Here is a 55,742-nt window from a genome sequence, read left to right as displayed (position 1 = left end):
GTATGGCCGCCGATCTTCCTCTCGCACAGCCTGCCGAACAGCATGGCCGCGATGACCGCCACCGCCAGCACAAGCGCGATCTCAAACAGTGGCAGCGCGTGCAGCGTGAACAATATGAAGAGAAGAAGCCCGGCGGCCAGCGCGATGTTGCGTTCGCTTTCTCCGGGCTGGCCGGCATTGACGGCGATGCCGGAGGTCTTGGCGGCGGGCAGGGACTGCCAGTGCCACACCATCAGCGCGCGGCTCGTGACAAGCGCTGCAATCAGACAGGCGGCAGCGGTTTTGTCCGGCAGGGTTTCGATTAGCGAGGCGAGTGCAGTGGCGCGGAGCGCGAAGGAAAGAACCATGGCAATGGTGCCATAACTGCCGATACGGCTGTCCTTCATGATTTCAAGCATACGAGACTTGTCCCTGCCGCTGCCGAAACCGTCGGCCGTGTCGGCAAGCCCGTCCTCATGCAGCGCGCCTGTCATGAGCGCCGTCAGGCCGATGGCGAGCCACCCGGTGAGCTGCGGAGAGGCATCGAAGCGCGCAAACACGACAACCAGGAAAGCGGCGGGCAGGGCGATCAGCAGTCCCGCGGCGGGGAAGGCACGGGCGGCCCGGCCCATCGACACGCACGAGTCACCTTCGAAGAATCGCGAAGGGACGGGCAGGCGGCTCAGAAAGGCGAGGGAATGCATGACATCTGTTATAAAATCCCGGGCCTTCATGCTCTCTCCGTTGCAGTCGCTGCATTTCCGGTTGTTCCGCGGCGCATCCGCTATTATGAGAGGCGCAACAAAGACCGATTTGCCGGAAAACACAAGTTTCCGGACGCATGAGCCGATGCGAAAGCCAAACCGGCTATGAGAGAGACTGATATCATGAGCATGAGCGGATTGCCCTTCGATGATTTCCGCGCGCTGCTGCGCGAGCTTCCCGGCCCGGACACGCACGCGCTTGTTGCGGCGAAGGAGCGCAATGCGCAGCTGACGAAACCTGCCGGTTCGCTCGGCCGTCTCGAAGAAATCGCCATGTGGCTTGCCGCCTGGTCCGGCCGTTCGCCTGCCGTCAACCGTCCGCTGGTGGCAATCTTCGCCGGCAATCACGGCGTGACCCGCCACGGCATCACGCCCTATCCGACGTCTGTGACCCAGCAGATGGTGGAAAATTTTGCCGCCGGTGGCGCGGCGATCAACCAGATCTGCGTGGCCAATGATCTCGGCCTGAAGATTTTCGATCTGGCGCTGGATTACCCGACCGGCGATATCACCTGTGAACCGGCGCTTTCGGAGCGTGACTGCGCCGCCACCATGGCCTTCGGCATGGAGGCGATTGCCGGCGGCACCGATCTTCTCTGCGTCGGTGAAATGGGCATCGGCAATACCACGATAGCGGCTGCGATCAATCTTGCGCTATATGGCGGCACGGCGGAAGAATGGACCGGTCCGGGCACCGGTTCGGAAGGTGACGTCATGGCCCGCAAGATTGCGGCGGTGAAGGCGGCGGTAGAGTTCCACAAGGACCACCTGTCCGATCCGCTGGAAATCATGCGTCGTCTCGGCGGACGCGAAATCGCGGCGATTGCAGGTGCCATTCTTGCTGCGCGCGTGCAGCGCATTCCCGTGCTGATAGATGGTTATGTGGCAACGGCCGCCGCGGCGCTGCTGAAGGCTGCCAATTCCTCGGCGCTCGATCATTGCCTTATCGGCCATGTCTCGGGTGAGCCCGGCCATCTGGCAGCCATCGAAAAGCTTGGCAAGACGCCGCTTCTGGCGCTTGGAATGCGTCTTGGCGAAGGCACCGGTGCGGCCCTTGCCGCCGGCATCGTCAAGGCCGCCGCCGCCTGCCATTCCGGCATGGCGACGTTTGAGGCAGCGGGTGTCGACACCCGCATCACCGCGCCCACCAATCATTGAGGCTGAAGATGGACGCGACGCCGCACATGCCACCGCCAGAACCGGTCTTTCGTAAAGAAAAGGGCTGGCGGCATCTGTTCGCTGCCGCGCGCTATTCCCTGCAGGGGCTCGGCCGGCTTTGGCAGGAAGCTGCCTTTCGTCACGAAGTTCTTGCCTTCTGCGTCGGGCTTGGCCTGCTTCTGGTCGTGGGCGCGCCGTTTGCGCATCTTCTCGTTTTCACGGTGTTGATGCTGCTTTTATTCTCGGTGGAAGCGCTCAATACCGCCATCGAGGAACTGGTGGACCGCATTTCGCCGGAAATTTCCTCCGTGGGCCGGCACGCCAAGGATCTCGGCTCCTTTGCCGTCTTCTGCCTGCTGATGGCGAACGGATTTTTCGTGCTGTATTCGCTGGTGACGACGCTGTTCTTCTGAGGTTGCCAGCTTCGAGGCATTTCCAGGTGGAAAGCCGGGCGACGCCTTCCTGTGGGCGCCTTAAGCGAAGGACCGTCGGCGTGGCTGGATGGCATGGGTTTCTTCGACCGCTGGCAGGCTCTGGAGCACGCGTTTCGCGGGCAGGATGGCGATGCCTTCCGTGCCCTCACGCAGTTTGGATTTCAGAATGAACTGGCCGTCATGCTTGGCGAGGATGGCCTGAACGATGGGCAGGCCAAGGCCTGTTCCCTGCTCGGCGCTCTTGATCGCGATTGATCCCTGGCCGAAGGCTGACAGCACCACCGGAATTTCGTCCTCGGGAATGCCTGGGCCATTGTCCCTGATCGACACATATTGGCCGCCGCCGGCCGTCCAGCCCGCCTTTACGAGAATTTCTCCACCCTGCGGGGTGAACTTGACGGCGTTGGACAGCAGGTTGAGGACGACCTGGCGGATCGATTTTTCGTCCGCCCAGACCTGCGGCAGGCTGTTTTCAAACTGCTGGGAGATCCTGATGTTCTTGGCGCGGGCGCGAAGCTGGATCATGCCGATGCAATCTTCGGCGATTTCCAGCATCGAGATCGCTTCTTCGTTCAGGTCATAACGGCCCGCCTCGATGCGCGACAGGTCGAGGATTTCGTTGATGAGATCGAGCAGATGCTGGCCGGAGCGGTGGATATCGCCGGAATATTCCTTGTAGAGCGGATTGTTGAGCGGCCCCAGCACCTCCGAGGACATGACCTCGGAGAAGCCGAGAATGGCGTTGAGGGGCGTGCGCAGCTCGTGCGACATGGAAGCGAGAAAGCGCGACTTGGCCAGATTGGCCTCTTCCGCGCGTCGCCGCGCCTCGTCGGAAACCGAATTGGCGACTTCGAGCTCGGCGATCAGGTCGTCCTTTTCCGTCTGCGAGGAGAGGAGCTTGATGCTGGTCTGGTAAAGCCGGCTGGTGATGCGGTGGCAGAACAGGATCGCCATGCCGAACATCAGCGCAAGACCGACATCGAATGGATCGCGCGAGAAGACAGAGGTGACGCACAGAGCCGCCAGCACCGGCAGGAAAGTCATGAAGGTTGCCCGCCGCAGCATGAAATTGGCCGTGGCGGTGAGTGAGAGCGCGATCAGCAGCGTCGAGCCCTTGAAGAAAAGCACGAGCGTCGGGTCATTACGCGTTGGCTCCGCCAGCGCGAACATCGCCCAGATGCACCCGATGACGATCTGCATTCCGAGAAAAAGATTTTTCCAGTGCAGGAGGTTTTCGGCGGTGATTTCCTGTTTTGCAGCCCGTTTGGCGAGCACCAGCGAAATGGCGTGGAAACTCAATGCAGCCAGCGACCAGATGATGAGGCTGATATCGCGGGTTATGTAAACGCCGATGATGGAGGCAAGCACGATGAAAAGCGGCATGATCATCGCGCCCTGCAGGGTCTCGGCGATGTGCATGGTCAGCATCTCGCGTTCATAGGCGTCGCTTGCGCCTGCACCTTGCTGCAAGCGTTCACGCGTCGTCTTCACCGCGTCGAAAACCGCCTTGTTGCGATGTTTTTTCGAGCGGTCGACGATGATCTTGTCGGTGGACGTGCTGACGCTTTTACTCATTGTTACAACGCAGGGTGACATGAACCCTTGCAGACTACGCCCAAAATCTTAAGAAGATGCTGCCGTGAAAGGATTTGTTTGCCATCTCTGACAAGGGTTTGTTGTTACATGAGACGAAATGGAGGCAGGCGCGGGGGTTTTTCCGCAGTCCGCGACGGCGGCCTGTTCCTTGCTACGGTTTTTCTAGGGGTTCTGATTGCCGCCAAGCTCGATCATATCAACAGCGAAACCTATGGCGGCCGCTTCTTCGTGATTGATGGCGACACGCTCTCCAAGGGCAAGGAACGTTTCCGGCTGCTCGGCATCGATGCGCCGGAGCTTGCGCAGACATGTCTGCGCGGGGGCGAAAGCTGGCCATGTGGCGAGGAGGCGCGCCGTGTTCTGCAACGGCTGGCCGCGCCAGCGGATTTCTCCTGCTCCGGCAGTTCCAGAGATCGATACGGGCGACTGCTCGTCTATTGTTCCGCCGGCGGCAGGGATGTTTCGTCAGACATGGTGTCGGCCGGTTTTGCCGTCGCGTCGGGATATTTCCAGTTTTCGAGCGAGCAGGAAGCCGCGCGCAGGCAGGCGCTCGGCATCTGGGCGGGAGAATTCGAAAAGCCCTCGCAGTGGCGGAGGGATCACCATGCCGCGGATATGGAAACGCCGGCGGCGGGTTTCCTCACCATCGTCCGCCATCTTCTGGGGTGGGATCATGGCTGAAGGGGAGAGGGTTGGGCCAGTGCATGATGATGGGCTGGACGGGCTGCGCGGTGAGATTGCCCGCTGTCGTCTCTGTCGCGACATGCCGCTCAAGGGAATGGCTGACCGCCTGCCGCATGAACCCCGGCCGGTGGTCGTCATGTCGGCAAGACCACGCATTCTGATTGCCGGGCAGGCGCCAGGGCTGCGCGTGCATGAAACGGGCCTGCCATTCAACGATGCTTCCGGCGACAGGCTGCGCCAGTGGCTGAATGTCGACCGGGAGACATTTTACGATCCGGATCGTTTCGCCATCGTTCCCATGGGGTTCTGTTTTCCCGGTTATGATGACAAGGGAAGCGACCTGCCGCCACGGCGGGAATGCGCCCCGCACTGGCGCACGCGGGTCATGGCGGCGATGCCGCAGGTGGAGCTGATCCTCGCGATCGGCCAATATGCGCAGGCTTTTCACCTGGGTGAAAGACGATGCAAAACCATGACCGAAACGGTGCAAAACTGGCGCAGCTATCTTCACGCCAATTCCGGCCCCGGCATTCTTCCTTTGCCGCATCCGAGCTGGCGCAACACGGGGTGGCTGAAAAAGAACCCGTGGTTTACGGAGGAACTGTTGCCGGTTCTGCGACAACATGTGGAAATGCGGCTTTGGTGAAACAATTTTCTGTTTTTCCGCAAAAATTAGTGTATTGAAAGGAAATTAATTCAGGAGGGTAGACGCATTGGATCGCCTAGACCGTAAGATTTTGCGCATTCTGCAAGAGGATTCCACGCTGGCTGTTGCCGATCTGGCGAAGAAGGTCGGCCTTTCCACGACGCCCTGTTGGCGGCGTATCCAGAAGATGGAAGAAGACGGCGTCATCCGCCGGCGTGTGGCCCTGCTCGATCCGGTCAAGGTCAATACCAAGGTCACGGTTTTCGTCTCCATCCGCACCGCCTCCCATTCCATCGAATGGCTGAAGCGCTTCTCCGAAGTGGTTTCCGAATTCCCGGAGGTTGTCGAGTTCTACCGTATGAGCGGTGATGTCGACTATCTGCTGCGCGTGGTCGTGCCCGATATCGCCGCCTATGACGCTTTCTACAAGCGGATGATCGCCAAGATCGAAATCCGCGACGTCTCCTCCGCCTTTGCGATGGAGCAGATCAAATATACGACGGAACTGCCGCTCGATTACATGCTGCTGGATAATCCTAAATCCGGCGAAGAGTGATCCGTCGCCGGTCAGTTTTTGATCAACGCCCTTTCCGGCCGCCGGGGAGGGCGTTTTAATTCGTGGGTGGTTTTTTGGGCGTCGGTCGGGCCTGCCAGGGCTGATACTGTCGGAAGCTCCGTCCGGTAGCTGCCGCAGAGGCACGACAATTCTATTTCGCCGGTAACGGCAAATTCGCACATTCAATTCTCTCAACGCCGTCTGCGCGCAAACCAGGATTTTGATAAAATCGCTCGAATATCTACGCTTTTACTGTCGAAGGATGGAATAGCGAGGGATATCCATATGCTGACACGACGCGGAACATTGGGATTGATTGCGGGTGCGACCGGGGCGGTGTTTCTGCCGCATATCCGGCGCGCGAGCGCCGCAACCACGACGTTGCGGATTGGCTGGCAGAAGAATGGCGTGATAGCGCTCGCGAAGAGCCAGGGCGCGCTCGAAGCGCTGCTGAAGGATCGCGGCATCGAGGTCAAGTGGTCTGAATTTTCCTCCGGGCCGCCGCTTCTTGAAGCGCTGGGTGCCGGTGCGCTGGATATCGGCCCGACCGGCGATGTGCCGCCGCTTTTCGCGCAAGCCGCCGGCGGCAATCTGCGTTATGTCGGCACCTACAAGGCGGCAGCAGGCGGATCGGCGATCCTCGTGCAGAAGGATTCGCCGCTGAAGACGCTCCAAGACCTAAAAGGCAAAAAGGTCGCCTTCAAGCGTGGCTCCAGCGCCCATAACGTCACTGTGAAGGCGTTGCGAAAGGCGGGGCTGACCTTGGCAGACATCACGCCCGTCGATCTTGCCCCGCCGGATGCGGCGGCCGCCTTTCGAAGCGGCAGCATCGATGCCTGGTCGATCTGGGATCCCTATTTCGCCGTGGCGGAGAAAGAGCCGACGACGAGGGTTCTCTCGACAGCCGAAGGCATCGTCGATCCGTGGAGCTACTTCCTCGCCAATGGCGATTTTGTTGAAAGCAATCCCGATCTCGTGCCGCTGATCCTCAAGGAACTGGCGAATGTGGGTGCGAAAGCGCAGACCAACATCGACGCGACAGCCAAATCGCTTTCGGCCATCACCGGTGTTCCCGAGGATGTCACCAAGGTCTCGCTGACGCGGCCGGGCGCCGATCTCGGGCGGGTGTCACTGGTTCCGGATGAGGCCATTGCCTATCAGCAGGCGCTTGCCGACGAGTTCTACGATCTGAAAATCGTGCCGAAGAAACTCAAGGTGACGGATATCGTCTGGCGCCCGAAGGCGAGTTGATGGGCGGAAAGTGGAGTCTCTTCAACCGGCTGGCGGATGTTGCTCAGAGGTTGATTCAGGCCGTTGGTGTTAAATGTGAGGCGATTGGATGCCGCTTGTTTCTTCTCACCGTGGGGGAGAAGTCCGCGGCAGCGGGATGAGGGGCGAGGGTAGAGATAGACTGAGAGCCAGCCCCCTCATCCGACCCTTCGGGCCACCTTCTCCCCGGCGGGGAGAAGAAAATTGCCTCAAGGTCACCGCATCAGCCCTTAAGCTTCGCAATCACCAGATGACCGGGTGTCGGATTGCCGTCCTGCATGCGCACATTGATGTCGGTCACTTCAACCACCTCGAAACCGGTCGCCGCCAGTCGTTCGCGGACATAGGTTTCGGCATGGGCGAAACGCTGGTGCGGGCCGACCATGTAGGGGCGCCCGGCCATGATTTCTTCGGGCAGGGTCTCCGACGAGAAGATCAGCAGGCCGCCGGCATTGAGGTTTTCGGCAGCGCCGAAAAACAGCGGTTCCAGCGCGCCGAGATAGGGCAACACATCGGTGGCGGTGATGATGTCGAAGGGCTCGTCGTCATTGTCCTCAAGGAAATCCTCAACTTCGGCGACATAGAGCGTCTCGTAGAGGTCCTTCTCATGAGCGATCTCGACCATGTTTTCGGAAATATCGATGCCGGTGATGTCGTCAGCCATATCGCGCAGCGCTTCACCGGTGAGGCCGGTGCCGCAGCCGAGATCGAGCAGGCGTTTGAAAGGGCCGAGATTGAGCGTCTGCAGCCGCTGGCGCACCATCATGGGGACGGCGTAACCCAGTTGCTCGACAAGAATATCCTCGAAGGCTTCGGCATGCTGGTCGAACAGGGTTTCGACATAGGCGTCGGGCGCTTTGGAAGGCTGTTCGCCGCGGCCCATGGCGGCAATGCGCACGGCTGCGCCACCGTGGTCTTCCGGATCGATGGCGAGGACCTCCTCATAGGCCTTCACCGCCGCGTCCACATCACCGGCCTTTTCAAGCGCGAGTGCGCGGTTATAGGCCTCGGCGAGCGCCTCTTCGTCGATCTTCTGGTTCTTGGTCATCGTGCCTTATCCGTCAGCGTCTTCAATTGACGTTTGCTGTAAGCCGCATCGGGGACCGGCGCAATGTTTATGTGGCGTGAGGGCTCAGTGGAGGATGAACTCCCCTTTGAGCGCGCGCCATTCCTGCGCCGAGATAACCTGCCGGTGCACATAGCGGACGGAGTGCAGGGGGCCGTCGAGCTTTTCCTGCCAGAACTTGAGGAAGCCGTGCATTTCAGGAAAATCGGGGGCCAGATCGTAATTCTGCCAGACATAGGTCTGGAGAACCAGAGGATGGTCTGGCAGGCGGTAGAATATCTGGGCGGTGGTGAGGCCATAGCCTCGCAGCATCATTTCCATGTCCTTGTTCATGGTGGCGGTTCCCATATCGATGATGACCGATCACAGCGTTGCCGCTGTATCTTAGATGGGAACACGGCAGGGTTAACCCAACCTTGCCAAAAGAATGGATGCGTCACAAATTTGTTATACTTTTCAAAGTGTTGGCAGTACTCATTGATGAGTGCTGCCAACGTTGGGCTCAGCGCTTGAGGTGACGGGTCAAGCGGGCCTCCAGCCAGGCCCAGACATGGCGCAGCGTCTCGACGATCGTGAGGTAAAAGATCGCAGCCCAGAGATAGGCCTGATAATCGAAGGTGCGGGAAAAGGCGTAACGGGTCTGGCCCATCAGGTCGAAGACGGTGACGATGGAGACCACCGCCGAACCCTTGATCATCAGGATGATCTCGTTGCCATAGGGGCGCAAAGCGACGATCAGCGCCTGCGGCAGTATGATCTTTCGGAAGGTGATGAACTTGGAAATACCGAGCGACGCCGCCCCTTCGTGCTGGCCGCGCGGCACACTCTGGATCGCTCCGCGCAGGATCTCCGCCTGATAGGCGGCGGTGTTGAGCGTCAGCGACAGGAGGCCGCAATACCAGGCTTCGCGGAAGAACCACCAGAGATCAACGGCTTCCAGCGCCGGGCGAAAGCTGCCGAGACCGTAATAGATCAGGAAAAGCTGCGCCAGGAGCGGCGTGCTGCGGAAGACATAGACGTAGGCATAAGCGAGCGCGCCAATGACGCGATTTTCAGACATGCGGGCGAAAGCGATCGGCACGGACAGGATGGCGCCGAGAATGATCGAGCTGCCGACCAGCGTGATTGTGGTGATGAGGCCATCGATATAACGGGGCCCATACCGTTCAAATTTGTCCCAATCCCAACCCTCGATCATCGCAAATAACAGCCCGGCGGCGAGAAGCAGCCAGAGCGTAATGACAGCGATGCCGACGACACGGGAGATGTTCAGCGGTTTGTCCGCAACGATGGGCGCTGGGCGTGGCGGAATGAGTTCCTTGATATGGCTCATCGTCTGGCCTCCGACTTGCGCGACCAGCGATCTATGAAACCGATGCCGATGGATGAGAGGAGCGCGAGAATGAGGTAAAGCAGGCAGGCGATGCCGTAGAAAAAGAAGGCTTCCTTGCTGACGCGGGCGGCGATGCCGGTCTGGCGGATGATATCGGCAAGGCCGATGATCGATACGTAGGACGTGTCTTTCAGCAGGATGACCCACAGGTTGGTCATGCCGGGAAGGGCGATCCGCACCAGCTGCGGAATGATGATGAGCACCATGGTGCGGCTGCGGGAAAGTCCGAGTGCGTCACCCGCCTCATATTGCCCTTTCGGTATGGCCTTGAAGGCCGAGAGAAGCACCTCAGACGCATAGGATGAAAACACCACCGAAAGCGCCACCATGCCGGCAACGAAGGCGTTGATTTCGATGGGGCCGGTAATGCCGATGTAACCTGCCACGGATTGCAGCAGCATCTGGATGCCGTAATAGACGATGAAGAGCGTCAGCAGTTCGGGTAGGCCACGAAAGATGGTGGTATAGATTCCGGCGGCCAGCCGAAGCGATTTTTCTTCCGATTGCGCGGCGAGCGCGATCAGGAAGCCGATCAATAGCCCGACTGGCAGGGTGGCAAGCGCCAGCGAGATCGTGACCTTGACGCCGAAAGCGATTTCATCGCCCCAGCCCGCATCGCCGCAGGCGACGAGAGTGCCGTTTCCGAAAAGCGAGAAGAGACCGACCGGCCCGCAGAAGGGATCGAGAAGTGTCGAGACATAGGTCCAGAACGCACCTATGGCGGAAAATGCTCCGCTCATGCCAATTTTCCCCTGCGGTCTTAAGCCGCCGTGATTGTTATGGTGACGTTTTCAAACAAAAATGGCGGAAGGGCAAGCCTTCCGCCACGAGATTTCAACAGATCGAACCGGCTTACTCGCCGTAAACGTCGAAATCGAAGTATTTTTTGTTGATCTCCTGGTACTTGCCGCTGGCGCGGATGCCGGCAATGGCAGCCGTGAACTTGTCGGCCAGCGCCGTGTCGCCCTTGCGAACGGCAATGCCTGCGCCGTTGCCGTTGATGTCGACGTCGACCTTGAGCGGTGTCAGGATCTTGCAGCACTTGCCGGCATCGGTCTTCAGCCATTCCGACAGCACGACGATATCGTCGATGACGGCGTCGATACGGCCATTGGCGATGTCCAGCTTATATTCGTCTGCGGTCGGATACATCTTCACATCGGAATCCGGGAAGTGTTTTTCAGCGTAGTTGGAGTGGGTGGTGGAGCCCTGTGCGCCGAGCGACTTGCCCTTGAGATCGTCGAGGGACTTGATCGGCGAATCCTTCGGCACGGCGATCGCCGGCGGCGTGTTGTAATATTTCTTGGAGAAGTCGACCTTCTGGAGACGTTCCGGGGTGATCGACATGGACGCGATGATGGCGTCGAACTTCTTGGCCTGAAGGGCGGGGATGATGCCGTCCCAGTCATTGGTGACGAAGGTGCACTCGGCCTTCATTTGTTCGCACAGCGCCTTGGCGATGTCGATATCGAAGCCGGTCAGCGTGCCGTCGGCTTCGAGATTGTTGAAGGGCGGGTAGGCGCCTTCGGTGCCGATGACAATCTTGTCCTGCGCGAGAGCCGCGCCGGAAAAGAGCGAGATGGCGGCAATCGATACGGCTGCGAGCAGACGGGTGGAAATAGGCATTTCGATCCTCTCTTTTGGTCGTTCATCCGCGGTCTGTTGTTGTTTTCAGTGCGGACGTCATGGGCGCCAAGGCGCGGCAGGACGGAGGATACCGCCTGTGGCCTTCAGCGCGGATGTGATTATTCATCCGCTTGGTCAAAAAATGCAACTGCAATATTAGCGACCTTCTTTGTGCCGCAGAGCCTCCACGAAAAGGCCTTGATCTGTTCATTTCCGGTACAGAAGGCTTTGGTCATCATGGGAACCTGAGCGTGTGTAAGGCGTTGAACAGCGCCTGCGTGCCAAGCCGGGCCCACGACGTCGCGTCATTCGCGACCCATAAAATGACGGCAGATGAGGAAGCACTGATGCTGAAAAAGAAAAACACATTGCTGACCGGGGTGGTTTTTCCACTCATGTCTCTCGCGATCGCGGTTGAGCCAGCAGCGGCAGGCTTTGCCGGCGCGGCCCGCGCCCAGGCGCCTGTTTCTCAAACCGCGCCCGGCCAGATAATCCTGGCGCAGGCGGAGCCGGCGCAGGAAAACCCTGAAGAAGAACTGAAGAAGAAGCGTCAGCGCGCCGAAGAGGCGCAACCTGCCGAACCGAAGCGTGAAGAGCGCGCACCGGAGCCCCAGCGCGAGCCGGAGCCCAAGCGCGAAGCGCCGCCGGAACCACAGCAGCGTGAGGCCCGCCCGGAGCCTGCGCCGGACGAGCAGCCGCAGGAGCGTCCCCGCAAGCCTGAACGGGCGCAGGAGCCGCAGGGCGAGGGTGAACAGCGCCCGGCTCGTCAGCGTGAGGCCGCGCCTGAAGCTGCGCCTGCCGAACAGCAGCCGAAGGAACGTCCGCGCAACCCGGAACGGGCCGAGCAGCCTGCAGGCGAGGGCGAACAGCGTCCCGAGCGTCCCCGTAAGGAGCGTGCGAAGGAGCCTGCGGCCGAACAGGAGCCCGCAGCTCGCCCTGAAAATGCCGAGCAGCCGGCCAAGTCCCGTGAGCCGGCACCCGCCAAAAAACCGGCAGTAGAGGAAAAGGCCCCTGAACAGAAAGCCGAACCGGCCGAAAAAGCCGTTCCCGAGAAAAAGCCTGCCGCTCCCGAGCCCGCCGCGAAGGAAGCACCTGTTCCGACAGAAGCGCCGACGCCCGCGCGCCCGCCGGCACCCGAGGCCCAACCAAACCCTGCACCTGGCCGCCAGCCTTCCGAACAGCCGCCGGTAGAAGGTCAGGGTAGAACGGAACCCGCAGCCCCGCTGCCAGGCGCGCCGACCCCGCCGCCCAGCGGTGCGACGACCGGGCAGGCGCCTGCCGGCGAACCGGTGCCGAACCAGGTTGCCGTTCCGCAGACGGAAGCCCCGCCGATGACGAAGGAGGAGCTGGACAAGGCCAAGGCGATCGCCAAGGACCCGTCCAAGACGGCCGACACCGTCATCCTGCCGGTCGACAAGGGGGCTGCCGTTCTCGACAGCGACAAGGAAGTGGAGCGCTCCGGCAACCGCCAGACCCGCGAGGAACGCCGTCGTGAACGCGAACAGGCCGGCGACTTCAAGGTCCCGACCTCCGACGCCGAGGCGCAACGCGCCGGTGCTGCTGAAGGCAAGGCTCCGCCGCCACCCGTAAAGCTGGAAGCCATCACTTCCCAGCAGGGCGAGCGCATCGACCGCCGCCCGCAATATGAGCGGCCGGACGGTGTACGCGAATGGCAGCCGCGCGAGGGTCGTCCGCGTGATCGCGATGGCGATGCGCCGATCATTCTGCAGTTCGGTGACCGCGTCGTCGTTCGTGGCGATGACAACCAGCGCTTCATCCGCGATGGCGGCGAGCCCTATTACGAGCGCCTGCAGGGCGGCCGTGTCCGCGAAACCGTGGAGCGCCGGGATGGCACGCAGGTCGTGACGATCCGCAACCGTTATGGCGACGTGATCCAGCGTTCGCGCATTGACGATCGCGGCCGCGAATATGTGCTGTTCTACGCACCGGAGCTGATGGACGACCCGGACCGCGATTACGTTTATCGCGACCCCGGTCTCGATCTGCCGCCCATGCGTCTGCGCATTCCCGTGACGGACTACATCATCGACACGTCGAGCGATCCGGATCGCGATTATTACCGCTTCCTGGAACAGCCGCCTGTCGAGCCGGTGGAACGTGTCTATTCGCTGGATGAAGTGCGCTATTCGGCTCGCATCCGTGACAAGGTGCGCCGTATCGACCTCGATACGATCACCTTCGCGACCGGCAGCGCTGAAATCCCGATGGCGCAGGCTCGCTCCTTGCGCAAGGTGGCCGACGCAATCAACAAGGCGCTGGAAAAGAACCCGGCGGAAACCTTCCTCATCGAAGGCCATACCGATGCCGTCGGTTCGGATGAAAGCAACCTTGTACTGTCTGACGAGCGCGCTGCCTCCGTCGCCAACGTGCTGACCGATGTTTACGGCATCCCGCCGGAAAACCTCGCGACGCAGGGTTATGGCGAGCGTTACCTGAAAGTCCAGACACTCGGCCCGGAACAGCAGAACCGCCGCGTCACCATCCGCCGCGTGACGCCGCTGGTGAAGCCGGTCGCTCAGAACTGATCGGGTTCAAATAGAAAAACAAGGCCCGGAAGCGAAAGCTCTCCGGGCCTTTTTATTGCTTACGATGTCCCCAGCGCCGAGGCGTTTGGCAGAACTTGATCATCCGCAATCCGTCACCCCGGACCAGATCCGGGGTCCAGCGTGATCAAGTCCTTGATCACGAAAGACTCTTTCACGGCGCAGACGCGCCGCGGCTGGATGCCGGATCTAGTCCGGCATCACGGAGGCGAGGTTTTCGAACCCTGGCGTCACCCGCAAGCTTGAGGATGATCCCAACCCCGACGGTTAGCTCAGCGCCACCGCAATCTCAGCCGCTAATTGCGCGTTGTTGCGAACCAGCGCGATATTGGTTTCGAGGCTGCGACCATCCGTCAGGCGGAAAATGTCACCCAGCAGATACGGCGTGACAGCCTTGCCGGTCACTTCATCCCGCTCGGCGTGCGAGATGGCGCGGTTGATGTAGATTTCCATTTCCTCGCGCGGAATCTCGTCAGCTTCCGGCACAGGATTGGCCACCAGCATGCCGCCATCGATGCCGAGCTGTTCGCGGGTTACCTGGAAGTTGGCGATTGCGGCCGGGCTGTTGAGCGAAAGCGGGCTTGGCAGGCCGGAGGAGCGAGACCAGAAGGCCGGGAATTCTTCCGAACCGAAAGTGACGACGGGTACGCCGTTGGTTTCGAGGACTTCGAGCGTCTTCGGAATATCAAGGATCGCCTTGGCGCCGGCGCAGACGACGATCACTCCGGTCTTTGCAAGCTCCGTCAAATCCGCGGAGATGTCGAAGGTTTCTTCCGCACCCTTGTGCACGCCGCCGATGCCGCCCGTGGCAAACACGCGGATGCCGGCGCGCGCGGCGGCAATCATGGTCGCGGCAACCGTGGTGGCGCCGGTGCGGCGCTCGGCGATCGCAAAGGCGATATCGGCGCGCGACACCTTCATGGCATCCGTGGTCTGGGCCAGGGCCTCGAGCTGATCCTTCTCGAGGCCGATATGCAATGTGCCGTGAATGACGGCGATGGTGGCCGGAACCGCGCCCTGATCACGGATGATCTGCTCGACGCTTTCCGCCATCTCGATATTGCCGGGGTAGGGCATGCCATGAGTGATGATGGTCGATTCAAGCGCGACGATCGGCGCACCGCGCTGCTTGGCGGCGGCGACTTCCTGAGAATAGACGATGGGCAGGAGAGGGGAGATGGGGCGGGTCATTTACTTTGTTCCAGTTCTTAAAAGCGGTTCATGCCAGCATTTCAGCCTGGGGAACAAGCCCCAACATGGCTTCGACACTGTCTTTTGATAGGTCGTGCGCGGTGGCAAAGGGCGATTGCACGGTGATTGCAGCTGCCGCAGCGCCCCGTCTCAGGGCTTCGGCAATCGTCTTTCCTTCGGCAATGGCGGCGAGGTAGCCAGACGCCATGGCGTCGCCCGCACCGGTTACATCCTTCACTTCGCGGATGAGGGGCGGGTGGAGGATTGCTTTTTCATTTCCGTCGAAGGCCACGACTTCGCTGGCGCCGCGGGTGACGACGCCGCCGGAAAGCCCGGCCTTGCGCAGGATATCCGGCCAGTCACGAACGTCAGTGGCCGTCTCGCCGGTGAGCGCGCGCGCTTCCGCCTCGTTCATGAAGAGGATGTTGATATCGCCGAGCGCCGCTTTCAGCTTCACCGCCTTGGCCGGCGAAATGGCTATGGCCGCCAGCGGTTTTTCGCAGGCGCGGGCAACGAGGCCAAGTGCAGTCAGCGTATCCTCGGGCAGGTTGGCGTCGCAGAGCAGGATATCGCTTGCGGTGATGGCCTCCCGGACGGCGCGGACCTTGAGCCGGCGCGGCGTGAAGAGCTTGTAGAGGTCCATATCGGCGAGCGCGATGACGAGGTTGCCGTCACGCTCCAGAATGGCGGTGTAGCTCGGTGTGCGCCGGTCGAGGAAGGTGAACGGCGTGTCCTCCACGCCAGCCTGTCGTGCAGCCTCCGCAACGGCTTCTCCCGTCACGTCGCCGCCCCGCGGCGCGATGATCCTGACTTGAAAGCCGAGCCGGGAGAGATTGCGTGCAGCATTGAAACCGCCGCCGCCCGCCTCTTCCATCCAGGAGCCGGGGTTGCTGGCGCCCGGCGCCGTTTCAGTCTCGATCATGCCGCGCCTGTCGATATGCGCGCCGCCCAGAACGAGTATTTTCTTCACGCTTGCGTTTCCCTCTCTGGCGGATGGTAAGGCCGGACGATTCGGCCTAAACTGACGTCTTCCTGACCTCGCCTCCGGTTTGCGGCAAGGGCCGCGCACAGAAAAACGAAAGCAGAACAAACGACTTATCACTATTTGTTTTCAATATGCTGGCTCAGCCTTGTTAAATGAGAACAAATAGAGTACATACCGTTCCCATACTGCTACATTGCCTGTGCGGCTTCAATAACCTAAAGGTGGTTCGGATGGCACAAAATTCTTTGCGTCTCGTAGAGGATAAATCGGTGGATAAAAGCAAGGCACTGGAAGCGGCGCTCTCCCAGATCGAACGGTCGTTCGGCAAGGGATCGATCATGAAGCTCGGTTCCAATGAAAATGTGGTTGAGGTGGAGACCGTTTCGACGGGTTCGCTCAGCCTGGATATCGCGCTCGGCATCGGCGGACTGCCGAAGGGGCGCATCATTGAAATTTACGGTCCGGAAAGCTCGGGTAAAACGACGCTGGCGCTGCAGACCATTGCGGAAGCCCAGAAGAAGGGCGGCATCTGCGCCTTCGTTGACGCCGAACATGCGCTTGATCCGGTCTATGCGCGCAAGCTTGGCGTGGATCTGCAGAGCCTGCTGATCTCGCAGCCGGATACGGGCGAGCAGGCGCTTGAGATCACCGATACGCTGGTGCGCTCCGGAGCGGTCGACGTTCTCGTGGTCGACTCCGTTGCGGCGCTGACGCCGCGGGCGGAAATTGAAGGTGAGATGGGCGACAGCCTGCCGGGTCTTCAGGCGCGTCTGATGAGCCAGGCGCTGCGCAAGCTGACCGCTTCGATCTCCAAGTCGAAGTGCATGGTCATCTTCATCAACCAGATCCGCATGAAGATCGGCGTCATGTTCGGTTCGCCGGAAACGACAACTGGCGGTAATGCGCTGAAGTTCTACGCTTCCGTTCGCCTCGACATCCGCCGTATCGGCGCTGTCAAGGAACGCGAAGAGGTTGTCGGCAACCAGACCCGCGTCAAGGTCGTCAAGAACAAGATGGCGCCGCCTTTCAAGCAGGTGGAATTCGACATCATGTATGGCGAAGGAGTTTCCAAGACCGGTGAGCTTGTCGACCTCGGCGTAAAAGCCGGTATCGTTGAAAAGTCCGGTGCCTGGTTCTCCTATAACAGCCAGCGTCTGGGGCAGGGGCGTGAAAACGCCAAGACCTTCCTGCGCGACAACCCCGATACGGCAAACGAGATCGAGCTGGCGCTGCGCCAGAACGCTGGCCTGATTGCGGATCGTTTCCTGCAGAATGGCGGTCCTGATTCCGGCGATGACGGCGACGGTGACGAAGGCTGATCCTGCCGTCGAGCTTCAGGCATCCGTTGCCGGATCGCCTGTCTCGATGTGAATCGAATTGAACAAAATGGGCCGTGCGATTTCTGTCGTATGGCCCTTTTTCTTTGTCGGTACGCCTTCGCCGGTCTCCATGGCTGGACAGGGCAGGATGCGGACGATAAAAGCCATTGATTTTGCAATATAGCCATCATTTCCGATGGCGGTGATGGACTCCAGCTGTGAGCGGTGTGTGGGCATGAGCGGTGTAAATGAAATTCGGTCGACCTTCCTCGACTACTTCAAGAAGAACGGACACGAGATTGTGCCCTCCAGCCCGCTGGTGCCGCGCAACGATCCGACGCTGATGTTCACCAATGCCGGCATGGTGCAGTTCAAGAACGTCTTCACCGGTCTGGAAAGCCGTCCTTATTCTACTGCGGCATCCGCGCAGAAATGCGTGCGCGCTGGCGGCAAGCATAACGACCTCGACAATGTCGGTTATACCGCCCGTCACCACACCTTCTTCGAAATGCTCGGCAACTTCTCCTTTGGCGATTATTTCAAGGAAGAGGCGATCACGCACGCCTGGAACCTGATCACCAGGGAATTCGGCATCGACCGCAATCGCCTGCTGGTCACGGTTTATCACACCGACGACGAGGCCTTTAACCTCTGGAAGAAGATCGCCGGTTTCTCCGACGACCGCATCATCCGCATCCCGACCAGCGACAATTTCTGGGCGATGGGCGATACCGGACCCTGCGGCCCCTGTTCCGAAATCTTCTACGACCATGGCGATCATATCTGGGGCGGCCCGCCCGGCTCGCCGGAAGAGGATGGCGACCGCTTTATCGAAATCTGGAACCTCGTCTTCATGCAATATGAGCAGGTGACGAAGGAAGAGCGCATCGACCTGCCGCGCCCGTCGATCGACACCGGCATGGGTCTGGAGCGTATCTCCGCATTGCTGCAGGGCAAGCATGACAATTACGATACGGACCTGTTCCGCGCACTGATCGCCGCTTCCGTCGAAGCGACGGGTGTTCCGGCTGAAGGCGAAAAGCGCGCCAGCCACCGCGTTATCGCCGACCACCTGCGGTCGTCTGCGTTCCTGATCGCCGATGGCGTGCTGCCGTCCAATGAAGGCCGCGGTTATGTTCTGCGCCGCATCATGCGTCGCGCCATGCGCCATGCCGAACTGCTCGGCGCGCGCGAGCCGCTGATCTACAAGCTGCTGCCGTCGCTGGTGCAGCAGATGGGTCGCGCCTATCCGGAACTGGTCCGCGCCGAAGCGCTGATCTCCGAAACCCTGAAGCTTGAGGAAACCCGTTTCCGCAAGACGCTGGAACGCGGCCTGTCGCTGCTGTCGGATGCCACCTCGACCCTGCACAAGGGCGACATGCTGGATGGCGAGACCGCTTTCAAGCTTTACGACACCTATGGTTTCCCGCTCGACCTGACGCAGGACGCACTGCGCGCCCGCGAAATCGGCGTCGATATTTCCGGCTTCACCGATGCCATGGAGCGCCAGAAGGCGGAAGCCCGCTCGCATTGGACCGGTTCCGGCGACAAGGCCACCGAAACGATCTGGTTCGAACTCAAGGAAAAGCTCGGCGCCACCGAGTTCCTCGGTTACGATACGGAAACCGCCGAAGGCGTCGTGCAGGCCATCGTCAAGGACGGCAAGGCTGTCGAAAGCGCTGCGGATGGTGAGACCGTGCAGGTCGTCGTCAACCAGACGCCGTTTTATGGCGAGTCCGGCGGCCAGATGGGCGATACCGGCGTAATCTCCGGCGATAACGGCGCTTTTGCCGTTTCCGACACCCAGAAGCGCGGCGAAGGCCTCTTCGTTCATATGGGCACCGTCTCCAAGGGCGGCCTGAAAGTGGGCGATGCCGTTCAGTTGACGGTCGATCATGACCGCCGCTCGCGTCTGCGCGCCAATCACTCCGCCACCCATTTGCTGCATGAGGCGCTGCGCGAAGTGCTCGGCACCCATGTCGCCCAGAAGGGTTCGCTGGTCGCGCCCGAGCGCCTGCGCTTTGACGTTTCACATCCGAAGCCGATGTCGGCTGAGGAGTTGAAGGTCGTCGAAGAGATGGCCAACGAAATCGTGTTGCAGAACTCGCCTGTCGTCACCCGCCTGATGAGCGTCGATGACGCCATTGCCGAGGGCGCAATGGCGCTGTTCGGCGAAAAATACGGCGACGAGGTTCGTGTTGTCTCCATGGGTACCGGCCTGCATGGCGCAAAGGCCAATCGTCCCTATTCGGTCGAACTTTGCGGCGGCACGCATGTGGGCGCCACCGGTCAGATCGGCCTCATCCGCATTCTCGGTGAAAGCGCCGTGGGTGCGGGCGTGCGACGCCTCGAAGCCGTAACCGGCCAGGGCGCGCTTGCCTATCTCGCGGAACAGGACGAGCGGGTAAAGGCGCTCGCCTCGTCGCTGAAGGTTCAGCCGGGCGATGTTCTGTCGCGCGTTGAAGGCCTGCTGGACGAGCGCAAGAAGCTGGAGCGTGAGCTCGCCGATGCCCGCCGCAAACTCGCCATGGGCGGCGGTTCGGCCGATGCCGGGGCAAGCGACGTCAAGCAGGTCGCGGGCGTCAACTTCCTGGCAAAATCCCTTGCTGGTATCGATGCCAAGGATCTGAAGGGGCTCGCCGATGAGGCCAAGGCCAATCTTGGCTCTGGCGTCGTGCTGCTGATCGCCGTTTCCGAAGATGGCAAGGCAAGCGCTGTCGCCGCCGTGACGGAAGATCTGACGTCCCGTTTCAGCGCCGTCGATATCGTCCGCACTGCTTCCGCCGCACTTGGCGGCAAGGGCGGCGGCGGCCGACCGGACATGGCGCAGGCAGGTGGTCCTGATGGCGCCAAGGCGCAGGAGGCCATCGAAGCGGTTGCCGCGGCGTTGGCGGCCTGATCGACAGAATAAGAGAAGGCGGGATTTTGGCCCGCCTTTTTCTTGTGAATTTCCGTTTGTTGATGGTTTAACGACTATTCTGCGCTCGGCGGCGCCAAGCTCCTAGTGCGTCGCTTTCATATCCTTCGCCGCTTCCTCGTCAAGCTGCGTGGCTCGCTTGAAGGCCGGGCGCTCGGTCAGATGCGACAAGTAGTCGATGAAGGCCGGGCGTTTTTCAATCGTGCCGAATTGCAGGCCCCAGCCAACATGGGCGCCGACATAGACATCGGCGGCGGTGAATAGATCGCCGGCGATGAAGCGGTTCTCGCTGACAGCCCGTTCCAGGGTGTTCATCACATCCGCATAGCTGCCGCAGCCGGCCATGCGCAGCTTGTCGGTCGGCACTTCAAAACCCATTGCCTTCATGCTCGCCGCCATTTCCAGCGGGCCTGCGGCAAAGAACATCCAGCGGTAATAAAGCCCGCGTGACTTGGGTGTGGGCGCAAGGTTCGCGCCGGGAAAGGCGTCAGCCAGATAGGCGCAGATCGCGGCGGCCTCGGTGACGATGGTATCGCCATGTTTGATGGCGGGCACCTTGGCCATCGGATTGATCAGCCGGTAGGCGGGCGATTTCATCGAGGTTTCGAAACGAAGTATCTCGGTTCGATAGGGAACGCCCACTTCCTCGAGCATCCACCGCGCGATGCGCCCGCGCGACATGGGGTTGGTGTAAAAGATCAGTTCACTCATGCTCTTTTGCCTCCCCAAGCAAAATCGTCGAAACATCAGGCGAACCCAAAGGGCTTTCGGCCTGCGTTTCATATTTTTAAAGTCCGCAACATCCCTAGCGTCTTTCCAAGATCGCGTGGATGCTACGATGAACGTTTGACTGTGTCGGGCAAGTTGTGTGCAAGTAGATGCTGTTTAATCTTAGTCTTATTGTCCTGCTGGCCCTGGACACGCAGAATCAAATTCTGCGCTTAGTGCAACCGCTAATCAAGATGCCGTGAACAAAAAGAAATCTGCGTTGTGTCAGAGTTTTTTCTCTTGGCTCAACCAGCCGGCACGTAACGATATTTGTTCGCTATCTGGTTGTCCATTTCGGTTCTATTGAACGAATGCCTCGTCTATACCGTGCAAATAAAAAACCCGGCACTGAGGCCGGGTTTTGACGTCTTGGTAAAGCAGGTTTAGGCAGCCATCGCTTTCTTGAGGTTTTCGTCGATCTTATCGAGGAAGGCGGTGGTGGAGAGCCAGGGCTGATCCGGTCCGATGAGGAGCGCCAGGTCCTTGGTCATGTAGCCGCTTTCGACGGTGTCGACGCAGACGGTCTCGAGCGTTGCCGCGAACTTAGCCAGTTCCGCATTGTCGTCCAGCTTGGCGCGGTGGGCGAGGCCACGGGTCCAGGCGAAGATCGAGGCGATCGAGTTGGTCGAGGTTTCCTGACCCTTCTGGTGCTGGCGGTAGTGGCGCGTGACCGTGCCGTGTGCCGCTTCGGCTTCGACCGTACGGCCATCGGGGGACAGAAGAACCGAGGTCATCAGGCCGAGCGAGCCGAAGCCCTGAGCAACCGTATCCGACTGAACGTCGCCGTCATAGTTCTTGCAGGCCCAGATGTAGCCGCCGGACCACTTCAGCGCGGAAGCGACCATGTCGTCGATGAGGCGGTGCTCATAGGTGATGCCGATTTCGTCGAACTGCTTCTTGAATTCGGTCTGGTAGACTTCTTCGAAGATATCCTTGAAGCGGCCGTCATAGGCCTTGAGGATGGTGTTCTTCGTGGAGAGGTAAACCGGCCACTTGCGCATCAGGCCATAGTTCATGGAGGCGCGGGCGAATTCGCGGATGGATTCGTCAAGGTTATACATGGCAAGAGCCACGCCGGCGCTCGGAGCGTCGAAAACGTCCTTTTCGATAACCTGGCCGTCTTCACCGACGAACTTGATCGTCAGCTTGCCCTTGCCGGGGAATTTGAAATCGGTTGCCTTGTACTGGTCACCGAAAGCGTGGCGGCCAACAACGATCGGCTTCGTCCAGCCCGGAACGAGGCGCGGAACGTTCTTGCAGATGATCGGCTCGCGGAAGATGACGCCGCCCAGAATGTTGCGGATGGTGCCGTTCGGGCTCTTCCACATCTGCTTCAGGCCGAATTCCTCGACGCGCTGCTCATCCGGGGTGATGGTGGCGCACTTGATGCCGACGCCGTGCTTCTTGATGGCGTGGGCCGCGTCAACCGTGACCTGATCGTTGGTGGCGTCGCGGTTTTCAACTGAGAGGTCGTAATATTCGATGTCGAGATCGAGGTATGGCAGGATCAGCTTGTCCTTGATGAGCTGCCAGATGATACGGGTCATTTCGTCGCCGTCGAGATCGACGACTGGATTGGCTACCTTGATCTTTGCCATGAATTCCTCACCTTCGAAGCTGTGGCGCCTGTTGACGCCCATAGTCGGAAAAATATCCGGTGGGGCTATAGCATCGCACGCGCCTGAGGCAAAGCCATGGGGGGCGCTTTTTTGGCGCAGCGCAATAACGCTTTGCGCATTGCCAAACCATAATGCCGGAATACAGTCAGGCGAATCGCTTCGCCCGTCTCTGGGCCTCTACCGGGATCATATCATGCGGAAAATTCTGCTTCTGTCTGCCGCCGCCCTCTTTTCCCACGCCGCCCTCGCCGCCGGTCCCACCGATCCCGTCCAGAAGGTGATGGACATCACCGTCAAGAACTGGTCCGGCGATGCGGAAAACTGGAAATACATATTCGACGAGGACATGCTGACGAGCCTCTTCAGCAAGGAGTTCGTCGCGCAATACCGCGAAGCCTCCAAGAAGCCGGCTTACGAGGCCGAAAGCGGCGAGAAGGGCGATCCATTCGGTTATGATGTCGTGACCAACTCGCAGGATGGCTGCCCGCTGCAGGATGTGTCCGTGACGGCGGGCGCGGTGAAGGATGGCGTGACTGACGTGACGGCCAAATTCAAGCTCTGGGCCTGCATGGATGAGGCGGAGATGAAGGCGACCGTGGACGAGGTGCATTTCGATGTGATCGAGGAGGAGGGGCGGCCTGTCATCAGCGACATTCACCGGGTTGGCGACGAAGGCCGGGACTCGCTGCGTCAGGAGATGGCGAACATCATCAAGGGGGAGTAATGGGTCCCGTTTGAGCCGGTGGAGAGTGATGCGAGGTTTTCGCCACACTCCCCGTCATCCTCGAGCTTGGCCAGAGGATCCATTGATTTCAACGGGTTGTGGATCCTCGGTTCAAGCCCGAGGATGACGGGGTAGCGGTGTTGCTCTCATCTCCAGCAAAGCCGAGCGGGTGTGCGCTCTATCCGACTTTGATTTTAGCGGCAATCTGTGCCAGTGAAGCGCGCTTTACGGTATCGGCGTCAAAGTCTATGCCGCGCTTCTAAAAAAAACGGACAAACAACGATGGCAGGCACAAACAGCGAGCTTGAACTTCTGGCGGAAGGCCCGGCGATCATTCTGGTCGAACCGCAGCTCGGCGAAAATATCGGCATGGTGGCGCGGGCGATGGCCAATTTCGGGCTCGCCGAGCTGCGCCTCGTCAACCCGCGTGATGGCTGGCCAAGCGAAAAGGCGCGCTCCGCCGCTTCCAAGGCCGATCACGTCATCGACGCGACGACGGTGTTCGATACGCTGGAAGAGGCGATCAAGGATCTCAATTTCGTTTATGCCACGACCGCGCGCGAGCGTTATGGGTTCAAGCCGGTACGATCGCCAGTCACTGCGGCCGATACGCTCAGGGCAAAATTCAAGGCGGGCGAAAAGACAGGCATCCTGTTTGGTCGTGAACGCTGGGGCCTCACCAATGAGGAAGTGGCGTTGGCCGATGAGATCGTGACATTTCCGGTCAACCCCGCCTTTGCATCGCTCAATATTGCGCAGGCCGTGCTCCTGATGTCCTATGAGTGGATGAAGTCAGGCATGGACGATCTGGGCGAGACGCTTTTCCAGTCCGTCGAGCAGCGGCCTTCGACCAAGGAGCAGGTTTTTGGCCTGTTCGAACATCTCGAGGAAGCGCTGGATGCGCGCGGTTATTTCCATCCCGCTGAAAAAAAGCCGAAAATGGTCGACAATCTGCGTGCCGTGCTGTCGAGACGCGGTTTTTCCGAGCAGGAAATCAGTGTTTTCCGCGGCGTGATCAATTCGCTCGACCGTTTTCCCCGGCAGTGGCCGAAGCAGGCCGGTCGGGCAACGGGGCCATCGGCCGAGGGAGCAGGGGAGAATGCTGAAGACGAGTGAGGCGGCCACCGACGTGCTGAAGCCGGTGCTGGTGTTCGATTCCGGCATTGGCGGGCTGACTGTGCTGCGCGAAGCGCGCGTGCTGATGCCCGAGCGCGGCTTCATCTATGTGGCCGACGACGCCGGTTTTCCCTATGGAGGCTGGGAGGAGGAGGCGCTCAGGGCGCGCATTCTCTCGCTTTTTGAAAAACTGCTGCAGGATTTCAGCCCGGAAGTCTGCGTCATTGCCTGCAATACCGCCTTCACGCTTGCCGGTGCCGATCTGCGTGCCCGGTTTCCGCAGATGACCTTTGTCGGAACAGTACCCGCCATCAAACCGGCGGCGGAGCGCACCCGTTCCGGCCTCGTCTCCGTTCTGGCGACGCCCGGCACCGTCAAGCGTGCCTATACGCGCGATCTCATCCAGTCCTTCGCGACGCAATGCCATGTCCGCCTTGTCGGCTCGGAAAACCTTGCGCGCATGGCCGAAAGCTGGATCAGGGGGGAGCCGGTGTCGGAGGAGGCGGTGCTTGCCGAAATCGAACCCTGTTTTATCGAAAGCGATGGAAAACGCACCGATATCGTCGTTCTCGCCTGCACCCACTATCCTTTCATGGCCAACGTGTTTCGCCGTCTGGCCCCCTGGCCGGTAGACTGGCTCGATCCCGCCGAGGCAATTGCAAGACGTGCCCGTCATCTGGTGCCGATGCCCCAGGATGCCGAACACCCCGATGGATTCGACTTCGCCGTCTTCACATCAGGCAAGCCGGACTTTGCCACGCGGCGGCTGATGCAGGGTTTTGGCCTCAGCGTCTCCGTGTCCTGATTTCCCTTCCATGAGTCTGTTGCATTTTTGCATCTTTTTTGCGACTCTTTACAATTCGAGATTGCGACCTCTTGTCGCGCCGGATTTCCTGTGTAAGGTGTTTCTCGTCTGTAACCGCTATAAATGGAGGCGTGGAATGACCAATGACATGAATATGCGCCTTAACGGCATGTCTGGCCTTTCCGGCATGAATATCGGCGGTTATGGGATGCGAGGCATCTCCCTCCGATAAGGCTTAGGCCTGATTTCCCTGCCGTTTGGCGTTTTCATTTCGTTCGACATGTGACCTGCGCGTTTGTGCGGCATCATTGCTGTGCCCGTCGTTTCGTCCTGTCGTTTTTCATCGATAAAGGACCTGGCCGCTTTGCCGCGCCGGGATGGATTTCCCATGCAAAAAAATCAACCACTGGTAGCATATGCGCTGCCGGATGCGGTGGACCGTCTGTTCGTCACATTCGGCGTCTGGAAAACTCTCAAAGCGGTTCTCATTGCCGCTGTCGTGCCCCGCGCGCCACCAACTGACCCTGCCGATCTGCCAGAGCGCCTTCTGGTCGATATCGGCCTCGACCCTTCGCGCGTGAAGAGGCGGCCCGATTGGGAAAAGCCCTACTGGGCGCCGCGGTTTTGACAATGGTGGCCTCTTCCGCACGCACATGCGGGAGAGGCCGGTCCCAGTTTGACCGCGGATTACGGAGAAACTCGTACCGGGACGTTTCCCGGGGGCATTAGGAGAGAGCTGCACAGCTCGTACAATCCGGCTTGAAGCAAAACATTTTCCGTGGCTTGCTCAAGACTCGGGATAGAGGAGATTCATCATGCCATTGGAAAACTGGCTGGCCTTCGTGGCCGCGTCCGCCATCATGCTTGCCATTCCAGGACCGACGATCCTGCTGGTCATTTCTTATGCGCTGGGCCATGGCCGCAAGGCGAGCACGGCAACGGTGACAGGCGTGGCGCTCGGCGATTTCACCGCCATGACGGCCTCGATGTTGGGGCTTGGGGCGCTGCTCGCCACATCCGCAGCGCTTTTTACCGGGCTGAAATGGATCGGTGCGGCTTACCTCATCTATCTCGGCATCAAGCTGTGGCGTTCGCCGGTTGGTGGCGATGGTACTGATGGAACCGGCGTGACGGGTCGGGAAAGACCGCTCAAAATCTTCCTGCATGCCTATATCGTTACCGCGCTTAACCCGAAGAGCATCGTGTTCTTCGTGGCCTTTTTGCCGCAGTTTCTGGTGCCGACATTGCCGTTCTGGCCGCAGGTGCTGATTTTCGAGGCGACGTTCCTTGTGCTTGCCACTGTCAACGCGGCGCTTTATGGACTCCTGGCAAGTGCCGCCCGTAATACGATCCGCAAGCCGAAGGTTCAGCGGATTGTCAACCGCACGGGCGGTGGCCTCCTGATCGGCGCTGGTCTCGTTGCCTTTGGCTGGAAGAGGGCGGCCAGCGTATGACGCCCTCCATCGACTGACATTCGGACATAATAAAATGGCATTGCCGCATATACTTCTGGCCCTGGTTACCGTGTTCTTGTGGGGCTTCAACTTCGTTGTCATCAAGATCGGCGTCAACGATATGCCGCCGCTGTTTTTGACGGGGGTTCGTTATCTCTTTGCGGCAGTGCCACTGGTGTTTTTCCTGCCCAGGCCCAATGTGCCCTGGCGGCATATGATCGTTTACGGCATGGCCATGGGTTTTGTGCAGTTCGGCCTGCTTTATCCGGCCATCAAGCTCGGGCTGCCAGCGGGGCTTGCTTCGCTCGTCATGCAGTCGCAGGCCTTTTTCACGCTGGCGCTTGCCGTGGTGTTCCTCGGGGAACGGCCGTTGCCGTCGCAAATCCTCGGTGCAATCATCGCTTTTGGCGGGCTTGCGGTCATCGGCGTCGAGCGCATGACGGCGGCGGCGCTGGTGCCGCTTCTGATGGGCGTCGGTTCCGCCATTGCCTGGGCCTGCGGTAACATCGTCAATCGCCGCATCGGCCAGGTCAATGCGGTCTCCTTCGTTGCCTGGACGAGCCTTGTGCCTGTTCTGCCGTTGATCCTGCTTTCGCTCGTGGTGGAGGGTCCTCAGGCGATAGTCGGTGGGGTGGTCAATGCGACGCCGACCATGGCGTTCGTGGTGATCTATATGGCCTATGGTGCGACAATCGTCGGCGCTGGTATCTGGAGTTATCTGCTTCTGCGGTATCCGGCTGGAACGGTGGCGCCGTTTTCTCTGCTGGTGCCCGTCGTTGGCTTCATCAGCGCCTATCTCGCTTTTGCGGAACATATCACAGTCTTCGAAGTGGCCGGCGCAGCGCTCGTGATTCTCGGGCTGGCGCTCAATGTCTTCGGGCGGCGTATTGCCTTTGCCCGCGCCTGGCGCCGTCCTGCTTAGGCCGGAACGCAAATGCCTGTGCATTACCGGCACGGGCGAGACGCAATCGACGATTTTTTGGTAAAGAGCATGTTCGGCCGCCCCGAGGGGAATCGGCCGGATCTGAGGCAGTACGAGGAACGGAACATTGCAGGTCGGCATCGACATGGGAACTCTATCGGGCGGGCAGCAGGCCAAGCTCGATATTGAAGAATTGCTTGCGACGCGTTTGCTGGTGCAGGGCAATTCCGGTTCCGGCAAGTCGCATCTGCTGCGCCGGCTGCTCGAGCAATCGGCGCCATGGGTGCAGCAGGTCATCATCGATCCCGAGGGTGATTTCGTCACGCTATCAGACAGATTCGGCCATGTTGTGGTGGATGGCGAGCGCACGGAAGCCGAGCTCGCGGGCATCGCCAACCGCATTCGCCAGCACCGCGTCTCCTGCGTGCTGACGCTGGAAGGTCTCGATATCGAACAGCAGATGCGGGCGGCCGCTGCTTTCCTCAATGGCCTGTTCGATGCCGATCGCGAATTCTGGTATCCGGTGCTTGTGGTGGTGGATGAAGCGCAGATGTTTGCGCCGTCGGTTGCCGGTGAAGTCACGGAAGATGCACGCAAGGCTTCGCTTGGCGCGATGACCAATCTGATGTGCCGTGGCCGTAAGCGTGGTCTTGCCGGCGTCATCGCCACGCAGCGACTGGCCAAGCTTGCCAAGAACGTGGCCGCGGAAGCGTCCAACTTCCTGATGGGCCGTACCTTCCTCGATATCGATATGGCGCGCGCTGCCGATCTGCTCGGCATGGACCGGCGGCAGGCGGAAATGTTCCGCGATCTTCAGCGCGGCAATTTCGTGGCGCTCGGCCCGGCGCTTTCGCGCCGTCCGCTGCCCATCGTCATCGGGGCGGTGGAAACCTCGGCGCGCTCCTCTTCACCGAAGCTGATGCCGCTGCCGGATGCGCCGCAGGATGTTGAAGACCTGATTTTCACGCCGGACCCGGAAGAATTCACGCGTCCCGCAGTTCGTCGCACACCGCCGGCTCCGCGTCCAACAACGGATATTCTGGCTGAATTGTCCCGGTCTACTCCCGCGGCCGTCGGTCCAGCACCGGAGCAGTCGCCTCGTGCGGGCCAGCCGGAAATAACGCCCGAGGAGCGCGAGGAAAAGATTTCAGCGGTTCTCGTCGAAATTCTCGATGACCCTCAATCCGCCTATCGTACCGACGCCGTGCTGTATCAGGATTTCCTGGTGCGCGCCCGCATGCGCCGCATTCCCGGCACGCCGATGACGCTGGCGGAGTTCCGCCGGCAGGTGGCGATTGCCCGTTCAGGCGTTGATGCCGCAATGGCGGCAAGCGAAGGCTGGGAGAAGGCGCTGGAATTGTCGATGTCGGTTTCCGATGACCTGCAGGGCGTTTTCCTGCTGCTCGTCAAGGCAGCGCTCGGCGAGGAACCTTGCCCGTCCGATGCCCGAATTGCCCGCGCCTACGGCACCCATTCCGCCCGCCGCGCACGGCGTCTCCTTAGTTATTTCGAGGAGAAGGAGCTTGTGGTGGTGCATGCCGATTTCTCCGGCAAGCGTATCGTGGCATTTCCCGATCTCGACGCAAAAACCGCGCCCGGCGATGCGGATGCGGCTGAGGATGATGCAAGGCTGGCGGCGGAGTAATCACCAATCTGCAAAAAGCCGCACTGCGGAGCCGATTGTCGTGTAGAGACCCACAAGGCTGAGGGCCAGGAGGCAAACCAAAGAGACGATCGCCAGTATCGAGGTCATGCGATGCGACCGTTGACAGGGACGAGCGTCGACATCAGTTTGTATTGGAACGATGTGGGAGAGTTGCGCCGCAGTCCATCCGCTGCGTTCGAATTCCGGCGAAGCGACAAATTCCGCAAGATGCCGTTGCCGTCTCATGGAAGAGGGCAACCGCGCCAGAAAGCGTTGCGGTTCGCGCCTGTCATTTCTTGAGAGGAAGATATCGATCGCTTCCCGGAAGCGCTCGTCCCTTGCGCCCGAGCAGAACAACATACGCCCCGCTTCGATGAGATCGTTCATCTCAAGCAGCACTTCGCCATATTTTTGAAAGAGCGCCAGATCGACTTCGGGATGGCTGAGCCTTTCTTGAAGTATTTCCTTCGCTCGCCAAAGCTTCTTCTCAGAAATTGCCTGGTCGATCGATTCAAATTTCATATTTTGCACTTATAAATTTCGAAATAAAGACGTCTATGTCGAGATAATATACCGTAGTAGGATACGCATAATTATCGATTTAAATCCCAGGTGAACTATCGACCAATCAACGATCAGGATTCAAGTCAGGATGTATTTCAATCAAGGGAAATATAAGGTCTCTTGCAACATATCCCATTAAATCATTTGCTGATTTATTGAGTGTCAATTTAATTTTTTCATCAGATATTTTTTCTATGCATTCGAACATTTCCCCCAGAATTGTGTCAATGGACATTGATAATTCTATTATTGATTTTGCGATATCCTTTTCTATTCTTGCCTCAAAGAAATATAGTTTATTTAAACTGCTTCAAGATATTTTATCAGGTTTTTTCCAATAATTGCGAAAAAGTACGTGACGCGTCGCGGTAATATTTCATCTCAATAAAGTAACCAAGGAGAATAGTTCTTAAAAATTTTACGAAGGAGGCAGCTTTTCTGCCTCCTTCGCGCGTGTAATTACTCGATGGCCTTCGCTTCCTTGCGTGTCGCGATCAGCGAACCGACGACGCCGGTGACGAGAATGGCGACGGTGACGCCGAGCGAAACAGCCGGCGGGATCTTGGCGATGCCGAGCATGTCGGCCACGAAAATCTTGGAACCGACAAAGACCAGAACCGCAGCCAATGCATATTTCAGATAGGCGAAGCGGTGGATCAGGGCGGCAAGCGCAAAATAGAGGGCGCGCAGGCCGAGGATCGCGAAGATGTTCGAGGTATAGACGATAAAGGGATCGGTGGTGATCGCGAAGATCGCCGGGATCGAATCGACGGCAAAGATGAGGTCGGCGATTTCGACCATGATGAGCGCCAGGAAGAGCGGCGTCACGAAGGTCTTCAGTTTTCCGGTTGTCTCATCGGTTTCCTTGACGAAGAACTTTTCGCCATGCAGCCTGTTTGTCACCGGCAGGTGACTGCGCAGGAATTTCAGGATGCGGTTGTTGCCGATGTCGTTCTCGTCATGGTCGGAGGAAAACAGCATCTTGAGGCCGGTAAAGACGAGGAAGGCCGCAAAGAGGTAAAGCACCCAGTGGAAGTTTTCGACGATGGCCGCGCCGCCGGCAATCATGATGCCGCGCAGGACGATAACGCCGAGGATACCCCAGAGCAGCACGCGGTGCTGGTATTGGCGCGGAATGGCAAAATAGGAGAAGATCATGGCGATGATGAAGATATTGTCCATCGCCAGGCTTTTTTCGACCACGAAGCCCGTGACATATTCCATGGCGGACTGCTGGCCGGACTGATACCAAATCCAGCCACCAAAGGCGAGGCCGATGGCAATATAGAAGCCTGACATCAGCAGGCTTTCACGAACGCCGATTTCCTTGGAATTCTTATGAAGTACGCCGAGATCGAGCGCGAGCAGGCCAAGGACAAGAGAAATAAAGACACCCCACATCCAGGTGGGTGTGCCGAGAAAATCCGATAGAAGAAAGTCCATCAGTCAACCTTTAGCCGGACGAGGTTGGCTTTACGGATGGGGAACGTGTGTCAAGAATATACGTGGGCCCCAACCTTAACAAACTCGACATCACGTGTTGTCCGGTAACACGCCAGAGGGGCCCGAGTTCTGATCACGATGGAGAGATGGGTGGGCGCTTTTGCTTTTCAAGGGCAGGCTTTAGAAAAAAGCGAAAGGCCTTGTTTGACAAAACCGTGAAAGCTCTGTAGAAGCCGCCCCAACGCCGGGCAGTGATGTCCGGTGTGTTTTGTTGACTGCCCTGCAGTTTAAGAACTGACGTTCGGCGGTCAATATCACCGACATGTCCCGTGGTTTCTCCATTCGCATGTGAGAAGCCTGTCAGAGGCCCTGCAACGGGCCTCAGAGGAGGGCGTGTTTCCTTAACCCGGTTTGGCAACAAGCCGGTATAAACCTTTGAGAAGGAAATACGATGAGCAAGCGCGAATCGGCTAAGTACAAAATCGACCGCCGCATGGGCGAAAACATCTGGGGCCGTCCGAAGTCCCCGGTTAACCGCCGCGAATACGGCCCGGGCCAGCACGGCCAGCGCCGCAAGGGCAAGATGAGCGACTTCGGCACGCAGCTGCGCGCCAAGCAGAAGCTCAAGGGCTACTACGGCGAACTGCGCGAAAAGCAGTTCCGCGCTACTTTCGACGAAGCAAACCGTCGCAAGGGCGATACCTCTGAAAACCTGATCGGCCTGCTCGAGTCGCGTCTGGACGCCATCGTCTACCGCGCCAAGTTCGTTCCGACCGTTTTCGCGTCGCGCCAGTTCATCAACCATGGCCACGTCACGGTTAACGGCGTTCGCGTCAACATCGGTTCTTACCGCTGCAAGCCGGGCGACGTTATCGAAGTTCGCCAGAAGTCCAAGCAGCTCGTAACAGTTCTGGAAGCCGTTCAGCTCGCTGAACGCGACGTTCCTGACTACATCGAAGTTGACCACAACAAGATGGTTGCGACCTACGCTCGCGTTCCGTCGCTCTCCGACGTTCCTTACCCGGTCGTCATGGAACCGCATCTGGTCGTCGAATTCTACTCGCGTTAATCGACGCGTTTCAGTATTCAGGAAGCCGCCCTTCGGGGCGGCTTTTTTGTTTGCTGGGGAAGGCTTTGCATGCAGGACATTCAGGGTATCGTCGATTCCATCCATGACAGCATGCTGCCGAGACTGGGCGAGGGGAAGGTTGCGGATTACATTCCCGAACTCGCCAAGGTCGATCCCAATCAGTTCGGCATCGCCATCACCACGGTCGATGGAACGACTTATACGGCTGGCAATGCGCTGACGCCGTTTTCGATCCAGAGCATTTCCAAGGTCTTCATGCTGACGCTGGCGCTCGGCAAGGCCGGTGAGACGGTATGGAACCGGGTGGGTCGCGAACCGTCGGGATCGTCCTTCAACTCCATAGTCCAGCTGGAGCACGAGCACGGAATTCCCCGCAACCCCTTCGTGAATGCCGGGGCGATCGTGGTGACCGATATCGTTTTGTCCGGCCATCAGCCGCGCGAGGCGATCGGCGAGCTCCTGCGCTTCGTGCGGTATCTCGCTGATGATGACACGATCAGCATCGACGATACGGTGGCGAAATCCGAGCAGGCGACGGGTTTCCGTAATTTCGCGCTCGCCAATTTCATGCGCTCCTTCGGCAATCTGTATCACCCCGTGGAATATACGCTCGGGGTCTATTTCCATCAGTGCGCGCTTTCCATGACCTGCGCGCAGCTATCCCGCGCCGCCCTGTTTCTGGCCAATCGCGGCCGCAACCCGTTGACGGGGCATACCGTCGTGTCGGACCGCCGCGCAAGGCGCATCAATGCGCTGATGCTGACCTGCGGTCATTATGACGGGTCGGGCGATTTCGCCTATCATGTTGGCCTGCCGGGCAAGAGCGGCGTCGGCGGCGGCATCATGGCGGTGGCACCCGGCAAGGCATCGATCGCGGTCTGGTCGCCGGGCCTCAACAAGGTCGGCAACTCGGCGCTCGGGTCACATGCGCTGGAAATGCTGGCGACGAAAACAGGTTGGTCGGTATTCGGGGCTTGATCTTCCGGGCGGATGGGAGCATTGCCTGCATGGATAACGGCAGTCGTGCCGGAGCGAGCGGATGATGAATATTCTCACCAGGGTCGATGACATCGCGGAAAAGATCGTGGCAGATCAGGAATCGCCGGAAGAAGCTGGCAGTTCGCATCCGCTATTTGACAATGCACCGCGTTCCGTCTCCTTCAACAAGCTGCGCAAGCGGCTGCTGCGCAATGTGCGTCAGGCCTTTGAAGATTTCGACATGCTGAAAGGCCAGAAGCGCTGGCTAGTCGGCCTTTCCGGTGGCAAGGACAGCTACGGGCTTTTGGCGCTGCTGCTCGATCTCAAATGGCGCGGCCTGCTGCCCGTTGAACTGATCGCCTGCAATCTGGATCAGGGCCAGCCTAATTTCCCCAAGCATGTCTTACCGGAGTATCTGGCGAAGATCGGCGTTGCCCATCGCATCGAATATCGCGACACCTATTCGGTGGTGAAGGAGAAGGTGCCCGCCGGCGGCACTTACTGTTCGCTCTGTTCGCGGCTCAGGCGCGGCAATCTTTACCGCATCGCGCGGGAGGAGGGCTGCGACGCGCTGCTGCTCGGCCATCACCGCGAGGATATTCTCGAGACCTTCTTCATGAACTTCTTCCATGGCGGACGTCTGGCCGGCATGCCGGCAAAGCTTTTGAATGACGAGGGTGACCTGATGGTCATGCGCCCGCTTGCCTATTGCGCCGAAGAAGACATGGCGAAATTTGCGGCGGCGATGGAATTTCCGATCATTCCCTGCGACCTTTGCGGCTCGCAGGACGGGCTTCAGCGCAACGCCATGAAGGAAATGCTGGCGGATATCGAGCGGCGTATGCCCGGTCGGAAGGATGTGATGCTGCGGGCGCTGGCACATGTGAACCCTTCCCATCTCCTCGACCCCAGACTTTTTGATTTTTCGGCGCTTTCTGTCACGGGGGCGTCATCTGAAGAGCCTAGGGAGGCCCACCCTCCCTTATGAAGAAGTGCCCCGCGCGATGACCCTTTCCGATAAAGATATCGATTTCCTCGTTGCCACCGTTGCCGCAGCCGGTACGGATGAAATCATGCCCCGCTTCAGGAACCTGAGCGCTGGCGCCATCTCCGAAAAGACATCCGCCGTCGATCTCGTCACCGAGGCGGATGTTCTGGCCGAAAAGCTGATAACCGCAGCGCTGCTCGAGCGGTTTCCAAAGGCGCATATTGTTGGCGAAGAGGCCTATGACGCGGATCATTCCGTCATTCCCGCCCTTGCCGACGCGCCGCTTGCCTTCGTGATCGATCCCATCGACGGCACCTTCAATTACGCTTCCGGCTTTCCCGCCTTCGGTACGCTGCTCGCGGTCACCGTCAAGGGTGAGACCGTGGCTGGACTTATCCACGATCCCGTCATGGGGGACACCGTCATTGGTCTGAAAGGCGAGGGCGCTTATCTCAACCGCAAGAACGGATCGCAGGCAAAGCTGAAGGTTGCCGATCCCGCGCCACTGTCCGACATGGTCGGCCTCTTTTCTTGGGGTCACAGCCATCCGGATCGCCGGCCGGTGATCGCCGCCAATATGGCGAAGATAAAGATGGCATTGTCGCTTAACTGCTCCGCACATGAATATTGGCTCGCTTCCGCCGGCAATCTCCATTTCATCGGCCATGAAAAGCTGATGCCATGGGATCACCTTGCAGGCGTGCTCATCCATCAGGAAGCGGGTGGCTACACGGCGCGTTTCGACAACACGCCCTATCGGCCCGGCCAGACGACCGGGGGCATACTTTCTGCTCCCGACAAGGAAAGCTGGAAGATGCTGCGGCGGGAAATCGTCGCCTTATAAGATTTATGCTCAAATGGAAGGATCTCGCCCATGGCTCTCGAACTCGACATCGCCTCTCTTGCCAATGCGCTTCAGGAGGCTGCTGCGGTTGAAATCCTGCCGAGGTTCCGCAATCTGGGCGATGGCGACGTCAGGATCAAGACCGAAGCGATCGACCTGGTTACCGAGGCTGACGAGGCCGCAGAGCGGTTGATCCGCGCCCGCGTGCAGGAGATCATGCCGGATGCTCTGTTCATCGGCGAGGAGGCTGTGGCGGCCGATGCTTCGCTGCTTGGCAAGCTTGCCGATGCCGATCTGGCTGTCGTGGTCGATCCGATCGATGGCACCTATAATTTTGCGTCCGGCCTGCCGCTTTTCGGCGTGATGATGAGCGTCATCTCCAAGGGCGAGACTGTCGCCGGCCTGATCTTCGATCCCATGGGCAATGACTGGGCCATTGCCGAAAAGGGCTCCGGCGCATGGCTGTGCAGCGCCGATGGCGCGCAGACGCAGATGTCGGTCGTGCCGGCGCCGGAACTGTCGCAGATGGTGGGTATCGCCAATACCGGTTATTTCGACGTGGAGACGCGCCGCAAGATTCTGGTGAACCTGGCCGATGTGCGGCTCTTCACCAGCTATCGCTGCGCCGCGCATGAGTATCGCCTGTTTTGCGGCGGCCACATGCATTTCCTGATGTATAACAAGCTGATGCCCTGGGACCACTTGGCCGGCACATTGATCTCGCAGGAATCGGGCGCCTATGCCGCCCGCCTTGATGGCTCGCCTTATCTGCCACGCCATGTGGATGGCGGGCTGCTGCTGGCGCCTAATCAGGAGACGTGGGAATTGCTGCGCGAGAAGATTTTCACGGTCTGAGGCTCCGGATTTGTGGGGTGCACAACCTTCACCGTCATGCCGGACTTGATCCGGCATCCAGCTGCGGCGCGTCTGCGCGGCGGAAGGACCTTTTTCAGCCCAAGGACTTGGGCTGGCTGAACCCCGGATCAGCTCCGGGGTAACGGCCGTCGGCGAGACCCACCAGCAAACAAAAAAGGGCGCGGAACAGAATTCCGCGCCCTTTTATTTTTCCACGTCCCTTAGCGGATCGGCTTGTTGTGGGCATGAAATAACACACCCTTTTCGCCGATCAGTACAAAGATCAGGCCGATGATGGAGACGACGAAGAAACCTGCCACCATTGGCAGTGCGGTACCATCGAAAGCCTGGCCGATGGCGGCGCCGATCAGCGAACCGCCAATGGTTCCCATGAAGCCGATCACCGAGGAGGCCGTGCCGGCGACATGGCCAAGTGGTTCCATGGCCAGCGAGTTGAAGTTCGAGCCGATCCAGCCGAACTGGAACATGGCAAGCGCGAAGAACACGATGAAGATGGCGAAAGGCATCGGATCCGGTCCCAGCACCTGCACCACAAGCCAGATGAAGGTGATGGCGATGAAGCCGAGCAGCGACCCGTGCGACAGCTTGCGCATGCCGAACCTTCCAACAAGCCTCGCATTGATGAAGGACGAAAAGGCCATGAACAGGGCGACGCCGGCAAATGCCGCCGCGAACCATGGACCGAGGCCGTAAATGCCCTTGTAGACCTGTTCAGCGGAATTGATGAAGCCGAACAGCGCACCGAAGATGAAGGTGCTGGAGAGCGTGTAGCAAAGCGCAATGCGGTTGGTGAGCACGATCTTGAAACCGCCGAGCACCGAACGGGCGGTGAAAGGGCGGACATCGTCCGGATGCAGGGTCTCAGGCAGGCGGAAATACATCCAGGCCGTTACCACGGCAGCGATGCCGGCCATGAAGGCAAAGATAAGGTGCCAGTTTCCGAAGAAGAGCACGATCTGGCCAGTGCCGGGCGCGATGACCGGAACGACCATGAAAACCATCATAATCAGCGACATGACTTCAGCCATCTGGCGGCCGCCATAGATGTCGCGGACGATCGAGATGGTGATGACGCGTGTTGCCGCAGAACCGATGCCCTGAATGAAACGCAGGAGCAGCAGGCCGGAGAAGGACGGCACAAAAACGACCGCAAGCGCTGAAACGATGTAGATCGCGAGACCAAAGAGCATCGGCTTGCGGCGACCGAAACGGTCCGAGATCGGCCCATAGAGAAGCTGGGCGACGCCGAAACCGAGAAGGTAGGCCGAAATGACATATTGGCGATGGTTTTCATTCTCGACGCCCAGCGAGGCGCCGATTTCCTGAAGCCCGGGCAGCATGATATCGATGGCGAGCGCGTTCAACGCCATCAGCATTGCGGCCAGCGCAATGAATTCCGTACGCCCCATCGAGCCTGCGCGCGAAGCGGTGGATTGTGAAAGATTTGTCACAGGATTGCCCCAAAAAGAACGGCAAAGGCGTTGCATGAAGCAACGCCTGGCATAAATTTCTGACAATCAGGGTGGGCCGGATGAACCGGCCGAAATCAGGCCGCGCCGCGGACGCTGATACCCTGTTCTTGGAAGTGGCTCTGCAATTCGCCGGACTGGAACATCTCTCTCACGATGTCGCAGCCGCCAACGAACTCACCCTTGACGTAGAGCTGCGGGATCGTCGGCCAGTTGGAATAGTCCTTGATGCCCTGACGGATGTCGGCATCGGCAAGCACATTGATGCCCTTGTAGTCGACTCCGAGATAATCGAGGATCTGTACCACCTGGCCGGAAAAACCGCATTGCGGGAATTGCGGGGTGCCCTTCATGAAAAGAACGATGTCGTTGCTCTTCACTTCGCTGTCGATCATGTCGTGAATGCCGCTCATAGGCCTATTCCTTTCACATGCGGTTCAAGGCCGCTGCTTTCTGTTAGCCTCTAAATAACATGTCGTGGCGCGATTTCCACCCGTCGGAAGGAAAAAATGCGTGCCTCCTGCAACGCATAACGCGCCAAAAAACGGTCTTCCGACGCCTAGCGATATCTCTGCCGGCTGCGCGCGGCGGCGGTGCGTCTTTTGCTGACCTGTTTTTTGGCCGGCTTCGGTTTGACTGCGGCCTTGATTGCGGCTTCCAGAACGGAGCCGACAATACCGCCGGCGAGAGAACCGGTGCTTTTCGTTCGGCGTGCGCGGCGCGTCTTGCGGATGCCGGTCTTGGTCAGGACTTCCGACAAAGCGCCCTTGACGACGCCGTTTATCAGTTGATCGACGATGCCAGACAAATTTTCTCCGCCTTTAAATAAATCATATTTCCGTCGCGATTTTTACTATACGTGCATCACCCACTGTATCAAGCGATCCTTTCGGGTGCCTCCAGCCCGAAGGTTTATGCATGCCGACCGTCACGTCACGACTTGTCCTTTATTTCCCGGGTTTCGATCCGCTTGATGCCGCTGCCCATCATCTGCGTTATCAGCGTGCCGCCGCGCTGGCAGGAAAAACATGGGCCGTCGATTATGCGGTGGGGCCGCTGGAGAACAGGCCGGGCGGCGAAACATTCACCGTGGAATCCTCGTCAGGCGATTGGCGGACGCGTTCGGACATCATCGTCTATGATCATAATGCCGTCATCTCACAATTGCGGAATGCGCCGGTCTGGCGGCAGATCTGGCGGGGCTTCAAGGCGGGAGCGGGCATTATCGGTGAGGGGGGCGCGGCGCGCTACTTCCGCCATGCATGGCGTTTTGGGCTGTTCTTTATTTTTCCGTTCCTGCTGATGCTTGCCGGTGGCGTGCTTGCGGCGGTGATTGGCCTGTCGCCCTGGCTTTTCGCCTTACCGCTGTGGCTGCTGGTGGTCAGCCTTCCGGCTGCGGCCCTGTTTTTCACCAAGGCTTTCCTGCCGTTTGCCGAGCGCTTTCACACCCTGCATCTTTATGCGGACTGGCGGTTCGCACTCGCAGTCGGCCGCGACGAGCCGATTGCCCGAGGCTGGATCGAAGAGAAGGCAGCGCTTGTTCTGACGGCGCTGGAGCAGTCTTCGGATGAGGTTCTGGTGGTCTCGCACAGCATGGGCGCCAGCTTGGCCCTCGCGGTCATCGGCCGCGTGCTGGAGCTGAAGCCGGAGGCACTGGATGGACGGAAGTTGTCTTTCGCAACGCTGGGTGGGGCGGCCCTGCAATGCGCGTTTCTGTCGAGCGCCGTGCGGCTTCGTCAGAGCATTGGCGTCATAGCACGTCACCCTGGGGTGACATGGTTCGATATCCAGTGTCTCACAGATCCGATCCATCTATATCGTTGCAACACGGTGGCGCTGACCGGTCATGGCGATGCGCCGCAACCGAAAATCGTGCCGATCCGCTTCAAGCATTCGCTTTCACCGGAGCGTTACAAGAAGAACAAGCGGAATTTCCTCAGAATGCACCGGCAATATGTTCTCGGGCCTGATCGCAGGTCCGGTTACGACTTTACCCTGCTGACGGCCGGGCCTCTGCCAGCCGACTCATTTGCCGATCTCGAGTCACAAACGCCGCCTGCTCTTTAGAGGTTTCGATAACGTCGAATATGAAAAGGCCCGCGTGGGACTATCACGCGGGCCTTTCTTTATTCTTCAGCCGTCAGGTCTTTCAGCCGATGGGACAGAGACCGGTGATCTCAGTCATCATTCGGGCGCCGAGGTCTGCAGGGCAAGGGCATGCAGGACGCCGCCCATATTGCCCTTCAGCGCGTCATAGACCATCTGGTGCTGCTGCACGCGGGTCTTGCCCTTGAATGCATCTGCCACGACTTCCGCCGCGTAATGATCGCCATCACCGGCCAGATCGCGGATCGTGACCTTTGCCCCGGGAATTCCCGCCTTAATCATGTCTTCAATGTCGCCGGGTTTCATGGGCATGGTGTTTCTCCTTAATTCATTCTGCGGCGACTAGAGTTTCGCCGTCCATGAACTGAGGGAACCACGATTCATAGGCCGAGTGCAATTCTTTAATCTCGACGGCGCGCGCCGTGCCCAGCTTTACGGTGGAACCACCGGTAACGCCGATGTTGGCGCAGGAAACGCCGGCTGCCTTCGCAGCACCCAGTACCTTGTCGAGATCGGTTTTCTTCACGGTGAGCACGTAACGACCCTGATCTTCGCCATAGAAGGTGAGGACCGGGTTGTGGCCTTCGACCGCATCGATGGTCGCGCCGATTCCGGAGGAAATCGCCATTTCGGCAACTGCGAGCGCCAGACCTCCCGAGGAGCAATCGTGAACGGCGGTGGCGAGGCCATCCGTGATGATGCCACGCACGAAATCGCCGTTCTTCTTTTCGGCGGCCAGATCGACATGCGGGGCAGGGCCATCGGTGCGGCCATGGATATCACGCATGTACACCGACTGCGCGATGTGGGTACCGAGGCCGGCAGGTGCGCCGACAAGCAGCACCGCTTCGTCAGCGGCGGCGAAGCGAATGCGCGCCATGCGGCCCCAATCCTTCAGCAGGCCGACGCCGCCGATGGTTGGGGTGGGCAGGATCGCCTGGCCATTGGTCTCGTTGTAGAGCGAGACGTTGCCGGAAACGATCGGGAATTCCAGCACGCGGCAGGCTTCGCCGATGCCCTTGATGGCATGAACCAGCTGGCTCATGATTTCGGGCTTTTCCGGGTTGCCGAAATTCAGGTTGTCGGTGGCCGCGAGCGGCAGGGCGCCGGTTGCGGTAATGTTGCGCCAGCATTCGGCCACGGCCTGCTTGCCGCCTTCGAAGGGGTCGGCCTCGACGTAGCGCGGAGTAACGTCGGAGGAGAAGGCTAGCGCCTTTTTGTCATGGCCTTCGACGCGCACCACACCGGCGTCGCCGCCCGGCAGCTGCAGGGAATTGCCCTGGATCAGCGTGTCATACTGCTCGTAGACCCAGCGGCGCGAAGAATTGTTGGCCGAACCGACGAGCGATACCAGCGCATCGGCGATATCGGCAGCGGGGACGTCGTTTTCTGCAAGCGGGGCGGGCACCTTCGCGGGCGTCCACGGGCGGTCATATTCCGGAGCCTGATCGCCCAGTTCCTTGATCGGCAGGTTGGCGACTTCCTCGCCGTTGTGAATGACGCGGAAACGCAGGTCGTCGGTGGTCTTGCCGACGATGGCGAAGTCCAGACCCCATTTCACGAAAATCGCCTTGGCGACTTCTTCCTTGGAGGGCTCGAGAACCATGAGCATGCGCTCCTGGCTTTCGGACAGCATCATTTCATAGGCAGTCATGCGCTCTTCGCGCACCGGCACGGCATTGAGGTCAAGCTCGATGCCGAGGTCGCCCTTGGCGCCCATTTCCACGGCCGAGCAGGTGAGGCCGGCGGCGCCCATGTCCTGAATGGCGATGACCGCGCCGGTCTTCATCAGCTCAAGGCAGGCTTCCAGCAGGCACTTTTCGGTGAAGGGGTCACCGACCTGAACGGTCGGGCGCTTTTCTTCGATGGACTCATCGAATTCGGCAGAGGCCATGGTCGCGCCGCCAACGCCATCGCGGCCGGTCTTTGCGCCGAGATAAACCACCGGCAGGCCCACACCCTTGGCTTCCGAAAGGAAGATCGCGTCGGACTTGGCAAGACCGGCGGCAAAGGCGTTAACGAGGATGTTGCCATTATAGCGCGGATCGAATTCCACTTCGCCGCCAACCGTCGGCACGCCGAAGGAGTTGCCGTAGCCGCCAACACCGGCAACGACGCCGGCCACGAGATGGCGGGTCTTCGGGTGGTCGGGCGCACCGAAGCGCAGGGCGTTCATGGCTGCAATCGGGCGCGCGCCCATGGTGAAGACGTCACGCAGGATACCCCCGACGCCGGTCGCCGCACCCTGATAGGGCTCGATATAGGAGGGGTGGTTATGGCTCTCCATCTTGAAGACGACGCAATCGCCATCGTCGATATCCACAACGCCGGCATTTTCACCGGGGCCCTGGATGACGCGTGGTCCCTTGGTGGGCAGGGTCTTCAGCCACTTCTTGGACGACTTATAGGAGCAGTGCTCGTTCCACATGGCCGAGAAGATGCCGAGCTCGGTAAAGCTCGGCTCCCGTCCGATCAGGTCGAGGATACGCTGGTATTCGTCGGGCTTCAGCCCGTGGGATGCAACGAGTTCCGGGGTGATCTTGATGGAGTTTGGAATCGACATAGGTCTCACGCGGTTCGAGCCGAGGGAAGTTTCCGGTTCTTTAGCGCAAGAGGCTCAAAGGTGCGACAGGAAAATGCGCGGTTTTACCCGCAAAACGCTGCTTTCTTGGCTTCTTCAGAACCTGTAGCCGACCATGAGGCCGACGCGGGTCAGTCCGTCATTGGGCCCATCGCACAGATTGGCATGTGATGCATGCTCGATCTGGGTCGAAATATTCCAGTTATTATCGAAACGATAGCCGACCGCCGCATATTCGTGGAAAAGCACCCGGCAGCCGAATTCCGCACCGGTTTCGCCGGCACTGTTTCTCAGCTTGCCATCGTGCCAGAGGCCGCCAAAACCGAAATCGAGAAAGATCTTCGGGTTGAGATCGAAGGTCCAGTTGACGCCGCCGTAAATGGTATTCGCCGAGCCCTCAGTGCCGATCTCGCCACCGATATGTAGCCGTGGGCGGGAGAGTTTTTGGCCGAGCGTTACCGCAGATGCACTGGCGAAGGGATCAAAATAGGCGGTGAAGGCCGGAAAGACGCCATCCTCACCGCCATTGTCGTGATTGGAGATCGAGGTGGTTGCGCCGAAGCGCAATTCGTCGAAGACGGTGCCTTCCGCAGCAGTGGCGGGCATGATGCCGATCAATGCCGCAAGAAGGATCGCCAGCGCAAAACACGCCCTCACACCTGTGGAATTGAATGCTGCCATCGAATCATTCCCCACCTCGAATTGCGGAAAGGATGGCAGGTTTGTCGGTTTGGTAAATGATAAGTTACTGAATTAGGCCGGGTGTTGCAGGAAAGACTCTCCGCCCCTTAGGCAACGCTTTCGTAACCGGCCGAGCCGTTGTCGAGCAGGTGGCGCAGGATGCCGAGGGCATGGGTCAACTCTTGCTGGTTCGATGGACCAGAAAGGCTGACACGCACCCGATGGAAAACCTTGTCGGTGCGGCCGGCCTTGAACTCATCCTCGTCATCTATCAGCACGCCTTCTTTCATCGCCGCGTTTCGGAACGTGCCGGAAAGCCAGGGTTCGGGCAGTCTCAGCCACAGGAAGGCGATGTCGGGCAGCGAATTGAAATCCAGTCCGGCGAAGGCCCGCCGGGCAATCGCCTCCCGCTGGTTGATCTCGGCTATACAGTCCTTGCGAATGTCGTCGGCGTCACCGCTGTTGACGAGGCGGGCATTCACTTCGGCCAGCATGAAGGGCAGACCGCCTGTCAGCATCGAGTGGGAAATGCGGATGCGCGACGAATATTGCGCCGGGCAGGCGACCCAGCCGCCACGAACGCCAGCGGCAACGGATTTAGACAGGCCGCCGACGACGAAGGTAATGTCGGGCGCAAATTCAGCAATCAGCGGGATCGCCTCACGCGTCATCGCGCCATAAAGATTGTCCTCTACCACCCAGACACCATACCGGCGGGCAATATCGGCTATCGCACGGCGACGCTCTTCTGGCAGCGTGGCGCAGGTCGGGTTCTGGCCGGCGGACATCAGGAAGATCATCTTGGGATGCTGCTGGGCGCAGACGCGCTCGAAATCGTCAGGGACAATGCCCTTGTCATCCGCTTCAACCAGCGTCACCCGCCGTCCGGCAAGTGTGGCGCTGCGGCTGATATGGGAATAGGTCACGGGTTCGAAGACGATACGGTCTCCCGGGGCGGTCATGGCCGTCACCACACTCATCACCGCCGCATGGGCGCCAAGCGTCGAGACGATGTTTTCCGGTTTTGGCGACCAGCCGTTCTGGGAAAGCCAGCGAGCGCCCGCCATGCACCAGTTGTCAGGAAAGGAACGGGCGTAATTGGTGACGTCGTAAGCATGTTCGCGGGCGACAGCCTCGATATGTCTGGCGATCAGCACACTCTGGCCGACATCGGGTGCCGCCGTGGTGTTGAGCCGGAATTCGGCGCTGCTATCGACAGCGTGGCGTGTGCTGCCGAAGGCTGCCGCCACCGTCTCCATGGGCGCTGAGGGGGCCGGGGTCTTGCGCTCATTGACATAGGTGCCGCGGCCGACCTCGCCGCTGACCAGGCCGCGCTCGTGGATAAGCGCGTAGGCCCGGCTGATTGTACCTATTGTCACGCCGAGGTCATAAGCGAGGTTGCGCTGCGGCGGCAATTTCGAGCCCGCCTGCAGGGTGCCATCGGAAATTGCACCCTCGATACTGTCGGCGAGGCGCAGATATATCGGGCCATCGCCCACAGCGAGATCAGGAAGCCAATTTGTCATGGTGACAATTTATGCATTGTATCTCTTCGCAAGTCAATTGTATTTATTGTCTGCATTCAATGAAGACAAACGCACGGAGACAATAGGTGCAATATGCGCAAGATGGATCAATACCTTTCGACAGCGGATACGCTCTATCCTGATGGTTACGAACGGGAACGCGTGTTCCGCGATGCCGGCGACATGGTCGCACCGGCGCCTTTTCCGGCCAAGATCGCCAGCACGCCAATTGGTCGCCTGATTGCGGGCATGTTCAACTGGCACCGGAAGCGGCAGGGACGGCTCGCTTTGCGGGAACTGTCTGATGATCTTCTGGAAGATATCGGCGTAACGCGCGATGAAGCCCTGAAGGAAGCGGCGAAATCCCAGCTTTTTTCATGGCCAACACGGCCGCTTTAATTTTTTGCCGGAGAGCGGCGCCTTCTTTCCCCGGCGCCATCAAGCCGTGCGGCAGCCCGCCACGCCATTCCCAACCGGCGTTGGCGGGTTTTTTTATTTACGTCCCTTAGAGCAGCTTCGGCAAATTGATAAACGGTACGTGGCAAGAGCTTCTTGTGCCGGCGTCTGCCTTTTGCCGAGCGTTCCCCTTCTCATTCCTGTGACAAGCACAGGAATGAGGAACGCGGATACGTCTCGCCCGATATGCAGGGCTAGAATACTACGATGAGATCAGCAGCCGTTGCCGCCATTCGCCCAGCGCTTGACGTCGGTTGCGATGCGGCTGGAAATGGCCTCGTTCATCACCGGGCCAAAAGCGTCGAGCTTTGCCGGGTTGCCTTCAGCCTGAACGACCAGCATGGGCCGCGATTCCGGACTGTTGCGCGGCACGAGCAGGATGCGCGGACGGCCTGAGAAGGAATTGAGTTCAGGAGCCAGACGATAGGCCTTGAAAGCCGCATCCCCCGATTTGAACCAGCAGGCATTCGCGCCGAGCGCTATCCGTTCCATTGTGGGGAGAGCGGCGCGGGAGACCGAGGCTGTCGGCTGTGGTTTCGGCTGACAAGCAGCGAGGGTCGCCGCAGCTAGAAACAATCCGGTCGCCTTGAGGGTATTCGATCGACGGGCAAAAGACATCAGGTCATCCAGAAGAGAGGGCCAAAACGACGCCGTCAGCCGGCATCAAAAAAGGCGGGCTCAAAGCCCGCCCGTCTGTCAGGCTGCGATGACGCCAAGCGCCGAAGCGAAGAGGCCGCGGCCGTCATTGCCGCCATGGGCGGCTTCGATCAGGTTTTCCGGATGCGGCATCATGCCGAGAACGTTGCCCTTGGCATTGATGACGCCGGCAATGTCGTTCAGCGAGCCGTTCGGGTTGGTGCCTTCGGCATAACGGAACACGACCTGGCCGTTGCCCTCGACCGATTTTAACTCATCCGCATCGAGGAAGTAGTTGCCATCGTGATGGGCGACGGGGCAACGCAGGATCTGGCCCTTGTCGTAAGCACGGGTGAAATCGGTGTCGTTATTGGCGACTTCGAGCTTCACTTCGCGGCAGACGAATTTCAGCGAGGCGTTGCGCATCAGGGCGCCCGGCAGCATGCCGGCTTCGACCAGAATCTGGAAGCCGTTGCAGACGCCGAGAACCTTCACGCCCTTTTCCGCCTTCTCGCGGATGGCCTGCATGACAGGCATGCGGGCGGCAATCGCGCCGCAGCGCAGATAGTCGCCATAAGAGAAGCCGCCGGGAATGACGATCAGATCGACATCGGGAATATCCGTCTCCGTCTGCCAGATGGTGACAGGCGCCTGACCGGAAATTTTCGTCAGAGCCGCGATCATGTCGCGGTCGCGGTTGAGGCCGGGAAGTTGGACGACAGCGGATTTCATGGACGGCGGCTCCTGGAGCTTAGAGAATGGCGATGGCGTAGTTTTCGATGACCGTGTTGGCCAAGAGCTTTTCGCACATTGCCTTCAGATCGGTTTCGGCCTTCGCCTTGTCGGCGCCTTCCAGTTCCAGATCGAAAACCTTGCCCTGACGGACATGGCCGACGCCACCAAAACCGAGGCTGCCAAGCGCGCCTTCGATTGCCTTGCCCTGCGGATCGAGAACGCCGTTCTTCAGCGTAACAGTCACCCGTGCCTTGATCACCTGATCTTCTCCTGATTTTACCCTACGAGGCCAATATTATTTCACGAGCCGATATTACTTTACCAGAACAGGACCGGTGCCGCGGATCGGTTCGTTTTCATTGATGATGCCGAGACGGCGCGCCACTTCGGAATAAGCTTCCAGAAGACCGCCCAGATCGCGTCGGAAGAGGTCCTTGTCCATCTTCTTCTGGGTCTCGATGTCCCAGAGACGGCAGCTATCGGGCGAGATCTCGTCGGCGAGGATGATGCGCATCATATCGCCTTCGAAGAGGCGGCCACATTCGATCTTGAAATCGACGAGCTGAATGCCGACGCCGAGGAACAGGCCGGAGAGGAAGTCGTTGACGCGGATGGCGAGCGCCATGATGTCGTCAAGCTCGGCGGGGTTGGCCCAGCCGAAAGCCGTGATGTGCTCTTCGGAGACCATCGGGTCTTCGAGCTCATCCGACTTGTAATAAAACTCGATGATCGAGCGTGGCAGCACCACGCCTTCCTCGATACCGAGGCGCTTGGAAAGCGAGCCGGCGGCGACATTGCGCACGACGACCTCGAGCGGGATCATCTCCACTTCCTTGATCAGCTGCTCGCGCATGTTGAGGCGGCGGATGAAGTGGGTGGGAATGCCGATCTTGTTCAGATGCGTGAAGACGTATTCGCAGATACGGTTGTTCAGCACGCCCTTGCCGTCGATGACTTCATGCTTCTTCTTGTTGAAGGCGGTCGCATCGTCCTTGAAGAACTGGATAAGCGTGCCTGGCTCCGGACCCTCGTAAAGGATCTTGGCCTTGCCTTCGTAAATACGGCGGCGACGGTTCATAATTGCAGGTCTCTTGGTTGACGCCGATTCTGGTGGCGTTGCGTTTGGTCTTTGAAGCGGTCCCATAAAGGAAAAGAGTGCATTCTACAATGCGGCTGGCATATTTCCCTTCAATTCTTGTGACAGGGCCGCCGAACTGTTTCATCCGCAAAACCGGGCCGCGGCAGGGGCGGGGGCGATGCGGATTTCAGTTGGCGGCTCTCGTCATGGCTCGACGCCTTTGAGGCGGCTCAGGAATTGCGCGAAGACCATGCCGCCCTCCGGCCACGGGCCGTGCCCGGACTCGGCATTGATGTGGCCGGACATGCCGGCATCGATCAAAAGCGAACCCCAGGCAGCAGCGATGTCGTCGGCGTGTTCATAGGAGCCGAAGGGATCGTTGCGGCTGGCGATGGTGATCGCCGGAAAGGGCAGCGGATCGCGCGGGTAAGGCCCGAAGGTCATGAGATGCTTCGGCCTGATTTCGGGATTGGCGACATCAGGCGGCGCAACGAGAAGCGCGCCGGATACCTTCTTGCCGATTTCAGGCAATGCGTGGATCACCGTTGGAACGCCAAGCGAATGGGCAACGAGGACGACGGGCCTGGTGGAGGCGTTGACCTCCTCTACCAGCCTGGCGACCCAATCTTCCTTCACCGGTTTCGACCATTCCGCCTGCTCGACACGGCGGGCGGTGGAGAGCTTGCGCTCCCAGCGGCTCTGCCAGTGGTCCGGGCCGGAATTGGTATAACCGGGGACGATCAGGATATCTGCTTCTGAAACTTTCATGCGCCATATCTGTGTTGTGATGCCGCCGCGATCAAGGTCGCGGCGGCATTAACGTCAAGCTCTCGGGTTCAGCTCAAGTCTCAGGCGTTGCCGAAGACGCGGGCGAAGATCGTATCGACATGCTTGGTGTGGTAACCGAGGTCAAATTTTTCGCGGATGACCTCTTCGGGGAGCGCAGCGCGCACTTCCTCGTCGCCCAGCAGTTCCTCAAGGAAATCCGCACCCTGTTCCCAGACCTTCATCGCATTGCGCTGGACCAGACGATAGGCGTCTTCGCGCGATACGCCAGCCTGCGTCAGCGCCAGGAGAACGCGCTGCGAATGCACCAGACCACGGAACTTGTTCATGTTCTTCAGCATGTTGTCCGGGTAGATCACCAGCTTTTCGATGACGCCTGCCAGACGGTTCAATGCGAAGTCCAGAGTGACCGTCGTGTCGGGGCCGATGGCGCGCTCCACGGAGGAGTGGCTGATGTCGCGCTCGTGCCAGAGGGCAACGTTTTCCATGGCCGGGACGACCGACATGCGCACCAGACGGGCGAGGCCGGTGAGGTTTTCAGTGAGAACCGGGTTGCGCTTGTGCGGCATGGCCGACGAGCCCTTCTGGCCGGGAGAGAAGAACTCTTCCGCTTCCAGAACTTCGGTGCGCTGCATGTGGCGGATTTCGATGGCGACGTTTTCAATCGACGAGGCGATGACGCCAAGGGTGGCGAAGAACATGGCGTGACGGTCACGCGGGATGACCTGCGTGGAAACCGGCTCGGGGATGAGCCCGAGCTTTTCGCAGACATGTTCTTCGACGCGGGGGTCGATATTGGCGAAGGTGCCGACAGCGCCGGAGATTGCGCCGGTGGCGATTTCCGCACGGGCATTCACAAGGCGCTCACGGTTGCGATGCATCTCGGCGTAGAAGCGGGCGAAGGTGAGGCCCATCGTCGTCGGTTCGGCATGGATGCCGTGGCTGCGGCCGATGCGCACCGTGTTCTTGTGTTCGAAGGCCCGGGTCTTGAGAGCCGCGAGCACCCGGTCCATGTCGGCGAGCAGCAGATCGGCGGCGCGCACGAGCTGGATGTTGAGCGTGGTGTCGAGAACGTCGGAAGAGGTCATGCCCTGATGCACGAAACGGCTGTCGGGACCGACGAATTCTGCGAGATGGGTGAGGAAGGCGATGACGTCATGCTTGGTGACGGCCTCGATCTCATCGATGCGGGCGACGTCGAAGGTGGCGCTGCCGCCCTTTTCCCAGATGGTCTGGGCTGCTGACTTCGGGATCACGCCGAGCTCGGCCAGCGCGTCACAGGCATGCGCCTCGATCTCGAACCAGATGCGGAATTTTGTTTCCGGCGACCAGATGGCGACCATTTCCGGCCGGGAGTAACGAGGGATCATGACAATGACTTTCTTAGTAGAGGAAATTTGCTGCCCGTTTAGCAAAGTGTTCCGCTAATCTCAATCTATCAAGCTGCATGCCTACGCCGCTTGCGGTGCACGCCGGCAGAGCATTGCCCCTGCGGGCACGAGCGGAAGTGCGGCGAAGGGAAAATAAAGACCAAGTCCCAGAACGACGAACTGGTAGACTGCACCGAGCGACGTGAAAAGCTGCTGAAAAAACCAGATGCGGGAAAACGTTGGCGCATGCCATTGCGCATAAAAGATGCGGTACTCGAACGCGAACAATGCTGCCGCCACGGCGAGCGTGAAGAAAGCGATTGCGAGACATGCTGTCGCAAGACGCAATTGTTGGGATTTTAAGGCAGGGAGAACGCGCAATGCTGCCAGCGCCAGCAGCCAGCCGAAAAATCCGCCCGTGAAGAAAAGCGTGATGATATCGGCGACGTGATCGGTTTCCAGCCTGTTACGGGCATAGAGGCCGATGGCGGCCGACGCCGCTGAACAAACGCTCCAGCCAAGCGCGCCAAGCAGAATGAACAATGTTGGAAGAGCCCTGTCGCGGAAATTCCGCATGCCGCTTTCCATGACATTCCCCCCGACGCCTCGTTGTGCCGCATCCGGCTTTCCGTATTCGGCGGTGACGGATTACACCCGTCCGGCTTCCGCGGCCGTGCGCAGGAGGGCGATCGTCTTGCGATAATCCTCCACGCCATCGCCTTTGAAGACTGCGGAGCCCGCTACCAGTGCATTGGCGCCGGCGGCGATGATATCGCCTGCGGTCTGCGCCGTCACGCCGCCATCCACTTCCAGTTCGATCGGCCGCTGACCGATCATCGTCTTGGCTGCGCGGATCTTGTCGAGCATGGCGGGAATGAATTTCTGGCCGCCGAAGCCGGGATTGACGCTCATGATCAGCACGAGGTCGACATCATCGAGAACGTTTTCGATAACGGAAAGCGGCGTTGCCGGGTTGAGCGTGACGCCAGCCTTCAGGCCCAGTCCGCGAATGGTCTGAAGAGAGCGGTGCAGGTGGGGCCCGGCCTCCGCATGCACCGTGATGCTGTCACAGCCGGCCTTGGCAAAGGCTTCGAGATAGGGATCGACGGGGGCGATCATCAAATGGCAATCGAAGAAGGCATTGCTGTGCGGCCGAAGCGCCTTGATGACATCAGGCCCGAAGGAAATGTTCGGCACGAAATGCCCGTCCATGACATCGAGATGAATCCAGTCCGCGCCGGCCTCGGTGACATCGGCGACTTCCTGTCCGAGCTTGGCGAAATTGGAAGCCAGGATCGACGGTGCTATCCGGATGGGCAGGGACATGGGCAAACTCCTCTCGACGCGTTGCGTAAGTTTGCCTTTAACACCATGCATCGGGGTTTGAAACGGTCAGCAGTGAGGTTGCTGATGGTTTTCCGCTGCCGCCCGCGAATTTGTCCCGGTGCTGGCTGCAGCTACTGCCTTTCGGCTTTGTCCGCCGGTTCGAAGCGCTGGCCGTTCCAGCGCTGCAGGCGGTAGGGATTGTCCGAAAGCTCATGCGACGGGTTGAATGCGAGATCGCCAATCACGGTTTTGAAGGCCGTGCCGGACGCCAGTATCTCCGGCGCCGGTTTCGACTGCGCCTGGGCCGCTTCCGCCAGCGCCGCCGTCAGTTCGGTGGCGGCATAGGCTGGAAGGACGTAACCTTCGGGTTCGATGCCTGCGGCGCGCAGTTCGCCGGCTGCCCCCTGCGCCGAAGGCAGTGTGTCATAGGCCGGGCGCGTGATGGCCATCACGTTCGCAGCCAGTGCGAGGGGGGTGTTGGCGGCGTTCAGCGTATCGCCGCCCAGAATGGTGAGCGGAAAATTCTCTGAAGCGGCGTCCCGTGCTACGACGGCGATATCGTTTCGTTCCGCGCCGATGAAGACATGGGTAATGCCGGTGCGCGCCAGCCGGCGCACAAGCGCCACCTGCTGTTCCTGATTGGGTCGCATCGTATCGGCAAAGGTGGGCTTCAGCCCGTTTTCCTCCAGCGTAGAGCGGATACGGTCCACCAATTCGCGGCTGTAGATCGTGCCGTCATCCACGAGCCCGATTGGATGGCCTTTCCAGTCGCGAAGAATGACTTCCGCAGCCCTTGCCGATTCGGCCCGATCCGATGGGGCGAGGCGAAAAAGCGGCCAGCCATATTTCAGCGCGTCCTCCATCAGGATGGGTGCGCGGCTGGAAAGCGTGATGGCCGGAATGGCCGCGGCCTTGAGCGGCGGCAGAACGTCCTGAAGCGTTTCCGTGCACAGGAAGCCGATCGCGGCGCTGACTTTCGCCGCCACGAGGCCATCGGCAATCGCGCCGCCACTGCCGTCTTCGCAGCTCTCGTGAATCTCCACGACATCAAGGCCGAGTTTTGCAGCTGCCGCCTTGGCGCCCTGCCGGACCTGTTGCCCGAGAAGCTCGTAGGGGCCGCTCTGCGGGGCAACGATCCCGATCGATGCCGCGCTTGCTGAACCCGCAAAGGCAAAACCGGCGATGATCGTTAGCAGGCGAAGTGAAAGCATGACGTGGTCGAAATCCTGTTGTCCCGATCTGATGTTTATCGGCACCAATCGGTTTTCCAAAGGAAAAATCGCCGGTCGTCCATCATAATCGCACGCCGGCGCCTGGACTGCGGCGGCTTGGCTTCGATGTCGGGCGATCCGAATGACGAGATGGACGCGGCACCTTGTGGTTGTTGCCGTCGGCCGCTAATGGTGCCTCGCGGCCATGCCGCAGCGCTGCTCTTTTTCGCCCCGCTATCTTCTTTCTGTACCGCTTTACTGAAGAAGTATTTCATAAATCCGCCACGTGCCGTTTTACTTCATAAAACTATTACAAGTGGCGCGTATAAGCACACTCCAGCGAAGGCCTTGTTGCTGATTATGCCTTTTGCAGTGCACGTTATAAATCTGCACATTTTATTTTCATATCTGTAATTTATTGATATCTAAGTTTAATATAGAAACCTTCTAATTCCCCACCTCTTTTTCGCCATGTTTTTTTCGCATTTGCGAGAAGATTTGCTTGACGGAAAGTAAATGATTAGCTTAGATAAAATTGTTTCAGGGGACGACTGAAATTGGCTGTAAAAAGCCTCGGAAAGTGTTCCGATTATAAGCACTGCCAGACTATATTCGCTTCTATATTCTATTTTTTTTATTACGTATAAACCGCTTCAGGAAACTGGGGCGGTTTTTTGCATATCTCTAATTTAAGCAATTTAAAATTGAGTTTGGAGAGCTTTACGCAAAGCCATTCTCTCGCGATAAGCGTTCCAGGAAAGAAATGGCGTGGATTAAGCGTGCCGTTGTCCGAAATTCTGGCTTCGACCCAATCTGATCCGCCGTTTTCGATTGTGAAAATTCCGCATCCGACGTCATTATTCGACGCCCGGGGCTGCCCCAGCATTATTTCAGAGCGGCCAGAGCGTCCTTTGCAAAGGCGGAGATCGGCTGAGGAAGTTTGTCGAGATCGAACCAGTCAATGGCGGAGAGCTTATCCGGCTCCGTAAGCGAAGGTTGACCCGTTGTGTCGCGGGTGACGAAGATCAGGGAGACCCAGTGATGGCGGTCTACTGCGTCGATAAATTCGCTATGGCAGAGAAATTCGACGTGGCCGATCGTCAGCCCGGTCTCTTCCTCGGCTTCGCGCCGCGCCGCGGCTAGCGACGTTTCGAGATGATCGACTTTGCCGCCAGGGATGCTCCAATACCCGGCTTCCGGCGCTTTCATGCGCCGGCATAAAAGGAGGCGGCCTTCACGCAATATGACAAGGCCCACGCCGACGCCCGGAAAATCGAGGCCCGGCTTGATGGTCGACGTCATCGTGTCCATTGCTGTGGTCAGGCCTTGGCGTTGGCCACGATCAGCATGAAGGCGGGAATGTCATCGCCGAAGCCAACCGGTGTCGGGCCATCGTCATGGTCGCGATAGTGGCGGCGACGGTCGCGGTTGTCGTCATTGGCGTGCAGCGGATTGCGACTGTTGCGGTCGGAATTGCGCGGGGCCTTTTCCTGCTTGCGTTCTGCTTTCACCTTGTCGTCTCCATGAGCCGCGATATCTGCGTCCGCAGCGGATTGTGCGCCCTGATTGATGTTTTCGACCGGTGCGGCGTCCCGGCGGTTACGGTCGCGGCCTCTGCCGCCCCGTTCCTTGCCCCGACGGCCGGAATTGCTTTCAAAGCTTTCCATCGGCGCGGGGAGGGTGGAGAGATCACCGTTCAGCCACTCTATCTTTTCGCCGATCAGCTTTTCGATGGCGTCGAGATATTTGGTGTCGCTTCTGGTGACGATGGTGAAAGCCTTGCCCGAGCGGCCGGCACGGCCGGTGCGGCCGATGCGGTGAACATAGTCTTCCGAATGAATGGGAATATCGAAGTTGAAGACGTGGCTGACATCGGGGATATCAAGCCCGCGTGCGGCGACGTCCGAGGCGACGAGCAGCTTCAGATTGCCGTCCTTGAAGTTCTGCAGCATCGTCGTGCGCGAACGCTGGTCCATGTCGCCATGCAGCGCGCCGACGGAAAAGCCGTGGCGGTCGAGCGAACGGAAAAGATCGGCCACATCCTTCTTGCGGTTGCAGAAGATGATGGCGTTCTTGAGTTCAGCCTCTTCGGCACGGACGAGATCGCGCAGGACGGCGCGCTTTTCGTAGTCCTTGTTATGGGCGGCGACGATGCGCTGGGCAACGGTCTTTGCAGTAGAGGAGGGCTTGGCGACCTCGACACGGACGGGGTTCTGCAGGAAGCGATCAGCCAGCTTCTGGATTTCCGGCGGCATGGTGGCCGAGAAGAACAGCGTCTGGCGGGTGAAGGGGATCATCTTGGCGATGCGCTCGATGTCAGGAATGAAGCCCATGTCGAGCATGCGGTCGGCTTCGTCGATGACAAGGATTTCCACGCCGGTCATCAGCAGCTTGCCGCGTTCGCAATGGTCAAGAAGGCGGCCAGGGGTGCAGATCAGCACATCGGCGCCACGTTCCAGCTTGCGGTCCTGGTCTTCGAAGGAAACACCGCCGATCAGGAGGGCGACGTTCAGCTTGTGATTCTTGCCGTATTTCTCGAAGTTCTCCGCCACCTGTGCCGCAAGCTCGCGCGTCGGCTCGAGGATCAGCGTGCGCGGCATTCTGGCGCGTGCGCGGCCCTTCTCAAGCAGGGTCAGCATCGGCAGAACGAATGACGCGGTTTTGCCCGTGCCGGTCTGTGCGATACCGCAGATATCACGCTTTTCCAGCGCCGGCGGAATGGCGCCAGCCTGAATGGGTGTCGGCGTCGTGTAGCCGGCATCTGCAATAGCGGAAAGAACTTTTTGGCTCAGGCCAAGATCAGAGAATGTTGTCAAAGGAAGAACTTTTTCCGTTCTGGTTCGGTAAGAATACCTGCGTGCCGCGACGGCACTTGCAAAGACTTGGCGCGGGGATATGCCCAAATTGCCGGAAAGTCAAGGAAACAACGGGAAAAGCGCGTTAAACGTGCCGCTTGCGGCTGGGCTTTTAAGCCTCAGGCGTGGTTTTTCGGGATTTATCGTTAAAAGAGCAAAAAAAGCGTTAAGACCGGGACGCTATTTCAAATAGGTTTTAAGCTCTGCCCCGGCGATCAGAAACCGCATCGGATCCACGGGTGTATCGTTGCGGCGCACTTCATAATGCACGTGCGGACCGGTGGAACGGCCGGTGCTGCCGGCGCGGCCGATTACGTCGCCGGCTTCGACCCGGTCGCCGGCCTTGACCAGAATGGCGGAGAGATGGCCGAATCGGGTCGACACGCCCTGGCCGTGATCGATCTCGACCATATTGCCGTAACCGCCGGAATTTTCCGCTACCGTCACCTTTCCAGCGCCGGTGGATTTGACGTCGGCGCCGGTCTCGGCACGAAAATCGATGCCGGTATGTAGCGCCGGGCGGCCGAGAAACGGATCCATCCGATTGCCGAATCGACTGGTGATCGCCCTGCCGGGTGCCGGGTTGCCGAAGGGCAGGGTCGTCGCCGTTTCCCTGACGACGTCCAGCCGGTTGAGAGCGGTGTCGAGATTGGTCAGCGACAGGCTGAAGGGATCGGTTTCGCCGCGCTCTGGCTCCGCATAGGGTCCGCCAATGTCGGCGGTGCCGCTCTCATCGATCTTGAGCCCGGCCTGGCGGATAATGTCCTGCATCGCACTCGCCTTGTCTTCGGCGTCGCTCGTCAGTTGCGCTATCCGCGATATCTGCTGGCGCTCGATGTCCTTCAGCGACAGAGTTACCTTTGAAAATACGCGATCGGCGCGGTCCGAGGGCGTCTCGCCGCCTTCCGGCTGGTAAGCAGCACGTCTGTCGTTAGCGGTGGGT

At 59.4% G+C, this 55,742-nt stretch carries 57 protein-coding genes (2 of these 57 cut by a window edge); 23 read left to right on the top strand and 34 right to left on the bottom strand.

The window, feature by feature from the left end; translation table 11 throughout:
- A protein-coding gene (locus BTN45_RS08160; protein WP_246751628.1) for an adenosylcobinamide-GDP ribazoletransferase crosses the window boundary here: on the bottom strand, positions 1–713 show its 5' portion. The gene continues 73 nt to the left of window position 1, outside the view; only the first 713 of its 786 coding nucleotides appear in the window; the start codon lies at positions 711–713; its stop codon lies beyond the left edge, outside the window.
- 153 nt (positions 714–866) lie between these two features.
- Here BTN45_RS08160 and cobT point away from each other — a divergent pair, with 153 nt between their 5' ends.
- Entirely contained in the window at positions 867–1,901 is a 1,035-nt protein-coding gene (gene cobT / locus BTN45_RS08155; RefSeq protein WP_004442543.1) for a nicotinate-nucleotide--dimethylbenzimidazole phosphoribosyltransferase, read from the top strand.
- An 8-nt stretch (positions 1,902–1,909) separates the two neighbouring features.
- Positions 1,910–2,314, top strand: a complete 405-nt coding sequence (locus tag BTN45_RS08150) for a diacylglycerol kinase (RefSeq protein ID WP_004442540.1) — start codon at positions 1,910–1,912, stop codon at positions 2,312–2,314.
- A gap of 60 nt (positions 2,315–2,374) precedes the next feature.
- On the opposite strand, the gene pdhS2 is transcribed toward BTN45_RS08150, so the two are convergent.
- Complete coding sequence (pdhS2, locus tag BTN45_RS08145) at positions 2,375–3,910, bottom strand: HAMP domain-containing sensor histidine kinase (protein WP_207587162.1); 1,536 nt, start codon at positions 3,908–3,910, stop codon at positions 2,375–2,377.
- A 108-nt stretch (positions 3,911–4,018) separates the two neighbouring features.
- On the opposite strand from pdhS2, the gene BTN45_RS08140 reads away from it, so the two are divergent.
- The 4 genes from BTN45_RS08140 (at position 4,019) to BTN45_RS08125 (ending at position 7,068) form a co-directional block, all read left to right on the top strand.
- Entirely contained in the window at positions 4,019–4,612 is a 594-nt protein-coding gene (locus BTN45_RS08140; RefSeq protein ID WP_207587152.1) for a thermonuclease family protein, read from the top strand.
- Positions 4,605–5,261 carry a uracil-DNA glycosylase family protein gene (locus BTN45_RS08135; RefSeq protein ID WP_207587150.1) on the top strand — a complete coding sequence of 219 codons (657 nt, stop codon included), beginning with the start codon at positions 4,605–4,607 and terminating at the stop codon, positions 5,259–5,261. The genes BTN45_RS08140 and BTN45_RS08135 overlap by 8 nt, the downstream gene beginning before the upstream one ends.
- Positions 5,262–5,328: 67 nt before the next feature.
- Complete coding sequence (locus BTN45_RS08130; RefSeq protein WP_003507846.1) at positions 5,329–5,817, top strand: Lrp/AsnC family transcriptional regulator; 489 nt, start codon at positions 5,329–5,331, stop codon at positions 5,815–5,817.
- 285 nt (positions 5,818–6,102) lie between these two features.
- Complete coding sequence (locus BTN45_RS08125) at positions 6,103–7,068, top strand: aliphatic sulfonate ABC transporter substrate-binding protein (protein WP_022556508.1); 966 nt, start codon at positions 6,103–6,105, stop codon at positions 7,066–7,068.
- A 241-nt stretch (positions 7,069–7,309) separates the two neighbouring features.
- Here BTN45_RS08125 and BTN45_RS08120 read toward each other — a convergent pair whose 3' ends face one another.
- The 5 genes from BTN45_RS08120 to BTN45_RS08100 all read right to left on the bottom strand — a co-directional run bounded on the left by BTN45_RS08120 (position 7,310) and on the right by BTN45_RS08100 (position 11,171).
- On the bottom strand, positions 7,310–8,134 hold the full coding sequence (locus tag BTN45_RS08120) for a class I SAM-dependent methyltransferase (protein ID WP_022556507.1): 825 nt from the start codon (positions 8,132–8,134) through the stop codon (positions 7,310–7,312).
- Positions 8,135–8,218: 84 nt separating this feature from the next.
- The gene (locus BTN45_RS08115) at positions 8,219–8,485 is read right to left on the bottom strand and encodes an usg protein (RefSeq protein WP_004442513.1); all 267 of its coding nucleotides are present in this window, start codon (positions 8,483–8,485) and stop codon (positions 8,219–8,221) included.
- A 169-nt stretch (positions 8,486–8,654) separates the two neighbouring features.
- Positions 8,655–9,485, bottom strand: coding sequence for an ABC transporter permease (locus BTN45_RS08110; RefSeq protein WP_112766794.1), 831 nt, complete (start codon positions 9,483–9,485; stop codon positions 8,655–8,657).
- Entirely contained in the window at positions 9,482–10,285 is an 804-nt protein-coding gene (locus BTN45_RS08105; protein WP_022556506.1) for an ABC transporter permease, read from the bottom strand. The genes BTN45_RS08110 and BTN45_RS08105 overlap by 4 nt, the downstream gene beginning before the upstream one ends.
- Before the next feature lie 112 nt (positions 10,286–10,397).
- The gene (locus BTN45_RS08100) at positions 10,398–11,171 is read right to left on the bottom strand and encodes an ABC transporter substrate-binding protein (RefSeq protein WP_004442506.1); all 774 of its coding nucleotides are present in this window, start codon (positions 11,169–11,171) and stop codon (positions 10,398–10,400) included.
- Positions 11,172–11,518: 347 nt separating this feature from the next.
- On the opposite strand from BTN45_RS08100, the gene BTN45_RS08095 reads away from it, so the two are divergent.
- Positions 11,519–13,717 carry an OmpA family protein gene (locus BTN45_RS08095; protein WP_113380348.1) on the top strand — a complete coding sequence of 733 codons (2,199 nt, stop codon included), beginning with the start codon at positions 11,519–11,521 and terminating at the stop codon, positions 13,715–13,717.
- A gap of 285 nt (positions 13,718–14,002) precedes the next feature.
- On the opposite strand, the gene BTN45_RS08090 is transcribed toward BTN45_RS08095, so the two are convergent.
- Both BTN45_RS08090 and BTN45_RS08085 read right to left on the bottom strand, forming a co-directional pair.
- Positions 14,003–14,926, bottom strand: a complete 924-nt coding sequence (locus tag BTN45_RS08090; RefSeq protein ID WP_004442502.1) for a pseudouridine-5'-phosphate glycosidase — start codon at positions 14,924–14,926, stop codon at positions 14,003–14,005.
- Positions 14,927–14,954: 28 nt separating this feature from the next.
- Positions 14,955–15,896, bottom strand: a complete 942-nt coding sequence (locus BTN45_RS08085) for a carbohydrate kinase family protein (RefSeq protein WP_207587148.1) — start codon at positions 15,894–15,896, stop codon at positions 14,955–14,957.
- Positions 15,897–16,141: 245 nt separating this feature from the next.
- Between BTN45_RS08085 and recA the strand changes: the two genes are divergently transcribed.
- The gene (gene recA / locus BTN45_RS08080) at positions 16,142–17,230 is read left to right on the top strand and encodes a recombinase RecA (RefSeq protein WP_004442498.1); all 1,089 of its coding nucleotides are present in this window, start codon (positions 16,142–16,144) and stop codon (positions 17,228–17,230) included.
- A gap of 15 nt (positions 17,231–17,245) precedes the next feature.
- On the opposite strand, the gene BTN45_RS08075 is transcribed toward recA, so the two are convergent.
- Positions 17,246–17,467, bottom strand: a complete 222-nt coding sequence (locus BTN45_RS08075; RefSeq protein ID WP_006698766.1) for a hypothetical protein — start codon at positions 17,465–17,467, stop codon at positions 17,246–17,248.
- Here BTN45_RS08075 and alaS point away from each other — a divergent pair.
- Positions 17,466–20,129 carry an alanine--tRNA ligase gene (gene alaS, locus BTN45_RS08070; protein ID WP_207587146.1) on the top strand — a complete coding sequence of 888 codons (2,664 nt, stop codon included), beginning with the start codon at positions 17,466–17,468 and terminating at the stop codon, positions 20,127–20,129. The two genes, BTN45_RS08075 and alaS, sit on opposite strands and share 2 nt — an antisense overlap.
- 102 nt (positions 20,130–20,231) lie before the next feature.
- Here alaS and BTN45_RS08065 read toward each other — a convergent pair whose 3' ends face one another.
- Both BTN45_RS08065 and BTN45_RS08060 read right to left on the bottom strand, forming a co-directional pair.
- Entirely contained in the window at positions 20,232–20,858 is a 627-nt protein-coding gene (locus BTN45_RS08065; protein WP_207587144.1) for a glutathione S-transferase family protein, read from the bottom strand.
- Between the two features lie 440 nt (positions 20,859–21,298).
- The gene (locus BTN45_RS08060; RefSeq protein WP_035210117.1) at positions 21,299–22,513 is read right to left on the bottom strand and encodes an NADP-dependent isocitrate dehydrogenase; all 1,215 of its coding nucleotides are present in this window, start codon (positions 22,511–22,513) and stop codon (positions 21,299–21,301) included.
- A 214-nt stretch (positions 22,514–22,727) separates the two neighbouring features.
- Between BTN45_RS08060 and BTN45_RS08055 the strand changes: the two genes are divergently transcribed.
- From BTN45_RS08055 to BTN45_RS08025, 7 genes are all read left to right on the top strand, one after another.
- A complete protein-coding gene (locus BTN45_RS08055; RefSeq protein ID WP_207587142.1) occupies positions 22,728–23,258 on the top strand; it encodes a hypothetical protein in 531 nt (176 codons plus the stop codon).
- Positions 23,259–23,540: 282 nt separating this feature from the next.
- Entirely contained in the window at positions 23,541–24,374 is an 834-nt protein-coding gene (locus BTN45_RS08050; RefSeq protein WP_004442488.1) for an RNA methyltransferase, read from the top strand.
- Complete coding sequence (gene murI / locus BTN45_RS08045; RefSeq protein ID WP_004442486.1) at positions 24,358–25,179, top strand: glutamate racemase; 822 nt, start codon at positions 24,358–24,360, stop codon at positions 25,177–25,179. Before BTN45_RS08050 ends, murI begins: the two co-directional genes overlap by 17 nt.
- A gap of 388 nt (positions 25,180–25,567) precedes the next feature.
- The gene (locus tag BTN45_RS08040) at positions 25,568–25,807 is read left to right on the top strand and encodes a hypothetical protein (protein ID WP_207587140.1); all 240 of its coding nucleotides are present in this window, start codon (positions 25,568–25,570) and stop codon (positions 25,805–25,807) included.
- 187 nt (positions 25,808–25,994) lie between these two features.
- A complete protein-coding gene (locus BTN45_RS08035; RefSeq protein ID WP_045533800.1) occupies positions 25,995–26,633 on the top strand; it encodes a LysE family translocator in 639 nt (212 codons plus the stop codon).
- A gap of 34 nt (positions 26,634–26,667) precedes the next feature.
- Entirely contained in the window at positions 26,668–27,555 is an 888-nt protein-coding gene (locus BTN45_RS08030) for an EamA family transporter (RefSeq protein WP_207587138.1), read from the top strand.
- 127 nt (positions 27,556–27,682) lie between these two features.
- Positions 27,683–29,200, top strand: a complete 1,518-nt coding sequence (locus tag BTN45_RS08025) for an ATP-binding protein (protein WP_207587135.1) — start codon at positions 27,683–27,685, stop codon at positions 29,198–29,200.
- Here the strand turns inward: BTN45_RS08025 and BTN45_RS08020 are convergent, their stop codons facing one another.
- The 3 genes from BTN45_RS08020 to BTN45_RS08010 form a co-directional block, all read right to left on the bottom strand.
- Positions 29,201–29,722, bottom strand: coding sequence for a hypothetical protein (locus tag BTN45_RS08020; RefSeq protein ID WP_207589687.1), 522 nt, complete (start codon positions 29,720–29,722; stop codon positions 29,201–29,203).
- A 106-nt stretch (positions 29,723–29,828) separates the two neighbouring features.
- Positions 29,829–29,999: a hypothetical protein gene (locus tag BTN45_RS08015; RefSeq protein ID WP_207587133.1), complete on the bottom strand. Its 171-nt coding sequence runs from the start codon at positions 29,997–29,999 to the stop codon at positions 29,829–29,831.
- 224 nt (positions 30,000–30,223) lie between these two features.
- Positions 30,224–31,207, bottom strand: a complete 984-nt coding sequence (locus BTN45_RS08010) for a TerC family protein (RefSeq protein ID WP_004442467.1) — start codon at positions 31,205–31,207, stop codon at positions 30,224–30,226.
- Positions 31,208–31,658: 451 nt separating this feature from the next.
- On the opposite strand from BTN45_RS08010, the gene rpsD reads away from it, so the two are divergent.
- The 5 genes from rpsD (at position 31,659) to BTN45_RS07985 (ending at position 35,962) form a co-directional block, all read left to right on the top strand.
- Complete coding sequence (rpsD, locus tag BTN45_RS08005; protein ID WP_004442465.1) at positions 31,659–32,276, top strand: 30S ribosomal protein S4; 618 nt, start codon at positions 31,659–31,661, stop codon at positions 32,274–32,276.
- A gap of 69 nt (positions 32,277–32,345) precedes the next feature.
- Positions 32,346–33,275 carry a glutaminase gene (locus tag BTN45_RS08000; protein ID WP_137068784.1) on the top strand — a complete coding sequence of 310 codons (930 nt, stop codon included), beginning with the start codon at positions 32,346–32,348 and terminating at the stop codon, positions 33,273–33,275.
- A 61-nt stretch (positions 33,276–33,336) separates the two neighbouring features.
- The gene (ttcA, locus tag BTN45_RS07995; protein ID WP_162699432.1) at positions 33,337–34,263 is read left to right on the top strand and encodes a tRNA 2-thiocytidine(32) synthetase TtcA; all 927 of its coding nucleotides are present in this window, start codon (positions 33,337–33,339) and stop codon (positions 34,261–34,263) included.
- Positions 34,264–34,279: 16 nt separating this feature from the next.
- A complete protein-coding gene (locus tag BTN45_RS07990) occupies positions 34,280–35,107 on the top strand; it encodes an inositol monophosphatase family protein (RefSeq protein WP_112554600.1) in 828 nt (275 codons plus the stop codon).
- A gap of 30 nt (positions 35,108–35,137) precedes the next feature.
- Entirely contained in the window at positions 35,138–35,962 is an 825-nt protein-coding gene (locus BTN45_RS07985) for an inositol monophosphatase family protein (protein ID WP_006698779.1), read from the top strand.
- A gap of 221 nt (positions 35,963–36,183) precedes the next feature.
- Here BTN45_RS07985 and BTN45_RS07980 read toward each other — a convergent pair whose 3' ends face one another.
- The 3 genes from BTN45_RS07980 to BTN45_RS07970 form a co-directional block, all read right to left on the bottom strand.
- Entirely contained in the window at positions 36,184–37,392 is a 1,209-nt protein-coding gene (locus tag BTN45_RS07980; protein WP_006698780.1) for a multidrug effflux MFS transporter, read from the bottom strand.
- A 137-nt stretch (positions 37,393–37,529) separates the two neighbouring features.
- The gene (grxD, locus tag BTN45_RS07975) at positions 37,530–37,865 is read right to left on the bottom strand and encodes a Grx4 family monothiol glutaredoxin (protein ID WP_004442454.1); all 336 of its coding nucleotides are present in this window, start codon (positions 37,863–37,865) and stop codon (positions 37,530–37,532) included.
- A gap of 146 nt (positions 37,866–38,011) precedes the next feature.
- Positions 38,012–38,260 (bottom strand): hypothetical protein, encoded by a 249-nt coding sequence (locus tag BTN45_RS07970; RefSeq protein ID WP_004442452.1) that lies wholly within the window; start codon positions 38,258–38,260, stop codon positions 38,012–38,014.
- Between the two features lie 110 nt (positions 38,261–38,370).
- Here BTN45_RS07970 and BTN45_RS07965 point away from each other — a divergent pair, with 110 nt between their 5' ends.
- Complete coding sequence (locus BTN45_RS07965) at positions 38,371–39,519, top strand: hypothetical protein (protein ID WP_207587131.1); 1,149 nt, start codon at positions 38,371–38,373, stop codon at positions 39,517–39,519.
- Positions 39,520–39,636: 117 nt separating this feature from the next.
- Here BTN45_RS07965 and BTN45_RS07960 read toward each other — a convergent pair whose 3' ends face one another.
- The 4 genes from BTN45_RS07960 to BTN45_RS07945 form a co-directional block, all read right to left on the bottom strand.
- Entirely contained in the window at positions 39,637–39,870 is a 234-nt protein-coding gene (locus tag BTN45_RS07960) for a BolA family transcriptional regulator (RefSeq protein WP_003516012.1), read from the bottom strand.
- Positions 39,871–39,886: 16 nt separating this feature from the next.
- Complete coding sequence (gene purL / locus BTN45_RS07955) at positions 39,887–42,121, bottom strand: phosphoribosylformylglycinamidine synthase subunit PurL (RefSeq protein ID WP_207587128.1); 2,235 nt, start codon at positions 42,119–42,121, stop codon at positions 39,887–39,889.
- Between the two features lie 114 nt (positions 42,122–42,235).
- On the bottom strand, positions 42,236–42,820 hold the full coding sequence (locus BTN45_RS07950) for an acyloxyacyl hydrolase (RefSeq protein ID WP_004442440.1): 585 nt from the start codon (positions 42,818–42,820) through the stop codon (positions 42,236–42,238).
- 107 nt (positions 42,821–42,927) lie between these two features.
- Positions 42,928–44,346, bottom strand: coding sequence for a PLP-dependent aminotransferase family protein (locus BTN45_RS07945; RefSeq protein ID WP_112766785.1), 1,419 nt, complete (start codon positions 44,344–44,346; stop codon positions 42,928–42,930).
- Between the two features lie 93 nt (positions 44,347–44,439).
- Here BTN45_RS07945 and BTN45_RS07940 point away from each other — a divergent pair, with 93 nt between their 5' ends.
- A complete protein-coding gene (locus tag BTN45_RS07940; RefSeq protein WP_004442436.1) occupies positions 44,440–44,745 on the top strand; it encodes a DUF1127 domain-containing protein in 306 nt (101 codons plus the stop codon).
- Positions 44,746–45,015: 270 nt separating this feature from the next.
- Here the strand turns inward: BTN45_RS07940 and BTN45_RS07935 are convergent, their stop codons facing one another.
- The 12 genes from BTN45_RS07935 to BTN45_RS07880 all read right to left on the bottom strand — a co-directional run.
- On the bottom strand, positions 45,016–45,420 hold the full coding sequence (locus BTN45_RS07935; protein WP_112766784.1) for a hypothetical protein: 405 nt from the start codon (positions 45,418–45,420) through the stop codon (positions 45,016–45,018).
- 78 nt (positions 45,421–45,498) lie between these two features.
- A complete protein-coding gene (gene purQ / locus BTN45_RS07930; protein WP_004442432.1) occupies positions 45,499–46,170 on the bottom strand; it encodes a phosphoribosylformylglycinamidine synthase subunit PurQ in 672 nt (223 codons plus the stop codon).
- 19 nt (positions 46,171–46,189) lie between these two features.
- On the bottom strand, positions 46,190–46,432 hold the full coding sequence (purS, locus tag BTN45_RS07925; RefSeq protein ID WP_003507918.1) for a phosphoribosylformylglycinamidine synthase subunit PurS: 243 nt from the start codon (positions 46,430–46,432) through the stop codon (positions 46,190–46,192).
- Between the two features lie 54 nt (positions 46,433–46,486).
- Positions 46,487–47,251, bottom strand: a complete 765-nt coding sequence (purC, locus tag BTN45_RS07920; protein ID WP_004442430.1) for a phosphoribosylaminoimidazolesuccinocarboxamide synthase — start codon at positions 47,249–47,251, stop codon at positions 46,487–46,489.
- Between the two features lie 204 nt (positions 47,252–47,455).
- Positions 47,456–48,019 carry an alpha/beta hydrolase gene (locus BTN45_RS07915; protein WP_004442428.1) on the bottom strand — a complete coding sequence of 188 codons (564 nt, stop codon included), beginning with the start codon at positions 48,017–48,019 and terminating at the stop codon, positions 47,456–47,458.
- Positions 48,020–48,099: 80 nt separating this feature from the next.
- The gene (purB, locus tag BTN45_RS07910) at positions 48,100–49,407 is read right to left on the bottom strand and encodes an adenylosuccinate lyase (RefSeq protein WP_004442427.1); all 1,308 of its coding nucleotides are present in this window, start codon (positions 49,405–49,407) and stop codon (positions 48,100–48,102) included.
- Between the two features lie 81 nt (positions 49,408–49,488).
- Complete coding sequence (locus BTN45_RS07905; protein ID WP_077986216.1) at positions 49,489–49,995, bottom strand: hypothetical protein; 507 nt, start codon at positions 49,993–49,995, stop codon at positions 49,489–49,491.
- A gap of 60 nt (positions 49,996–50,055) precedes the next feature.
- Entirely contained in the window at positions 50,056–50,733 is a 678-nt protein-coding gene (rpe, locus tag BTN45_RS07900) for a ribulose-phosphate 3-epimerase (RefSeq protein ID WP_022556481.1), read from the bottom strand.
- Positions 50,734–50,864: 131 nt separating this feature from the next.
- The gene (locus BTN45_RS07895; protein ID WP_022556480.1) at positions 50,865–51,944 is read right to left on the bottom strand and encodes an ABC transporter substrate-binding protein; all 1,080 of its coding nucleotides are present in this window, start codon (positions 51,942–51,944) and stop codon (positions 50,865–50,867) included.
- Positions 51,945–52,829: 885 nt separating this feature from the next.
- Positions 52,830–53,255: an NUDIX domain-containing protein gene (locus tag BTN45_RS07890; RefSeq protein WP_112766781.1), complete on the bottom strand. Its 426-nt coding sequence runs from the start codon at positions 53,253–53,255 to the stop codon at positions 52,830–52,832.
- Between the two features lie 8 nt (positions 53,256–53,263).
- Positions 53,264–54,760, bottom strand: coding sequence for a DEAD/DEAH box helicase (locus BTN45_RS07885; protein ID WP_006698787.1), 1,497 nt, complete (start codon positions 54,758–54,760; stop codon positions 53,264–53,266).
- Between the two features lie 219 nt (positions 54,761–54,979).
- Positions 54,980–55,742 carry the 3' portion of a M23 family metallopeptidase gene (locus tag BTN45_RS07880; protein ID WP_113381331.1) on the bottom strand. It continues 536 nt past the right edge of the window, so 763 of the gene's 1,299 nt are visible here — the last part of the coding sequence; its start codon lies off the right edge, out of view; its stop codon occupies positions 54,980–54,982.

Origin of the sequence: Rhizobium sp. ZX09, assembly GCF_017357485.1 — a bacterium.
Taxonomy (GTDB): Bacteria; Pseudomonadota; Alphaproteobacteria; order Rhizobiales; family Rhizobiaceae; genus Agrobacterium; species Agrobacterium pusense.
The sequence above is the reverse complement of the archived record's forward strand: the minus strand, read 5'-3'. Positions and strand labels throughout refer to the sequence as shown.

Excerpts from the sequence above, each read along its gene's own strand:
- cobT (WP_004442543.1), top strand. The coding sequence starts at position 867 with ATGAGCATGAGCGGATTGCCCTTCGATGATTTCCGCGCGCTGCTGCGC.
- BTN45_RS08150 (WP_004442540.1), top strand. The coding sequence starts at position 1,910 with ATGGACGCGACGCCGCACATGCCACCGCCAGAACCGGTCTTTCGTAAA.
- pdhS2 (WP_207587162.1), bottom strand. The coding sequence starts at position 3,910 with ATGAGTAAAAGCGTCAGCACGTCCACCGACAAGATCATCGTCGACCGC.
- BTN45_RS08140 (WP_207587152.1), top strand. The coding sequence starts at position 4,019 with ATGAGACGAAATGGAGGCAGGCGCGGGGGTTTTTCCGCAGTCCGCGAC.
- BTN45_RS08135 (WP_207587150.1), top strand. The coding sequence starts at position 4,605 with ATGGCTGAAGGGGAGAGGGTTGGGCCAGTGCATGATGATGGGCTGGAC.
- BTN45_RS08125 (WP_022556508.1), top strand. The coding sequence starts at position 6,103 with ATGCTGACACGACGCGGAACATTGGGATTGATTGCGGGTGCGACCGGG.
- BTN45_RS08120 (WP_022556507.1), bottom strand. The coding sequence starts at position 8,134 with ATGACCAAGAACCAGAAGATCGACGAAGAGGCGCTCGCCGAGGCCTAT.
- BTN45_RS08115 (WP_004442513.1), bottom strand. The coding sequence starts at position 8,485 with ATGAACAAGGACATGGAAATGATGCTGCGAGGCTATGGCCTCACCACC.
- BTN45_RS08110 (WP_112766794.1), bottom strand. The coding sequence starts at position 9,485 with ATGAGCCATATCAAGGAACTCATTCCGCCACGCCCAGCGCCCATCGTT.
- BTN45_RS08105 (WP_022556506.1), bottom strand. The coding sequence starts at position 10,285 with ATGAGCGGAGCATTTTCCGCCATAGGTGCGTTCTGGACCTATGTCTCG.
- BTN45_RS08100 (WP_004442506.1), bottom strand. The coding sequence starts at position 11,171 with ATGCCTATTTCCACCCGTCTGCTCGCAGCCGTATCGATTGCCGCCATC.
- BTN45_RS08095 (WP_113380348.1), top strand. The coding sequence starts at position 11,519 with ATGCTGAAAAAGAAAAACACATTGCTGACCGGGGTGGTTTTTCCACTC.
- BTN45_RS08090 (WP_004442502.1), bottom strand. The coding sequence starts at position 14,926 with ATGACCCGCCCCATCTCCCCTCTCCTGCCCATCGTCTATTCTCAGGAA.
- recA (WP_004442498.1), top strand. The coding sequence starts at position 16,142 with ATGGCACAAAATTCTTTGCGTCTCGTAGAGGATAAATCGGTGGATAAA.
- alaS (WP_207587146.1), top strand. The coding sequence starts at position 17,466 with ATGAGCGGTGTAAATGAAATTCGGTCGACCTTCCTCGACTACTTCAAG.
- BTN45_RS08075 (WP_006698766.1), bottom strand. The coding sequence starts at position 17,467 with ATGCCCACACACCGCTCACAGCTGGAGTCCATCACCGCCATCGGAAAT.
- BTN45_RS08065 (WP_207587144.1), bottom strand. The coding sequence starts at position 20,858 with ATGAGTGAACTGATCTTTTACACCAACCCCATGTCGCGCGGGCGCATC.
- BTN45_RS08060 (WP_035210117.1), bottom strand. The coding sequence starts at position 22,513 with ATGGCAAAGATCAAGGTAGCCAATCCAGTCGTCGATCTCGACGGCGAC.
- BTN45_RS08055 (WP_207587142.1), top strand. The coding sequence starts at position 22,728 with ATGCGGAAAATTCTGCTTCTGTCTGCCGCCGCCCTCTTTTCCCACGCC.
- BTN45_RS08050 (WP_004442488.1), top strand. The coding sequence starts at position 23,541 with ATGGCAGGCACAAACAGCGAGCTTGAACTTCTGGCGGAAGGCCCGGCG.
- murI (WP_004442486.1), top strand. The coding sequence starts at position 24,358 with ATGCTGAAGACGAGTGAGGCGGCCACCGACGTGCTGAAGCCGGTGCTG.
- BTN45_RS08040 (WP_207587140.1), top strand. The coding sequence starts at position 25,568 with ATGCAAAAAAATCAACCACTGGTAGCATATGCGCTGCCGGATGCGGTG.
- BTN45_RS08035 (WP_045533800.1), top strand. The coding sequence starts at position 25,995 with ATGCCATTGGAAAACTGGCTGGCCTTCGTGGCCGCGTCCGCCATCATG.
- BTN45_RS08030 (WP_207587138.1), top strand. The coding sequence starts at position 26,668 with ATGGCATTGCCGCATATACTTCTGGCCCTGGTTACCGTGTTCTTGTGG.
- BTN45_RS08020 (WP_207589687.1), bottom strand. The coding sequence starts at position 29,722 with ATGAAATTTGAATCGATCGACCAGGCAATTTCTGAGAAGAAGCTTTGG.
- BTN45_RS08015 (WP_207587133.1), bottom strand. The coding sequence starts at position 29,999 with ATGTCCATTGACACAATTCTGGGGGAAATGTTCGAATGCATAGAAAAA.
- BTN45_RS08010 (WP_004442467.1), bottom strand. The coding sequence starts at position 31,207 with ATGGACTTTCTTCTATCGGATTTTCTCGGCACACCCACCTGGATGTGG.
- rpsD (WP_004442465.1), top strand. The coding sequence starts at position 31,659 with ATGAGCAAGCGCGAATCGGCTAAGTACAAAATCGACCGCCGCATGGGC.
- BTN45_RS08000 (WP_137068784.1), top strand. The coding sequence starts at position 32,346 with ATGCAGGACATTCAGGGTATCGTCGATTCCATCCATGACAGCATGCTG.
- ttcA (WP_162699432.1), top strand. The coding sequence starts at position 33,337 with ATGATGAATATTCTCACCAGGGTCGATGACATCGCGGAAAAGATCGTG.
- BTN45_RS07990 (WP_112554600.1), top strand. The coding sequence starts at position 34,280 with ATGACCCTTTCCGATAAAGATATCGATTTCCTCGTTGCCACCGTTGCC.
- BTN45_RS07985 (WP_006698779.1), top strand. The coding sequence starts at position 35,138 with ATGGCTCTCGAACTCGACATCGCCTCTCTTGCCAATGCGCTTCAGGAG.
- BTN45_RS07980 (WP_006698780.1), bottom strand. The coding sequence starts at position 37,392 with ATGGGGCGTACGGAATTCATTGCGCTGGCCGCAATGCTGATGGCGTTG.
- grxD (WP_004442454.1), bottom strand. The coding sequence starts at position 37,865 with ATGAGCGGCATTCACGACATGATCGACAGCGAAGTGAAGAGCAACGAC.
- BTN45_RS07965 (WP_207587131.1), top strand. The coding sequence starts at position 38,371 with ATGCCGACCGTCACGTCACGACTTGTCCTTTATTTCCCGGGTTTCGAT.
- BTN45_RS07960 (WP_003516012.1), bottom strand. The coding sequence starts at position 39,870 with ATGCCCATGAAACCCGGCGACATTGAAGACATGATTAAGGCGGGAATT.
- purL (WP_207587128.1), bottom strand. The coding sequence starts at position 42,121 with ATGTCGATTCCAAACTCCATCAAGATCACCCCGGAACTCGTTGCATCC.
- BTN45_RS07950 (WP_004442440.1), bottom strand. The coding sequence starts at position 42,820 with ATGGCAGCATTCAATTCCACAGGTGTGAGGGCGTGTTTTGCGCTGGCG.
- BTN45_RS07945 (WP_112766785.1), bottom strand. The coding sequence starts at position 44,346 with ATGACAAATTGGCTTCCTGATCTCGCTGTGGGCGATGGCCCGATATAT.
- BTN45_RS07940 (WP_004442436.1), top strand. The coding sequence starts at position 44,440 with ATGCGCAAGATGGATCAATACCTTTCGACAGCGGATACGCTCTATCCT.
- BTN45_RS07935 (WP_112766784.1), bottom strand. The coding sequence starts at position 45,420 with ATGTCTTTTGCCCGTCGATCGAATACCCTCAAGGCGACCGGATTGTTT.
- purQ (WP_004442432.1), bottom strand. The coding sequence starts at position 46,170 with ATGAAATCCGCTGTCGTCCAACTTCCCGGCCTCAACCGCGACCGCGAC.
- purC (WP_004442430.1), bottom strand. The coding sequence starts at position 47,251 with ATGAACCGTCGCCGCCGTATTTACGAAGGCAAGGCCAAGATCCTTTAC.
- BTN45_RS07915 (WP_004442428.1), bottom strand. The coding sequence starts at position 48,019 with ATGAAAGTTTCAGAAGCAGATATCCTGATCGTCCCCGGTTATACCAAT.
- purB (WP_004442427.1), bottom strand. The coding sequence starts at position 49,407 with ATGATCCCTCGTTACTCCCGGCCGGAAATGGTCGCCATCTGGTCGCCG.
- BTN45_RS07905 (WP_077986216.1), bottom strand. The coding sequence starts at position 49,995 with ATGGAAAGCGGCATGCGGAATTTCCGCGACAGGGCTCTTCCAACATTG.
- rpe (WP_022556481.1), bottom strand. The coding sequence starts at position 50,733 with ATGTCCCTGCCCATCCGGATAGCACCGTCGATCCTGGCTTCCAATTTC.
- BTN45_RS07895 (WP_022556480.1), bottom strand. The coding sequence starts at position 51,944 with ATGCTTTCACTTCGCCTGCTAACGATCATCGCCGGTTTTGCCTTTGCG.
- BTN45_RS07890 (WP_112766781.1), bottom strand. The coding sequence starts at position 53,255 with ATGGACACGATGACGTCGACCATCAAGCCGGGCCTCGATTTTCCGGGC.